At 72.0% G+C, this 55,375-nt stretch carries 54 protein-coding genes (1 of these 54 running past the window's edge); 27 read left to right on the top strand and 27 right to left on the bottom strand.

Annotated features, from left to right (window positions below):
- From GTY47_RS14925 to GTY47_RS14910, 4 genes are all read right to left on the bottom strand, one after another.
- Positions 1–2,303: the 5' portion of a SpoIIE family protein phosphatase gene (locus GTY47_RS14925; RefSeq protein WP_010033430.1), read on the bottom strand. It extends 40 nt beyond the left edge of the window; only the first 2,303 of its 2,343 coding nucleotides appear in the window; its start codon is at positions 2,301–2,303; its stop codon lies off the left edge, out of view.
- Positions 2,304–2,364: 61 nt separating this feature from the next.
- On the bottom strand, positions 2,365–2,832 hold the full coding sequence (locus tag GTY47_RS14920; protein WP_010033429.1) for a peroxiredoxin: 468 nt from the start codon (positions 2,830–2,832) through the stop codon (positions 2,365–2,367).
- Positions 2,829–3,209 carry a membrane protein gene (locus GTY47_RS14915; protein ID WP_010033427.1) on the bottom strand — a complete coding sequence of 127 codons (381 nt, stop codon included), beginning with the start codon at positions 3,207–3,209 and terminating at the stop codon, positions 2,829–2,831. The genes GTY47_RS14920 and GTY47_RS14915 overlap by 4 nt, the downstream gene beginning before the upstream one ends.
- A 77-nt stretch (positions 3,210–3,286) precedes the next feature.
- Positions 3,287–4,033, bottom strand: a complete 747-nt coding sequence (locus GTY47_RS14910) for a helix-turn-helix transcriptional regulator (RefSeq protein ID WP_010033424.1) — start codon at positions 4,031–4,033, stop codon at positions 3,287–3,289.
- A 90-nt stretch (positions 4,034–4,123) separates the two neighbouring features.
- Between GTY47_RS14910 and GTY47_RS14905 the strand changes: the two genes are divergently transcribed.
- Positions 4,124–5,281: an MFS transporter gene (locus GTY47_RS14905; RefSeq protein ID WP_050810157.1), complete on the top strand. Its 1,158-nt coding sequence runs from the start codon at positions 4,124–4,126 to the stop codon at positions 5,279–5,281.
- Between the two features lie 8 nt (positions 5,282–5,289).
- Here GTY47_RS14905 and GTY47_RS14900 read toward each other — a convergent pair whose 3' ends face one another.
- A complete protein-coding gene (locus GTY47_RS14900; RefSeq protein ID WP_010033421.1) occupies positions 5,290–5,805 on the bottom strand; it encodes a MarR family transcriptional regulator in 516 nt (171 codons plus the stop codon).
- 173 nt (positions 5,806–5,978) lie between these two features.
- Here GTY47_RS14900 and GTY47_RS14895 point away from each other — a divergent pair, with 173 nt between their 5' ends.
- Positions 5,979–6,959, top strand: a complete 981-nt coding sequence (locus GTY47_RS14895; protein ID WP_029180726.1) for an RNA ligase family protein — start codon at positions 5,979–5,981, stop codon at positions 6,957–6,959.
- Between the two features lie 139 nt (positions 6,960–7,098).
- Positions 7,099–7,872 (top strand): NPP1 family protein, encoded by a 774-nt coding sequence (locus GTY47_RS14890; RefSeq protein WP_010033419.1) that lies wholly within the window; start codon positions 7,099–7,101, stop codon positions 7,870–7,872.
- Between the two features lie 72 nt (positions 7,873–7,944).
- On the opposite strand, the gene GTY47_RS14885 is transcribed toward GTY47_RS14890, so the two are convergent.
- Positions 7,945–9,162 (bottom strand): acyl-CoA dehydrogenase family protein, encoded by a 1,218-nt coding sequence (locus GTY47_RS14885; RefSeq protein ID WP_010033417.1) that lies wholly within the window; start codon positions 9,160–9,162, stop codon positions 7,945–7,947.
- A gap of 120 nt (positions 9,163–9,282) precedes the next feature.
- On the opposite strand from GTY47_RS14885, the gene GTY47_RS14880 reads away from it, so the two are divergent.
- From GTY47_RS14880 to GTY47_RS14855, 6 genes are all read left to right on the top strand, one after another.
- The gene (locus GTY47_RS14880; protein ID WP_010033415.1) at positions 9,283–10,119 is read left to right on the top strand and encodes an enoyl-CoA hydratase/isomerase family protein; all 837 of its coding nucleotides are present in this window, start codon (positions 9,283–9,285) and stop codon (positions 10,117–10,119) included.
- 94 nt (positions 10,120–10,213) lie between these two features.
- Entirely contained in the window at positions 10,214–10,846 is a 633-nt protein-coding gene (locus GTY47_RS14875) for a hypothetical protein (protein WP_202458260.1), read from the top strand.
- Positions 10,843–13,437: a putative PEP-binding protein gene (locus GTY47_RS41620; protein WP_010033410.1), complete on the top strand. Its 2,595-nt coding sequence runs from the start codon at positions 10,843–10,845 to the stop codon at positions 13,435–13,437. The genes GTY47_RS14875 and GTY47_RS41620 overlap by 4 nt, the downstream gene beginning before the upstream one ends.
- Positions 13,434–14,552 carry an acyl-CoA dehydrogenase family protein gene (locus GTY47_RS14865; protein WP_010033405.1) on the top strand — a complete coding sequence of 373 codons (1,119 nt, stop codon included), beginning with the start codon at positions 13,434–13,436 and terminating at the stop codon, positions 14,550–14,552. Before GTY47_RS41620 ends, GTY47_RS14865 begins: the two co-directional genes overlap by 4 nt.
- 18 nt (positions 14,553–14,570) lie before the next feature.
- A complete protein-coding gene (locus GTY47_RS14860) occupies positions 14,571–15,014 on the top strand; it encodes an OB-fold domain-containing protein (RefSeq protein ID WP_010033403.1) in 444 nt (147 codons plus the stop codon).
- Entirely contained in the window at positions 15,011–16,165 is a 1,155-nt protein-coding gene (locus GTY47_RS14855; RefSeq protein WP_010033400.1) for a thiolase family protein, read from the top strand. The genes GTY47_RS14860 and GTY47_RS14855 overlap by 4 nt, the downstream gene beginning before the upstream one ends.
- Before the next feature lie 168 nt (positions 16,166–16,333).
- On the opposite strand, the gene GTY47_RS14850 is transcribed toward GTY47_RS14855, so the two are convergent.
- On the bottom strand, positions 16,334–16,987 hold the full coding sequence (locus GTY47_RS14850) for a TetR/AcrR family transcriptional regulator (RefSeq protein WP_010033399.1): 654 nt from the start codon (positions 16,985–16,987) through the stop codon (positions 16,334–16,336).
- Between the two features lie 141 nt (positions 16,988–17,128).
- Between GTY47_RS14850 and GTY47_RS14845 the strand changes: the two genes are divergently transcribed.
- On the top strand, positions 17,129–17,734 hold the full coding sequence (locus tag GTY47_RS14845) for a TetR/AcrR family transcriptional regulator (protein ID WP_029180725.1): 606 nt from the start codon (positions 17,129–17,131) through the stop codon (positions 17,732–17,734).
- A gap of 16 nt (positions 17,735–17,750) precedes the next feature.
- On the opposite strand, the gene GTY47_RS14840 is transcribed toward GTY47_RS14845, so the two are convergent.
- From GTY47_RS14840 to GTY47_RS14825, 4 genes are all read right to left on the bottom strand, one after another.
- Positions 17,751–19,130: a 2-oxo acid dehydrogenase subunit E2 gene (locus GTY47_RS14840; RefSeq protein WP_010033392.1), complete on the bottom strand. Its 1,380-nt coding sequence runs from the start codon at positions 19,128–19,130 to the stop codon at positions 17,751–17,753.
- Between the two features lie 5 nt (positions 19,131–19,135).
- Positions 19,136–20,161: an alpha-ketoacid dehydrogenase subunit beta gene (locus GTY47_RS14835; RefSeq protein WP_010033390.1), complete on the bottom strand. Its 1,026-nt coding sequence runs from the start codon at positions 20,159–20,161 to the stop codon at positions 19,136–19,138.
- 5 nt (positions 20,162–20,166) lie between these two features.
- A complete protein-coding gene (locus GTY47_RS14830) occupies positions 20,167–21,093 on the bottom strand; it encodes a thiamine pyrophosphate-dependent dehydrogenase E1 component subunit alpha (RefSeq protein WP_010033387.1) in 927 nt (308 codons plus the stop codon).
- Positions 21,094–21,256: 163 nt separating this feature from the next.
- Positions 21,257–21,712: a VOC family protein gene (locus GTY47_RS14825; protein WP_158688379.1), complete on the bottom strand. Its 456-nt coding sequence runs from the start codon at positions 21,710–21,712 to the stop codon at positions 21,257–21,259.
- A gap of 155 nt (positions 21,713–21,867) precedes the next feature.
- Here GTY47_RS14825 and GTY47_RS14820 point away from each other — a divergent pair, with 155 nt between their 5' ends.
- The 4 genes from GTY47_RS14820 (at position 21,868) to GTY47_RS14805 (ending at position 26,148) form a co-directional block, all read left to right on the top strand.
- The gene (locus GTY47_RS14820) at positions 21,868–23,172 is read left to right on the top strand and encodes an aromatic ring-hydroxylating dioxygenase subunit alpha (protein WP_010033385.1); all 1,305 of its coding nucleotides are present in this window, start codon (positions 21,868–21,870) and stop codon (positions 23,170–23,172) included.
- Positions 23,169–23,993: an SDR family NAD(P)-dependent oxidoreductase gene (locus GTY47_RS14815; protein WP_197709804.1), complete on the top strand. Its 825-nt coding sequence runs from the start codon at positions 23,169–23,171 to the stop codon at positions 23,991–23,993. Before GTY47_RS14820 ends, GTY47_RS14815 begins: the two co-directional genes overlap by 4 nt.
- 31 nt (positions 23,994–24,024) lie before the next feature.
- Positions 24,025–25,761 carry a PEP-utilizing enzyme gene (locus tag GTY47_RS14810; RefSeq protein WP_010033380.1) on the top strand — a complete coding sequence of 579 codons (1,737 nt, stop codon included), beginning with the start codon at positions 24,025–24,027 and terminating at the stop codon, positions 25,759–25,761.
- Between the two features lie 72 nt (positions 25,762–25,833).
- Positions 25,834–26,148 carry a putative quinol monooxygenase gene (locus tag GTY47_RS14805; protein ID WP_010033375.1) on the top strand — a complete coding sequence of 105 codons (315 nt, stop codon included), beginning with the start codon at positions 25,834–25,836 and terminating at the stop codon, positions 26,146–26,148.
- Here GTY47_RS14805 and GTY47_RS14800 read toward each other — a convergent pair.
- Genes GTY47_RS14800 through GTY47_RS14785 form a run of 4 tightly spaced genes read right to left on the bottom strand, consistent with a single transcriptional unit; the run spans position 26,131 to position 29,116 of the window.
- Positions 26,131–27,171, bottom strand: a complete 1,041-nt coding sequence (locus tag GTY47_RS14800; protein ID WP_010033372.1) for an NADP-dependent oxidoreductase — start codon at positions 27,169–27,171, stop codon at positions 26,131–26,133. The two genes, GTY47_RS14805 and GTY47_RS14800, sit on opposite strands and share 18 nt — an antisense overlap.
- A 4-nt stretch (positions 27,172–27,175) precedes the next feature.
- Complete coding sequence (locus tag GTY47_RS14795) at positions 27,176–27,391, bottom strand: hypothetical protein (RefSeq protein WP_010033368.1); 216 nt, start codon at positions 27,389–27,391, stop codon at positions 27,176–27,178.
- Between the two features lie 7 nt (positions 27,392–27,398).
- Entirely contained in the window at positions 27,399–27,725 is a 327-nt protein-coding gene (locus tag GTY47_RS14790; RefSeq protein ID WP_231911088.1) for a 2Fe-2S iron-sulfur cluster binding domain-containing protein, read from the bottom strand.
- On the bottom strand, positions 27,710–29,116 hold the full coding sequence (locus GTY47_RS14785) for an aromatic ring-hydroxylating dioxygenase subunit alpha (protein ID WP_231911089.1): 1,407 nt from the start codon (positions 29,114–29,116) through the stop codon (positions 27,710–27,712). The genes GTY47_RS14790 and GTY47_RS14785 overlap by 16 nt, the downstream gene beginning before the upstream one ends.
- Before the next feature lie 568 nt (positions 29,117–29,684).
- Between GTY47_RS14785 and GTY47_RS14780 the strand changes: the two genes are divergently transcribed.
- A complete protein-coding gene (locus GTY47_RS14780; protein WP_010033357.1) occupies positions 29,685–30,728 on the top strand; it encodes an NAD(P)-dependent alcohol dehydrogenase in 1,044 nt (347 codons plus the stop codon).
- Between the two features lie 25 nt (positions 30,729–30,753).
- Here GTY47_RS14780 and GTY47_RS14775 read toward each other — a convergent pair whose 3' ends face one another.
- From GTY47_RS14775 to GTY47_RS14760, 4 genes are all read right to left on the bottom strand, one after another.
- A complete protein-coding gene (locus GTY47_RS14775; RefSeq protein WP_231911090.1) occupies positions 30,754–31,458 on the bottom strand; it encodes a DUF4328 domain-containing protein in 705 nt (234 codons plus the stop codon).
- Between the two features lie 154 nt (positions 31,459–31,612).
- Positions 31,613–32,404 carry a ThuA domain-containing protein gene (locus tag GTY47_RS14770; RefSeq protein ID WP_010033351.1) on the bottom strand — a complete coding sequence of 264 codons (792 nt, stop codon included), beginning with the start codon at positions 32,402–32,404 and terminating at the stop codon, positions 31,613–31,615.
- 3 nt (positions 32,405–32,407) lie between these two features.
- Complete coding sequence (locus GTY47_RS14765) at positions 32,408–33,172, bottom strand: SDR family oxidoreductase (protein WP_010033349.1); 765 nt, start codon at positions 33,170–33,172, stop codon at positions 32,408–32,410.
- Positions 33,173–33,232: 60 nt separating this feature from the next.
- A complete protein-coding gene (locus tag GTY47_RS14760; protein ID WP_010033346.1) occupies positions 33,233–34,474 on the bottom strand; it encodes an acyl-CoA dehydrogenase family protein in 1,242 nt (413 codons plus the stop codon).
- A gap of 192 nt (positions 34,475–34,666) precedes the next feature.
- Between GTY47_RS14760 and GTY47_RS14755 the strand changes: the two genes are divergently transcribed.
- The 6 genes from GTY47_RS14755 (at position 34,667) to GTY47_RS14730 (ending at position 43,288) form a co-directional block, all read left to right on the top strand.
- Complete coding sequence (locus tag GTY47_RS14755) at positions 34,667–36,205, top strand: AMP-binding protein (RefSeq protein ID WP_010033344.1); 1,539 nt, start codon at positions 34,667–34,669, stop codon at positions 36,203–36,205.
- A 39-nt stretch (positions 36,206–36,244) separates the two neighbouring features.
- Entirely contained in the window at positions 36,245–36,850 is a 606-nt protein-coding gene (locus GTY47_RS14750) for a histidine phosphatase family protein (RefSeq protein ID WP_010033342.1), read from the top strand.
- Positions 36,851–36,880: 30 nt separating this feature from the next.
- Positions 36,881–38,071, top strand: a complete 1,191-nt coding sequence (locus tag GTY47_RS14745; protein ID WP_010033340.1) for an acetyl-CoA C-acyltransferase — start codon at positions 36,881–36,883, stop codon at positions 38,069–38,071.
- A 19-nt stretch (positions 38,072–38,090) separates the two neighbouring features.
- Positions 38,091–39,068 carry a PDR/VanB family oxidoreductase gene (locus GTY47_RS14740; protein ID WP_010033337.1) on the top strand — a complete coding sequence of 326 codons (978 nt, stop codon included), beginning with the start codon at positions 38,091–38,093 and terminating at the stop codon, positions 39,066–39,068.
- Between the two features lie 81 nt (positions 39,069–39,149).
- A complete protein-coding gene (icmF, locus tag GTY47_RS14735; RefSeq protein WP_010033334.1) occupies positions 39,150–42,377 on the top strand; it encodes a fused isobutyryl-CoA mutase/GTPase IcmF in 3,228 nt (1,075 codons plus the stop codon).
- 50 nt (positions 42,378–42,427) lie between these two features.
- Positions 42,428–43,288 carry a 3-hydroxybutyryl-CoA dehydrogenase gene (locus tag GTY47_RS14730; RefSeq protein WP_029180723.1) on the top strand — a complete coding sequence of 287 codons (861 nt, stop codon included), beginning with the start codon at positions 42,428–42,430 and terminating at the stop codon, positions 43,286–43,288.
- Between the two features lie 14 nt (positions 43,289–43,302).
- Here GTY47_RS14730 and GTY47_RS14725 read toward each other — a convergent pair whose 3' ends face one another.
- Positions 43,303–43,923: an NUDIX domain-containing protein gene (locus GTY47_RS14725; protein ID WP_010033330.1), complete on the bottom strand. Its 621-nt coding sequence runs from the start codon at positions 43,921–43,923 to the stop codon at positions 43,303–43,305.
- Positions 43,924–44,184: 261 nt separating this feature from the next.
- Between GTY47_RS14725 and GTY47_RS14720 the strand changes: the two genes are divergently transcribed.
- Positions 44,185–44,907: a hypothetical protein gene (locus GTY47_RS14720; RefSeq protein WP_010033328.1), complete on the top strand. Its 723-nt coding sequence runs from the start codon at positions 44,185–44,187 to the stop codon at positions 44,905–44,907.
- A gap of 219 nt (positions 44,908–45,126) precedes the next feature.
- The gene (gene hemC / locus GTY47_RS14715; RefSeq protein ID WP_010033326.1) at positions 45,127–46,062 is read left to right on the top strand and encodes a hydroxymethylbilane synthase; all 936 of its coding nucleotides are present in this window, start codon (positions 45,127–45,129) and stop codon (positions 46,060–46,062) included.
- A 24-nt stretch (positions 46,063–46,086) separates the two neighbouring features.
- Here hemC and GTY47_RS14710 read toward each other — a convergent pair whose 3' ends face one another.
- The 4 genes from GTY47_RS14710 to GTY47_RS14695 all read right to left on the bottom strand — a co-directional run bounded on the left by GTY47_RS14710 (position 46,087) and on the right by GTY47_RS14695 (position 48,929).
- Positions 46,087–46,608 carry a hypothetical protein gene (locus tag GTY47_RS14710; RefSeq protein ID WP_010033323.1) on the bottom strand — a complete coding sequence of 174 codons (522 nt, stop codon included), beginning with the start codon at positions 46,606–46,608 and terminating at the stop codon, positions 46,087–46,089.
- Between the two features lie 191 nt (positions 46,609–46,799).
- Positions 46,800–47,660, bottom strand: a complete 861-nt coding sequence (locus GTY47_RS14705; protein ID WP_010033320.1) for an ABC transporter permease — start codon at positions 47,658–47,660, stop codon at positions 46,800–46,802.
- Positions 47,620–48,477: an ATP-binding cassette domain-containing protein gene (locus tag GTY47_RS14700; protein ID WP_010033318.1), complete on the bottom strand. Its 858-nt coding sequence runs from the start codon at positions 48,475–48,477 to the stop codon at positions 47,620–47,622. The genes GTY47_RS14705 and GTY47_RS14700 overlap by 41 nt, the downstream gene beginning before the upstream one ends.
- Entirely contained in the window at positions 48,474–48,929 is a 456-nt protein-coding gene (locus GTY47_RS14695) for a MarR family winged helix-turn-helix transcriptional regulator (RefSeq protein WP_010033316.1), read from the bottom strand. Before GTY47_RS14695 ends, GTY47_RS14700 begins: the two co-directional genes overlap by 4 nt.
- 277 nt (positions 48,930–49,206) lie before the next feature.
- Between GTY47_RS14695 and GTY47_RS14690 the strand changes: the two genes are divergently transcribed.
- Positions 49,207–49,998, top strand: a complete 792-nt coding sequence (locus GTY47_RS14690; RefSeq protein ID WP_010033313.1) for an RNA polymerase sigma factor SigF — start codon at positions 49,207–49,209, stop codon at positions 49,996–49,998.
- Positions 49,999–50,031: 33 nt separating this feature from the next.
- Here GTY47_RS14690 and GTY47_RS14685 read toward each other — a convergent pair whose 3' ends face one another.
- Positions 50,032–50,352 (bottom strand): ANTAR domain-containing protein, encoded by a 321-nt coding sequence (locus GTY47_RS14685; RefSeq protein ID WP_010033311.1) that lies wholly within the window; start codon positions 50,350–50,352, stop codon positions 50,032–50,034.
- A gap of 252 nt (positions 50,353–50,604) precedes the next feature.
- Between GTY47_RS14685 and GTY47_RS14680 the strand changes: the two genes are divergently transcribed.
- Positions 50,605–51,408, top strand: a complete 804-nt coding sequence (locus GTY47_RS14680; RefSeq protein WP_010033306.1) for a VOC family protein — start codon at positions 50,605–50,607, stop codon at positions 51,406–51,408.
- A gap of 43 nt (positions 51,409–51,451) precedes the next feature.
- Here GTY47_RS14680 and glgX read toward each other — a convergent pair whose 3' ends face one another.
- Positions 51,452–53,599 (bottom strand): glycogen debranching protein GlgX, encoded by a 2,148-nt coding sequence (gene glgX / locus GTY47_RS14675; protein WP_010033304.1) that lies wholly within the window; start codon positions 53,597–53,599, stop codon positions 51,452–51,454.
- Entirely contained in the window at positions 53,596–54,108 is a 513-nt protein-coding gene (locus GTY47_RS14670; protein WP_010033303.1) for a hypothetical protein, read from the bottom strand. The genes glgX and GTY47_RS14670 overlap by 4 nt, the downstream gene beginning before the upstream one ends.
- A gap of 362 nt (positions 54,109–54,470) precedes the next feature.
- On the opposite strand from GTY47_RS14670, the gene GTY47_RS14665 reads away from it, so the two are divergent.
- Positions 54,471–54,794: a DUF5133 domain-containing protein gene (locus GTY47_RS14665; RefSeq protein ID WP_010033302.1), complete on the top strand. Its 324-nt coding sequence runs from the start codon at positions 54,471–54,473 to the stop codon at positions 54,792–54,794.
- A 73-nt stretch (positions 54,795–54,867) separates the two neighbouring features.
- A partial coding sequence (locus tag GTY47_RS14660) for a maltotransferase domain-containing protein (protein WP_010033296.1) occupies positions 54,868–55,375 on the top strand: 508 nt, incomplete at its 3' end.

Here is a 55,375-nt window from a genome sequence, read left to right as displayed (position 1 = left end):
TTGCCCCGGGTGGTCTGCCGGCTGCCCCAGCGCTGGGTGAGCTGGGCGACCAGCAGCAGTCCGCGGCCGCCCTCGTCGTCCTGGTGGGCCCGCCGCAGGTGCGGGGAGGTCGAACTGCCGTCGGAGACCTCACATATGAGGGTCTGGTCGCGGATGAGACGGAGCTGGATGGGCGGGGCGCCGTACCGGATGGCGTTGGTGACCAGTTCGCTGACGACGAGTTCGGTGACGAAGGCCGTCTCGTCCAGCCCCCACTCGGTGAGCCGCTCGGTGGCGGCCTGGCGGGTGGCGCCCACCTGCGCGGGGTCGGGCGTCACGTCCCAGGTGGCGACCTGGTCCGCGCCCAGCGCCCGGGTACGGGCCAGCAGCAGGGCCACGTCGTCGCCGGGCTCCTCCGGCAGTACGGCCTTCAGCACCGTGTCGCACAGCGCGTCCAGCGAGTCGGCGGGCACCGTCAGGGCGCGGCACAGCTCGTCGGTGGCGTGGTCGACGTCGCGGTCGCGGTCCTCGACGAGGCCGTCGGTGTAGAGGGCGACGACGGAGCCCTCGGGCAGCTGGAGCTCCGTCGCCTCGAACGGCAGCCCCCCGACGCCCAGTGGGGGCCCCGCGCTCATGGGGATCAGCCGCGCGGATCCGTCGGGCAGTACCAGGGCGGGGGCGGGATGCCCCGCGGCGGCCAGGTTCAGCCGGCGCGTGACGGGGTCGTAGACGGCGTACAGGCAGGTCGCACCGAGTTCGGCGACCTCGTCGCCCTCGTCGTCCGACGCGAGATGGGTGACCAGGTCGTCGAGGTGGGTGAGGAGTTCGTCCGGTGGCAGGTCCACGTCGGCGAGGGTCCGTACGGCCGTGACCAGGCGGCCCATGGTCGCCGAGGAGGGGATGCCGTGGCCCACGACGTCACCGACGACGAGCGCGACCCGGCTGCCGGACAGGGGGATCACGTCGAACCAGTCACCGCCGATGCCCGCTGCCGAGCCGGAGGGCAGATAGCGGTGGGCGACCTGGACGGCGGCCTGGCCCGGCAGTCCCTTCGGCAGCAGGCTGTGCTGGAGGGCCAGCGCGGTGGTGCGTTCGCGGGCGAAGCGGCGGGCGTTGTCGACGCAGACCGCGGCGCGGCTGCCGAGTTCCTCGGCGAACACGGCGTCGTCGGGGACGTAGTCGTCCACCTGCCGGATGCGCACGGCGACCGCGACGCCGAGGGTGATGCCGCGGGCCCGGAGCGGCACGGCCATCATCGAGTGGACGCCCTGGCGGTAGGGGCTGCCTTGCGGGGCGCGTGTGTTGCGCTCCGCGACCCAGCGCATGAAGGACGGCTCCCCCGCCTGGCTGACGATCGCCCGGCCCTCCCGCATCGCCCGCGCGATGGGGGAGAACGCGGGGTAGGCGTCCACTTCTCCCAGGTGGACGGCGGCTTCCGGGGTGCCCTCGGTGACGGAGCCGTGGGCGACGCGGCGCAGCACGATCTCGTCGTGGGGCACGGTCGGCGACTCTTCCGCGCCGAGGACCCAGTCGAACAGGTCCACGCTCGCGAAGTCGGCGAACCGGGGCACCACGACCTCGATCAGCTCCTCGGCCGTGCGCACCACGTCCAGGGTGGTGCCGATGGCCGCCGCGGCCTCGTTGAGCAGGGCCAGCCGCTGCCGCGCCCAGTACTGCTCGGTGCTGTCGAACGCGGCGAGGGCGGTGCCCAGGAGCTCGCCGGAACGGTCGCGGAGCGGCCACATCTCGGTGACCCAGGCGTGCTCCCGGTTCAGGGCCGGGGCGCCCGTGTAGCTCTCGTAGCGGAGCGGGCGGCCGGTCTCGACGACGTGGCGGAGGTGCCAGTTGAAGCCCCGGCTGTGCTCGGCCTCCTCGACGGTCTCCGGGAAGTGCCGCCCCAGCAGGGTCTCCTCGGACACGCCCATCACCTGGCAGGCGGCGTAGTTGAGCCGCAGATAGCGCTGGTCGGTGTCGAACACGGACATCGACATGGACGCCTGCTGGAAGGCCTTTCCGGCCAGGGAGGTCTCGGCGCTGCCGGGGGGCTCGGCGGTGATGACGCAGCCGTCCGGTGCCCCGTCCCGGCCGGTGACGACGCAGGCTGTGACGCGCAGCCCGACCAGATAGCCGTCGCGGTGCCGCACCATGACGGTGCCCGACCGTGCGGACACCGCCTCGGGCGGCACGTCCTCGGCGAGCAGTTCCCGTACGGGCCGTCCCACGGCCTCCTCGGCCGGGTAGCCGGTCAGCCGCCGGGCACCCTCGCTCCACCCCGTCACGGTGCCGCGGGCGTCGATGATCGCAGCAGCGGAGGCGTCCTCCATATCATCCAGGATTATCCCTTTGCCGCCCTGTATCAACCGCGACGGAGCATTCGTGACGGTGTCAGCTCCGGTGAGCGCGCAGGGCGGTGAGCGCCCGGTCGGCGTGCGCGTTCATGCGCAGTTCGCTGCGTACGACGTCGAGGACGGTGTGGTCGCGCGCTATGACGAAGGTGGTGCGTTTGGTCGGTGCCAGGGAGAAGCCCCGCTTCACGCCGAACCGCTCGCGGACGGTGCCGTCGGCGTCGGACAGCAGGGGCATGCCGAGGGCGTGCTGTCTGGCGAACTCCTGCTGGCGCTCGACGGTGTCCCCGCTGATGCCGACGGGGCGTGCGCCGACGGCGGCGAACTCGGCGGCGAGATCGCGGAAGTGGCAGGCCTGTGCGGTGCAGCCGGGGGTCAGGGCGGCCGGGTAGAAGAAGAGCACGACCGGTCCCTCGGCGAGCAGTCCGGACAGGCTGCGGACGGTGCCGGTCTCGTCGGGCAGGGCGAAGTCCTCGACCTTGTCCCCCGCCTCCAGGCGCGCGGTCACGACCGGCCCTCCGCGTTCCGTGCGACGCCGCGGGCCCAGAGCACGAGGGGCACCTGCAGAGGCAGCCGCCCGAAGGCCGCGGCCTTCTGCGGCGCGGGGCGGTGGCGCCAGTCGGCCGCCATCTTCACGTTGGCGGGGAACACCCCGACGAAGAAGGCCGCGGTGGCCAGCGCGGCGGCCTTGCGGGTACGCGGCAGCGCCAGGCCCGCGGCCAGCGCGAGCTCGGCGGCTCCGCTGGCGTAGGTCCAGGTCCTGGGCGTGCCCGGCAGGCCGCCCAAGATGGTCGCGTCGAACGGGCGTGGGGCGGCGAAGTGGGCGACCCCCGCGGCGGCCAGCAGGCCGGCGAGCAGCAGGGGCGAGCGTTCGGACCGGGGCACGGTTCCTCCTCTGATGGCCTGCCGCGCGATATTACTGGACGGTAAAGGGGTGGCTGTGGCGCGGGGGTTCCGACGGGTCAGGCGCGGCGGTTGTGCGCGCCCGGGGTGTAGCCGAAAGAGCGGCGGAAGACGTCGATGAAGGCGCTGGCGGAAGACCAGCCGCAGCGGTGGGCGACGGTCGTGACGGGCAGGCCGTCGGCCAGCATCCGCAGGGCGTGGTAGAGCCGTGACTGGGTGCGCCACTGCGGGAACGTCATGCCGAACTCGCTGCGGAAGAGCCGGCTGAGGGTGCGCTCGCCCGCCCCGGTCGCGGCGCCGAGGGCGGCGAGGGTGCGCGCGTCGGCGGGATCGGCGTGCACGAGGGCGCAGACGGCGGCCAGGCGCGGGTCGGCGGGCGTGGGCAGGCGCAGCGGCTGCTGCGGCGAGAGGCGCAGCTGGTCGCGGAGGACGGCACGCAGCCGGTGCCGCTCGGGACTGTCGTCGCCGGGGTCGCGGGTGTAGGCGAGGATCAGCTCGCGCAGCAGCGGGGTGACGGCGAGGACGGCCGGGTGGTCCAGGCCCAGCGGGTTGTCGTGGGCGGGCAGGCCGACCAGGTGCAGGTCGAGCCGGCCGTGGGCGCGGTGGGCGTGCACGGTGCCGGCCGGGACCCAGAGGGCGCGGGTGCCGGGCGCGAACCAGGTGCCGGCGTCGGTGGTGACGGCCACGACGCCGGAGCCCGCGTAGACGATCTGGTGGTCGTCGTGCCGGTGCGCGTCGATGCGGTCGCCCGCGGTCAGCCGCTGGGCGCGGGTCGGGGCCGTCGGGGTGTGGCGGATGTTCGACACGATCCGGCAGATTATCGGAAGCGGGCCAGGCGCCCGGGCGGTGACGATCTCCGGGTGACCGCTTCCCGCCGCAACCGGCCCGTCGCCCTGATGTCCCTGGGACACGCCTGCGTGGACGTGTACCAGGGCGCCGTGGCCGCTCTGGTGCCGTACTTCGTCGCCGAGCGCACCTACTCGTACGCCGCCGCCTCCGGCGTCGTGCTGGCCGCCTCCCTGCTCTCGTCGCTGGTGCAGCCGCTGTTCGGGGTGCTCACCGACCGGTGGGCGCTGCCGTGGCTGCTGCCGCTCAGCGCGCTGACGGCCGGGGCGGGCGTCGCCCTGAGCGGGGTGACCGGCTCCTACGCGTCGACCCTGGCGGTCGTCGCCGTGTCGGGGGTGGGGGTGGCCGCCTACCATCCGGAGGCCGCCCGGGTGGCGCGGGCCGTCGCGTACGGCCGGCACACCGCGATGAGCTGGTTCTCCTTCGGCGGCAACGCCGGTTTCGCCCTGGCACCGCTGCTGGTCTTCGCCGTGATGGCGACCGGCGGGCTGCGCGCCACTCCCCTGCTGGCCGTCCCGGCGGTGGCGGGAGCGGCACTGTGCGCGTCGGCGGTGCGCGCGGCCTCGTCCGGCGCGGCGGAGGCGGGCGCGCCGGTCACCGCGGGCCGGGACGACTGGCCGGCCTTTCTGCGGCTGTCCGGGGCCGTGGTCTGCCGCTCGGTCGTGTTCGTCGGTCTGAGCGCGTTCGTCTCGCTGTACGTGCGGGAGCGGACCGGGGGCGGGGAGGTGGCCGGTACGGCGGCGCTGTTCGTCCTCTACGCCGGGGGCGCGGTGGGCACGCTGGCCGGGGGGCGGCTGGCCGAGCGGTACGGGCGGCTGGCGGTGGTGCGCCGGTCGTACGCCCTGACGGTCCTGGCCGTGGCCGGTCTGGTCCTGGTGCCGGGGCCGCCGGTGTACGTGTTCGTCGCGTTGGCGTCGGCGGGCCTGTACGTGCCGTTCTCGCTGCACATCACCCTGGGCCAGGACTGTCTGCCCCGGCGGGTGGGCACCGCGAGCGGGGTCACGCTCGGGCTGACGGTGAGCGTCGGCGGCCTCGCCGCTCCCCTGCTCGGGGCACTGGCCGACGCGACGTCCCTGCGGACCGCCCTGCTGCCGCTCGTCGCCCTGCCCGCGGTGGGCCGGCTGCTTCTGTGCCGGCTGCGCGAGCCCGCACCGCCCGGTCCCGCGGCCACCGAGGGGGCGGATCCGCGTGACCCGGCCGCACGGTGACCGGGGTATCAGGCCTGGCTCGACGGGGCGGGCCGGGGCTCGGGCTCCTCGTCGACGGCGTGGGCGAGGAAGTCGTCGACCATGCGGTGGAAGAGGGTGGCGAGCTGCCGCAGCTCCTCGGGGGACCAGTCGGAGAGGGCCATCTGCATGCCGCGGACCCCGGCCTCGCGGACCTTGGCGACGGCCTGCCGGCCGGCGTCGGTGAGCTCGATGCGCTGGGCGCGGCGGTCGTCGGGGTCGGGGACGCGGGTGACGTAGCCGGACTTCTGCAACTGCTGCACCGTGCGCGTGACGTGCGAGGCCTCCACTCCCAGCCGGGCGGCGAGCTCCCCCGGCCGCAGCGGCTCGGAGTCGGCGACCTGCCGCAGCAGCGCGACGGCGGCCCGGTCGAGCGGCACGCCCGCCAGCGCCATCAGCCGGTCGTGCTGGCGGGCGCGCGTACTCAGGTAGGTGATACGGGTGAGCGCACGCTCGATCTCGATCACTTCCGGGGAGGGGACGCCGGGGAGCGGTGGTGGGGACATGTGCGCCACGTTACCATCTCGTTGCCTAACTCAAGTAATTCACGAGGTGCGCGGGCAGCAGGCCGGGCAGGGAGCCGCACACGGTCGGCAGGAGGGCCGACGGGCGGACGCCGTTCAGGGGAAAGACCCGGAAAACGAGCGTGACCGGGCACGGAGACGTCCACAACTCACCCGTGGACCTGCCGCTGATCCCGCCCATGCTCGCCACGCCCGGCACCCTGCCGCCCGCCGCGCAGGACGCGCGCTGGGCCTATGAGACCAAGCAGGACGGCCAGCGCGTGGTGGTCTATCTCCCCGGGGACGGCAGCGTGCTGCTGCGCGCCCGCTCCGGGGAGGACATCACGGCCGCGTATCCCGAACTGGGGCCGCTGGGCCCCGCCTTCGGCCCCACGCCGGCCGTCCTGGACGGCGAGATCCTGGCCCTGGACGCACAGGGCCGGGCGAGCTTCCAGTTGCTCCAGTCCCGCATGGGCCTGGCGCACGCGCCCGCGAGGGCGGCCCGGCGGGCGGCGGAGGTGCCGGTCCATCTCGTGCTGTTCGACCTGATGCATCTGGAGGACCACTCGCTGATCCGGCTGCCCTACGCACGGCGCCGCGCGGCACTGGAAAACCTCGGCCTCGCCGGCCCCTCCTGGTCGACCCCGGCCGCGATCGTCGGCCACGGCGCCGAGGCCCTGGCCGCCACTCGCGAGCACGGAATGGAGGGTCTGGTCTGCAAACGGCTTGACTCGGTGTACGAACCGGGGGTGCGTTCCCGGGCCTGGATCAAGATCCGCAACATGCGCACCGAGGACGTCCTGGTCGGCGGTTGGCAGCCCGGCAAGGGGCGGCTCACGGGCCTGCCCGGCGCGGTGCTGGTCGGGCAGCGTGCCGCGGGGCGGCTGCGCTACGTCGGAAGTGTGGGCACCGGCTGGAGCGAGGCGGAACGGACGGAACTCGCCGGGCTGTTGCGGGCCGCCGCGACCGATGTCTGCCCCTTCGACCCCGCCCCACGCGCACCGGGCGCGCACTGGGTGGTCCCCCGGCTGGTCGGCGAGGTCCGCTACAGCACCCGCACCCGGGAGGGCCTGCTGCGGCAGCCGTCCTGGCTGCGGCTCCGGCCGGATCTCGCGCCCGAGGAGGCGGCGGCCGACATCCCGGACGACATCGTCTGAAACGGCGTACGGACTCCGGTTGTTGGGATGCGATTCACTTCTGAGATCACTCCCCCCTCTTGGCATGGACGCGTTCAGCCTGGAAGCTGAACCTCCCTTTCCCCCACAGCCGTTGGGCTGCGCCCAAGAGGAGGACGCAGTGTCGTCACGCCCGTTCGCCCCCCGCAGGAGATGGCTCACCGGACTGGCCGGTGCCGCCGCCCTCGTCCTCGCCTTCCCCGCCACGGCCTTCGCCGCACCGCCACGGGCGCTGCCCGCCAACGCCGAGTCCCTCGACCAGACGTTCCAGCCCGCCTACGACTACGACACCGACGGCTGCTACTCCACGCCCGCCATCGGCACGGACGGCACCGTCAACGGCGGACTCAACCCGACCGGCGCCCTCAACGGCGACTGCCGCGACGCCTCGGACCTGGACAACACCAACGGCTACTCGCGCTCCAAGTGCAACAACGGCTGGTGCGCCATCCTCTACGCCCTCTACTTCGAGAAGGACCAGGCGGTGGCCGGCAGCGGCATCGGCGGCCACCGGCACGACTTCGAGCACGTCGCGGTGTTCGTGCAGGACAACCAGGTCAAGTACGTCTCGACGTCCGCGCACGGTTCGTTCAGCGTGCACGCGGCGTCGCAGGTCCGCTTCGACGGCACCCACCCGAAGATCGTCTACCACAAGGACGGGGCGAGCACCCACTGCTTCCGCCTCGCGAACTCGAACGACGAGCCGCCCGAGAACCACAAGGGCACCTGGCAGTACCCGCCGCTGGTCGGCTGGAACGGCTACCCCGCCGGGGTGCGCGACAAGCTGACGTCCTACAACTTCGGCAGCGCCAACTTCGGCCTGAAGGACGCCAACTTCGCGAACCACCTCGCGTCGGCCAAGCCCTCGGGCATCGCGTTCGACCCCTACGCCTGATCCCACCCATGGTCCGGCCGGAGGCCCCATGTCCCCGGCCGGGCCGAACGACTCCTCGCCTCGAGGCCGTCATCAGCTGTCGACGGCACCCGTGCGCGCCTGCCGGTAGGGCCGCACCGCGCGGCGCGCTATGGCGAAACGGTGTGTCTCCGACGGGCCGTCATAGATGCGGAACGGCCGCACCTCCCTGAACAGGCGGGCCAGCGGGGCGTCGACGGCCGAGACACCGAGCGCTCCGCAGATCTGCACCGCCCGGTCGACCACACGGTTCACCGCCTCCGCCACGAAGGTCTTGGACACCGAGGTCAGCTGCGAGGCGGCGGCGGAGCCGGTGTCCAACTCCCAGGCGGTGCGCAGGATCAGGGCGCGGCTCGCCTCGATGTCGATCTCGGAGTCGGCCAGCATCTGCTGGACCATGCCGAGGTCGCCCAGCGCCGAGCCGAACGCCACCCGGCTCCCCGCCCGCTCCAGCGCCACGTCCTGGGCCCGGCGTGCAGCTCCCAGCCAGCGCATGCAGTGCGTCATCCGGGCGGGACCGAGCCGGACCTGGGCGCCGTCGAAGCCGTGGTCCACCGCGCCGAGCACGTGCTCCTCCCCCACGACGCACCCCTCGAAGACGATCTCGCTGTGCCCGGCGAAGAGCGACTCGTCCAGCGTCTCGATGGTCCGGACGAGGCGCATGCCCGGAGTGCCGGCGTCGACCAGGAACATGGTGGCGCCGCCCGGGTCGCCGGGACTGCCGGAGGTGCGGGCCATGACGATGGCGAAGCCGGCCCCCTCGGCACCGGTGATGAACCACTTGCGCCCGTCGATGCGCCAGCCGCCGGGGACGCGGGTCGCGGTGGTGCGCAGCAAGCGGGGGTCGGCACCCGCCCCCGGAGCCGGTTCGGTCATGGCGAAGCAGGATCGTGACTCACCGGCCGCGAGCGGCCGCAGGTACCTCTGCTTCTGTTCCTCGGTGGCCACCTTCTCCAGCAGGTGCATGTTGCCCTCGTCCGGGGCGGCGCAGTTCAGCGCCAGCGGTCCGAGCAGGGAGTAGCCCGCCGCTTCGAACACCACCGCCTGTCCGCGCAGGTCGAGCCCGTGTCCGCCCCAGCGCGCCGGCACGTGCGGAGTGAACACCCCCGCGTCACGGGCGGCCTTCTGCAGGGTTTCCCGCAGGTCCTCGGGAGCGTCGTGCACGGACCCGCCGCACGCGCGCTCGGCCGGAATGACCACCTCGCGGACGAACTCGGCGGTATCGGCGGCAAGTTCAGCGACGCTCGGATCGACATCGAACTGGATGGGCACGGGACCTCCCGCGGACGGGCGTACGGGCATCGGCTCCCGTCGCGTCCTAGAAACTGTATAGCGTCTTCAGTATCTTGCCGGGAAGCACCCGGCGACGGGAAGACGACAGGAGAAACGCCCATGAGCCTTGCCGTGAGCACCGGGCCGGTCCGGATCGTCCGCCACCCCGACCGGGTCGTCGAGCTGACGCTGGACGATCCGGGACGGGGCAACGCCCTGGACCTGAGGACGGCCGAGGCGCTGCGGGACACGGCGCGCGAGGTGGCCGCGGACCCCGGCGGCGCAGTGCTGCTGCGAGCGGCGGGCGGCAACTTCTGCGTGGGCGGTGACCTGCGCGCGTTCGCCGGTCGCGGCACCGGGACCGGCGCCTATGTCCATGCCGTGGCGAGCGCCGCGCACGCGGCGGTACAGGCCCTGTACGAGCTGCCGGTGCCGGTGGTGACCGCCGTGCGCGGCGCGGCCGCCGGTGGCGGGATCGGCCTGGCACTGGTGGGCGACATCGTCCTGGCGGCGCGGTCCGCGCGGTTCCGGCTGGCGTACACGGCGATCGGGCTCACGCCGGACTGCGGGGCCTCGTGGTTCCTGCCACGCCTGGTGGGCCCTCGCCGGGCAGCGGATCTGATCCTCACCAACCGGGTCCTGACCGGCGACGACGCCGAACGTTGGGGCCTGGTCTCCCGCTCGGTGGAGGACGGGGAACTGGACGACGCGGCCCACCGGACCGCGGCCGTTCTGGCCGCCGGGGCCGGTGACGCACTGCGCGCCGCGAAGGGCCTGCTGCGCGCCGGCACCGGTGAGGAACTGTGCCGCCACCTCGCCGAAGAGGCTCGACTGATCGCCGACCTGGCGGACGGCCGGGAGGCGCGGGACCGCATGGCGTCGTTCCTCGCCGCGCGGGGCAGCCGGACGGCGGGCGACGGCCGGGCCGAGGCCGGCACAGCGGAAAGTGTTTCTTGAGTCCCTCTTCACTAACAGGCTCCCCGGGGCGTAACCTCCGGGCAACACAGAACCGAGGAACCGGTCACCACAGAACCGGGGAAAAGGTGTGGCGATGCGATCTGCTGCCGTGGGCCTTCCGGACGCTCCCGACGAGCCTCTCACCGAAGCCGTCGTCGACCTCGTTCTGCGGGGCATGTGGCGCGGTCGGCCGGAGTCCGAGCACCGTCCCCTGGTCGACGCCGGGCTGGCGATGGTGAAGGGTCCGGTGGTGCTGCCGACCGAGTCGGCCAAGGCCGCCGCCGCGCGGGTCCTGCGGGTTCCCGCCGGCTCCGAGCAGGAGGAGCGGATCACCGCTGCTTACGAGGCGTTCCTCCCGGTCAACCGGAAGATCCGCGACGTGTGCACGGCATGGCAGTGCCGGCCCGACGGCACCGCGAACGACCACTCCGACGACGCCTACGACGCCGAGGTGCGCGAGTCGCTGGAAGACGTGCACGAGGCCATCCAGCCCGTGCTGCGCCGGCTGGAGCGGGTGCTCCCGGGCAGCGGCCGGTACCTCACGGCCCTGGAGGAAGCCCTCGACCGCTTCGACGACGGGCTGCCCGCGTGGTTGGCCTCGCCGCTGTGCGACTCGTACCACACCGTGTGGATGCGGCTGCACCAGGAGCTGCTGCTCGTGCTGGGGATCAGCCGGGCCGAGGACGAGGCCCGGGAAGAGGAACTGGTCACGAGGAGCCGGGGGTGAGCGTCGCCGACCGCGAGGCGGGCCCGCTCGCACAGTCCGGCGCTCCTCTCGCGCCCGCCGAGGCCCCCGGCAGGGTCCTGGTGCCCTACGGGCAGGGCCGCATCCGAGGCCTGGACGCCGACGAGCTGGGCGCGCACGGCGCGGCGATGGACCGGCTGGTGGCCCTCGGGCTGCCGGTCGTGCCGGGGCTCACCGTGCCCGCGGGCACCTCCGCGTCGCTGTGCGAACCCGACACCGCCGAAGCCGCCGTCGATCTGGTCGAACAGCTCGCCGGGCGGCGGATCGGCGACCCGGGCCGTCCGCTGCTGCTGCGTCTGTCGGCGAGCGCGCCGACCGAGATCGCGGGGCTGCCGCCCGACCTGGCCTGTCTCGGCGTGACCTCGGGCGACGCCGACGACCTGTGCGCCGTCATCGGTCGCGCGGAGGCTCTGTACGAGGTGTGGGCCGCCACCGTGCGGATGATCGCCGAGTGCGCGCTCGACGTGTCCGGTGCGGCGCTCGACGACGCCATCCTGGACACGCCCGAGCCGCGGGCGCGGGTCGAAGCACTGCTCTCCCTGGTGGCGCGGCACGGCTCCCGGCCCTTCCCCGACGATCCGGCGCAGCAGCTCGCGCTGGCCGCCCGGGCTGTCCTCGCCCGGTGGGACTCGCCGCGCGCGCGAAGGTCCCGCCGGGCCCAGCGGCTCCCCGCCGATCTGGCCCTCGCCCTGCACGTGCAGGCGCTGCGCATCGGTCCGGCGGACCACTCGGGCTACGGCACGGCGGTCAGCCGTGATCCCGGGACCGGGCGGTTCTCTCCCCACGGCTCCTTCTTCCGGGGAGTGCGCCGCAGCGCCCCGCCGCCGCACACCGGTGAACCGCTGGACCGGCTCGCGGGCGGGACCACGCTGCTGGAGCACTCCCTGCTCACCCTGGAGCGTCATCTGCGGGCACCGGTGTCGGTCGACTTCGAGGTCCGCGACGACGAGATCTCCCTGCTCGCCGCCTCGGCGCAACTCCGCCCGCCGCTCAGGGCCGCGGTGTGTCTGGCCGCGGACCTGGCCCGGGACGGGGCGCTCGGCCGCGAGGAGGCCGTACGGCGGGTCACACCCGCGCAGGTGCAGGAACTGCTGCACCCCCAACTGCGGCTGACCGGCGGGGAGGACCTCCTGGTGAGGGGGCTGCCCGCGTCGCCGGGGGCGGCGACCGGAGCGGTCGTGCTGTCCAGCGAACGCGCCCTCGAACTGGCCGCGGACGGTACGCAGGTCGTGCTCGTGGCTGCTGAGACGACCCCGGCGGACGTCCCCGGGATGCTGGCCTCCGCCGCCGTGCTGACCGGGAGCGGAGGGATCGCCTCGCACGCCGCCGTGGTGGCGCGGGGCGCCGGCAAGCCCGCGGTGTGCGGTGCCGAGGGGCTGCGGGTGGACCGGGCCGCCGGGACGGTCCGCTTCGGGGAGCGGGTGGTGCGCGAGGGCGACCCGGTCTCGCTGGACGGCCGTACCGGCGCCGTCTACGCCGGGACGCTGAGCGTCAGTGTCGCCGGACCGCCGCCCGAACTGTCCACGCTGCTGCAGTGGGCGGACGGCATGCGCCGGCTGGGCGTGCGGGTCAACGCCGACACGGCCGCCGAGGTGTCCACCGCCCTCGCCCTGGGCGCGGAGGGTGTCGGACTGTGCCGTACGGAACACCAGTTCCTCGGCGAGCGGCTGCCGCTGATCCGCCGGGTGCTCCTGGCCGCCGACCCGACCGCCCGCGACGAGGCCCTGCTGGCGCTGGAGCGCGCCCAGCACGAGGACTTCCACGCACTGCTGGCCGTCGTGGGCGACCGCCCGGTGACCGTGCGCCTGCTGGACGCCCCGCTGCACGAGTTCCTGCCCGCCCCCGGCCAGGCCCTGGACGCGGCCGAGGAGCAGCGGGCCGCGGCGCTGCGCGAGGCGAATCCGATGCTCGGACTGCGCGGGGTACGGCTGGCGCTGCTGCACGAGAGGCTCTACCCGGCGCAGGCCGAGGCGCTCTTCACCGCCTGGGTCGACGTCGCCGCCACCGGAGTGCGGCCGGAGCTGGAGGTGATGATCCCGCTCGTCAGTCTGCCGGAGGAACTCGCCGCTGCGGCCGCGTACGTGCGCGGCGCCGCCGACGCGGTCGCCGCCCGCACCGGGGTGGAGGTCCCGTACCGGCTCGGCACGATGATCGAGACGCCGCGGGCCGCGCTGCTCGCCGGCGAACTCGCCGAGCACGCCGAGTTCTTCTCCTTCGGCACCAACGACCTCACGCAGCTCACCTACGGCTTCTCGCGGGACGACGTCGAGCGACAGGTGCTCGCCTCGTACCAGGAGCGCGGCTTCCTGACCGCCAGCCCGTTCGCCCGGCTCGACCCGCACGGGGTGGGCGCACTCGTCGCCCTGGCGGCACAGCGGGCACGGGGCGTACGGCCCGGCATCAAGCTCGGCGTGTGCGGTGAGCACGGCGGGGACCCGGAGTCGATCGCCTTCTGCGACGGCCTCGGCCTCGACTACGTCTCGTGTTCCGCGCACCGCGTGCCGGTGGCCCGCATGGCCGCCGCGCACAGTGCCCTGCGGCAGCGACCGGACGAGAGCGGGAGCGCACGATGACGAGCACCGTGACCGACGGCGCGGCACTGTCGGACGCCGAGCTGGAGGACCTGCGCGAGACCGTGCGGTCGGTGTGCGCCGACGTCGGCGGCACCGCCGCGGTACGCCGGCTGGCCGAGGACGCCCCCGGCATCGACGCCGAGTTGTGGGACACCCTCGGCCGGCAGGTCGGCCTCGCGGCCCTCGGCCTGCCCGAGTCGGCGGGAGGCATCGGCGGCCTCGCCGAGATCGCCGTGGTCTGCGAGGAGTTGGGCAGGACGCTGGCACCGGTACCGCTGCTGTCCTCCACCGTGCTGGCCGGGCAGGTGCTGGCCGGCTGCGGTACGGCCGGCAAGGCGCTGGCCGAGCTCGCCGAGGGCACCGTGCATGCCCTGGCGGTGACCGCGCCCGACGGCAGGTGGCGGCCCGGCGCCGTGCCGGTGGCCGTCTCCTGGCAGGGCGGCGTCCCGCTGCTGGACGGCACAGCGCCGTTCGTCCTCGACGGCGCCGACGCCGAGGCGCTGGTGGTGGCCGCGGCCGGGGCCGACGGCGTGGACCTGTTCCTGGCCGACCCGCGCGAGGCCGGGGTCACGGTGCGCCGGGTTCCCACGCTGGACCTCAGCCGGGGTCAGGCCATCGTCGCCTTCTCCGGGGCCCGGGCCAGGGTGCTGACCGCCGGCGGCGAGGGCGCGGACATCGTCTCCCGCGCCCTGGACGTGGCCCTGATCGCCCTGGCCGCCGAGCAACTCGGCGGAGCACAGGCCGCGTTGGACATGACGGTGGCCCATGTACGCGACCGTACCCAGTTCGGCAGGGCGATCGGCGGCTTCCAGGCGGTCAAGCACGCCTGCGCCGACATGCTGCTCCAGGTCGAGGCCGCACGGTCGGCCGTGGTGCGCGCGGTCCTGGCGGACGGCTCACCGGGGGCACTGGCCGAGGCGGCGGCTGTGGCGCAGGCCTGGTGCGGCGAGGCGTTCGTCTCCGTCGCCGCCGAGTGCGTGCAGTTCCACGGCGGGATGGGCTTCACCTGGGAGCACGACGCGCACCTGTACTTCAGGCGCGCCCAGTCCGACGCCGTTCTGCTGGGCGGCGCCGCACATCATCGGGAACGGCTGGCCGCGCTGCTGGGCTGGTGACGTGGAAGGCGGGACGGCATGACCACCAGGCTCATCGACGAGTCCCTGTTCGAGAACGTCGAGAACAGGCAGTTCCACGACGGCGATCCACCGCGTCTCGTGGGCGCCCGCTGCTCCGCGTGCGGCACCGTCGTCTTCCCCCGGCAGGGCTCGTGTCCCCGGTGTTCGGACGGGACGATGTCCGCGCGGGTGCTGCCGGTGAGCGGGCGCGTGTGGTCGTGGACGCTCCAGGCGTTCGCGCCGAAACCGCCGTACCGGGCGCCGGCCGGCGGCCACCGGCCCTACCACGTGGGCTATGTGGACCTCGGTGAGGTGCTGGTCGAAGCGCGGCTGGCGGTGCCCCGCGCGCAGATCCGGATCGGGCTGCCGGTCCGGCTCACCACCGTGACCGCGTACCAGGACGAGGACGGGACCGAGGTTCTGACCTTCGCGTTCGCTCCGGATCGGGACGGCGAGCGATGAGGCGGACCGACGACGTCTATGTGGTGGGCTGCGGCATGCATCCCTTCGGCCGCGACGAGAGCGTCACCGGACTGGACATGGCCGAGCGTGCGATACGCGAGGCGCTGGCCGACGCCGGTGTCGCCTGGGAGGACATCGGATACGCGGCCGGCGGCTCCGACGTGTCCGGCAAACCCGACACCCTGGTGGGCCGGCTGGGCCTGACGGGAGTGCCGTTCGTCAACGTGCAGAACGGCTGCGCGACCGGTGCCTCGACCGTGCTCACCGTGGCAGGCGCGCTGCGCGCGGGTGAGGCCTCCCTGGGACTGGCCGTGGGCTTCGACAAGCACGAGCGGGGCGCGTTCCACGTCTCCGCGGCCCGCTACGGTCTGGGCGACTGGTACGCCGCGACCGGCATGATGCTCACGACCCAGTTCTTCGCCCTCAAGACCCAGCGGTATCTGCACGAGCACGGAGTCTCGGAGCGGGCGCTGGCGATGGTGGCGGCGCGGGCCTTCCGCAACGGCTCGCACCATCCCCTGGCGTGGCGGCGCAAGCCGCTGACGGAGCAGGAGATCCTGGACGCCGCCGAGGTCAGTCCCCCGCTCACCCGGTACATGTTCTGCTCGCCCGGACAGGGCGCGGCGGCGCTGGTGCTGGCGCTCGGCGACCGCGCCTTCGACCTGTGCGAACGACCGGTGAGGCTGGCGTCGCTGGCCTTCAGGACCCGGCGCTTCGGTTCGTTCGAGGTGTTCTCGCCCTGGTTGCCGCCGGGACCGCACCGCAGCCCCAGCGTGGACGCCGCGGAGGCGGTTTTCCGCTCGGCGGGGGTGCGGCCCGCTGACGTGCAGGTGGCCCAGTTGCAGGACACCGACAGCGGCTCGGAGCTGATCCACCTGGCGGAGACCGGGCTGTGCGGCCACGGCGAGCAGGAGGCGCTGCTGGCCGCGGGGGACACCGATCCCGCGGGTCGGATACCGGTCAACACCGACGGCGGCTGTCTGGCCGGCGGGGAGCCCGTCGGCGCCTCGGGGCTGCGTCAGTTCCACGAGGTCGTACGGCAGTTGCAGGGCCGGGCGCCGGGCCGGCAGGTGCCGGGCGCTCCCCGGGTGGGCTTCACCCACGTGTACGGGGCGCCCGGGATCAGCGCCTGCTCGGTCCTCACGGTGTGAAGGCTGACCGGCGGGATCGACGTGCCGGTGAACAACGCAGGGGTGTCGCTGGACGGGGATCTGCGGCCCCCTCACGTCGACGATGCCCCCTTCTTGACCCGTGGCGGCATGGGCGGCCCGTCGCCCCACACGGTCCGCGGGAGGGGGCGGACACCCTGGCGAACGGCCTCAGGTCCGGGACGTGGCCGGTCCCTGCTCGGTGGCGACGATGCGCAGCGCCAGCTCCCTGACCGCCTCCAGCACGGCGCGGGAGGGCAGCCGGGACAGCGGTCCGCCCTCGGCCCGCAGCGCGGTGACGAGCATGGTCGTACTGATCAGCGTGCGGACGGCGAGCGCCTGCGCCCCATGCCGTGCCTTCGCCGCCCGGGGGCTGCGGGTGGTGCCCTCGGGCAGATAGTCGTAGCCACGCTGGATGTGCCGCTGCTCGAACTCGTCCCGCAGCACCTTGACGCTGCCGTTGGCGGAGGCGACCTGGACCTGGTACAGGCGAGCCTCGTCCGGGTTCTGTTCCACCCAGTCCCACACGGCGTCGATGACGCGGATCAGCCCCTCCGCGTCACCCGGCTCGGACTCGGGGCGGGCCGCCTCCACGACCGCGTTCAGCTGGTCGAAGACCCGGCGCATGGCGAGTTCGAGCAGCTCCTCCTTGCCGTCGAAGTGGTAGTAGACGGCCGTGGGCACCACCTGGGCCTCGTCGGCGATGTCCTGGATGCTGGTCTCCGAGAACCCGTTGCGGCCGAACACCCGCACGGCGGCGGTGATGATGTGCTGCCGCCGCGAGGGTCGATGGGCGGGCTGCTTGCCGTTCTTCGTGCTGGCCATCATGCTCCCTGCCGGCTGCCGTGACCCCGCGTCCGTGGGCCTTGTACTGACCATGGTATCCAGTAACTCCAACCGTCCGGCGGAGTAATTCCTGTTGTGCATGGGCTTACGGGACACTCGGCGCCCGGCATACTTGACACCATGACGACCTCCGGAACCCGCGCCGCTCACCGTCCGTCGCGCAGGCAGTGGGTGATCGAAGCAGCCACCGAGCTGTTCGCCACCCAGCCGCCGGACGAGGTGACGGTGGCCGACATCGCCGCTCGCGCGGAGATGACCTCGGCAGCGGTGTACTACCACTTCTCCTCCAAGGACCAGGTCCTGGCAGAGGGGATGCGGGCGTTCGCCACCGCGCTGCGCGAGCAGTTGCAGGCGCTCACGGAGGCCCACGAACCCGGCGCGGACATCGGTGCGGCGGTCACCACGCTGCTGTCCTGGCTGGGCGAACACCGCTCCGCCGCCACCGTGTTCTTCGTGTCGTCGGCCGGCATGAGCCAGGAGGCCGAGGCGCTGCGCCAGGAGAGCCGTACCGAGTTGCTGGACGAGCTGGTGCGGCTGATCCGCAAGGCCCGGGCGTCCGTCTCCGACGCCGAGGCGTCGGTGATCGGGCTGGGCCTGCTGGCGCTGCTGGAGACCGCGGCGATCTCGCAGGTCCGGGGCGACGACGTGTACCGGTCGCTCGGGCACCGCGCCTTCGTCCGCGAGGTCGGCGCTCTCGCGGAGCGGATCGCCGACCCGGGCACCTGAGGGTGCGTCCGGCCCATCACACCAGCAGCCGCAGCGGCCTGCGCAGCAACTCGCCGACCGTGCGCAGGTATTCCGCGGCGGGCGCCCCGTCGACGGCACGGTGGTCGAAGGTGAGGCTCAGGGTGAGCACCCGCGTCCGCAGCGGCCGGTCGTCCACCCACTCGACGCCGTCCCTGAGTCTGCCCACCCCGAGGATCGCGACGTTGCCCGGGTTGATCACCGGGGTGAAGAAGTCGACGCCGTATCCGCCGAGCGAGGTGACGGTGAAGGTGGCCCCTTCCAGCTGTCCCGGGGAGATCCTCCCCTCGCGTGCGGCCTGGGCCAGGGCCCTGGACCGGCTGGCGATCCCGGGCAGCGGCAGCTCCACCGCGTCCTCGATCACCGGGACCATGAGGCCGCCCGGGACGGCCACGGCGAAGCCCAGGTGGATGCCGTCGAGCAGATGGATGCCGTCCTCCCGCACCGTCGCGTTGAGCAGCGGGTGCTCGCGCAGGGCCAGGGCCGCGGCCTTCAGCAGGAAGTCGTTGAGGCCGGGCACCGGCAGATCGCTGTCGGCCCACTCCTTCTTGAGCCGGTCCCTCAGGGACACCACGGCGTCCATCCGCACCTCGTAGCCGTGCGTCAGCTGTGCCATCTCCTGGAGGCTGGCGTGCATCCGGCGCGCGATGGTGCCGCGCATCCCGGTGAGCGGGAGGACGTCGCCGGGCCGGGGGGCCGCGCCCCGGCGCGGAGGTGCCGCGGGGACGGCGTCCAGGTCGGACCGGCGGACCCGGCCGCCCGGCCCGGTGCCGTTGACCTCCGAGAGGTCGATGCCCCGTTCCCTGGCCAGCTTGCGGACCAGCGGCGAGGAGGGCGTGCCGACCGCCGGGACCGGCGTGCCGAGGTCGCCGGGGAGGGCCGCGAGGAACTCCTCCACGTCCTCGGAGACGATGCGGCCGCCGGGTCCGGTGCCGCGTACGGCGGTGAGGTCGACGTCGGCCGCGGCGGCGACCCGCCGGGCGTTCGGTGAGGAGAGAAGCCGGTCACGGGTGCCGTCGCCGGGGGGCGCGGCAGCGGCACCGCCGGCGACGGTGCCGTTGAGGGCGGGGAGACAAGCCCCGGCCGCACTGGTCCCGGACCCGGCGGGCATCGGCGTACCCGCCGGGTCCGGTGGCTGCTCGCCCTCGGCCAGCAGCCAGCCGATGAGGGCCCCGGCGGGGACGGTGGCCCCCGCAGGAACCGCAGGGTGGAACAGTCCCCCGGCCTCCGCCTCGACGTCCACGTCGACCTTGTCGGTCGCGAGCCTCAGCAGTGCGTCGCCCTCCGCGACGGCCGCGCCGGCCGGCACGAGCCATTCGTCGATCGTGCCTTCCTGCATGGTCAGACCGATCTTCGGCAGCAGAACCTCGATCGCCATGTCCGTCACGACCTTTCGAGGAGGCGGCGGCAGCCCTGGGCGATGCGGGCGCGATCGGGCACGTAGGCCTTCTCCAGGACCGGGGAGAAGGGCACCGGGGAGAAGGGAGCGCCGATGCGCAGGACCGGTGCGTCCAGGTGGTCGAAGACGGAGTCCTGGATCTGGGCGGCTATCTCCGCGCCGAGCCCGCCGAAGGTGACGGCCTCGTGCACCACGAGCACGCGGTTGGTACGGCGGACGGAGGAGAACATCGTCCCGGTGTCCAGCGGCTGCACGGTGCGGGGGTCGATCACCTCGATCTCCACGCCCTCGGCCGCGAGTTCGTCGGCCGCCGCGAGGGCCTCCCCCACCATGCGGCCCAGGGCGATCACCGTGACGTCGGAGCCGTGCCGTGCCGTGTGCGCCTGGCCCAGCTCGATGCCGTAGATCTCCTCGGGAACCTCGCTGGTGCTGCCGAGCAGGACCTTGTTGAGCATGATGACGACCGGGTTGTCGTCCCGGATGGCCGAGACGGTCAGGCCCTTGGCGGTGTACGCGTCGCAGGGCATCACCACCTTGAGGCCGGGCACGTGGGCCAGCCAGGCCTCCAGGCTCTGGCTGTGCTGGGCCGCGGCCCCGAGGCCGGCTCCCGAGGCGGTGGTGATGGTGAGCGGCACGGACAGCGCCCCGCCGAACATGTACTTCATCTTCGCCGCCTGGTTGACGATCTGGTCGAGGCAGACGCCGATGAAGTCCATGAACATCAGGTCGACGACGGGGCGCAGGCCCCGGGCGGCGGCTCCCACGCCGAGGCCGACCAGGGCGGCTTCGGAGATCGGGGTGTCGATCATGCGGCGGGGGCCGAACTCGTCGAGCAGGTTGTCGAACATGCGGAAGACGCCGCCGTATCCGGCCACGTCCTCGCCGGCGACGAAGACGTTCTCGTCCTCGCGCATGGCCTGTGCGAGTCCCTCGTTGAAGGCCTTGACGTAGGACAGTCTGCGGGAGGCTGCGACCGGGGTGACGGCCGGTGCTTCGGTGGTGGTGGTCATGGCGGTCATCCCGAGTAGACGTTGAGCAGCAGGTCGGCGGGGTCGGGCAGCGGGCTCGCCTCGGCGTACGTGATGGCCTCGGCGATCTCGTCGCGCGTGCGCTGCCACACGTCGTCCAGTTCGGCACGCGTGGCGGTGCCGTCGGCGACGGCTCGGGCCTCGAGCAGGCCGATGGGGTCACGGGCCTTCCACTCGGCGACCTCCTCGTCGGAGCGGTAGGGGTGACGCAGGCCCTTGACGCCCTGGTGGTCGAAGTAGCGGTAGGTCTTGGCCTCGATCATCATCGGGCCGGCGCCGGACCGGGCCCGTTCGACGGCTTCGGCGGCGGCCCGGTGGACGGCGACCGCGTCCATGCCGTCGACGATCACGCTGGGCATGCCGTAGGCGGCCGCCCGGTCGGCGACATCGGTGAGCAGCATGTGCCCGGACTGCGGGGTGAACTCCGCGTAGCCGTTGTTCTCGCAGACGAAGACCACCGGCAGGCCGAGGATCGCCGCCATGTTGGCGCCCTCGTGCCAGGCGCCGATGTTGGTGGCGCCGTCGCCGAAGAAGGTCACGGCGACGCTGTCCTCGCCCTTGTACCGGGCGGCGAAGGCGGCTCCGACGGCGATCGGGACGCCCGCTCCGACGATGCCGTTGGCCCCGAGCATGCCGCGGGTGAGGTCGTTGATGTGCATGCTCCCGCCGCGGCCGAGGCAGGCGCCGGTGACCCGGCCGTACAGCTCGGCGTACATCTCGCGGAAGCCGACACCCTTGGCCACGGCGTGCCCGTGACCGCGGTGGGTGGAGGTGATCTGGTCGTCGTCGCGCAGGGCCGCCATCACGCCGGCGGCGACGGCCTCCTGGCCGACATAGAGGTGCAGGAAGCCGGGCAGTTTGCCGGCCTCCATGAGCTTTCCCGCCTCGGTCTCGAACAGCCGGATACGCACCATGCGTTGATGCAGGTCCTTGATGAGCTGCGCGGATACCGTCGACGCCGTTGACGCTCGTTGAGCCATCGTCCGCCCCTTCGTCCGAGGGAGGTTGCCGGGCCATCGGACTTACTAGTGCTGGTCTACAGTAACCAGCCAGAGGGCACCTTACTGAACAGCGTCTCTAATTACTATGCCCCGGTTCCGAGTCGCCGGCCCGCGTGTCCACCAACTCCACGACGTTGCCCTCCGGATCGGCCCAGAAGCTGATCCGCCGCCCGCGCGCCCTGACGACGACCGGGTCCGACAGGGGCCGGGCGCCCGCGGTCGGCAGCGCCGCCACGACCGGGTCCAGGTCGTCGAGGTGAAAGGTCAGATACGCCAGTCCCGGCCGCCCGGCCGGCGAGGTCGCCGCGCGCGCCGACACCGGGACCGACCGGGGAAGGATCAACTTGACACACCCCCCGGAGGGCACCCGCAGCCAGGCGACCACCAGCTCGCCGCCGAGCCCGGCCGGGCCGCCGACGGAGTGCGGTACGCGCGAGCGGCGCTCGGCGCGACAGCCGAGAACGGCGCAGTAGAAGCGCTCCATCAGCTCCAGGTCCCGCACCACCACGCCCACCTCGAACGGCAGGGTCATGACCATCGCACCCACCCCCACGGGGCACCGAGCGGCAACTTCGCCACTTTCTATTGACAGAGCACACTAAGTCCTGTTGTCGTTTCGGACACAACCCAGCTGTCGCATTCCGAAGCCGGTCACCGGCTCGCGGCTGGGAGGATTGTGAGGACATCGTGGTCCAGACCAGTTCGCCGGAGAGGGAAACAGACGCCGGACCCACGTCGTCGGTCTCAGCTCCCTCGGCCCCCTCGGCCCCCGAATACGCGTCGTGGATCAGCCGGGACCGGTCCACCGACGCCGCGTCCCTGACGATGCGGCGGGAGGCCGCCGAACTCGTCGAGCGTGTGGTGGCGCACTACCGCGACAACACGACACACGAGGCGGACGGCCAGTGGACGGAACCCGTCGCCCATTACCTCGACGCCGACCGCTGGCAGCGCGAGACGGACGCCGTCCACCGCAGCGTTCCCCTGCCGCTCGCCATGTCCTGCGAGCTTCCCGGGCCGAACACCTACAAGGCGATCGACGTGCTCGGCATCCCCGTGCTGATCACCCGTGACCGTCAGGGCGCCGTGCACGCGATGATCAACGCCTGCCGGCACCGGGGAGCCAAGCTCCTCGAACCCGGCTGCGGGGTGTCGAAGCGGCTCATCTGCCCGTACCACTCCTGGTCGTACGACCTCGCCGGAGAGCTGCGGGGCGTGTACGCCGAGAAGACCTTCGGCGAGGTCGCGCGCGAGGGCCGCAGCCTCGTCAGGCTGCCGGCCGGGGAGCGGGCGGGGATCGTCTTCGTCTCACTGGACCCGGCGGCCGAGCCCGACCTGGATGCCTGGCTGGGCGACCTCCAGCCCCTGCTGGAGGGCCTCCGGCTGGCGGAGTGCCACCACTACTCCACCAGCGAGCTGACCAGTCCCAACTGGAAGGTCACCCTCGACGGGTACCTGGAGACGTACCACTTCGCCTCGCTGCACCCGAAGACGGTGTTCGAGACGAACCTCTCGAACATGATGGCCCACGACACCTGGGGTCCCCACCAGCGCATCGCACCGGCCCTGCGTCCCATCGCGCAGGCGGTCGACCTGCCGCCGGACCAGCGTGACCCCGGGGACTGCGTCGGGCCCATCTACTGGCTCTTCCCGGGCCTCGCGATCGCCGGCGGCTGGCGCCAGAAGATCGCCGTCTCCCTGGTGCTTCCCCGGACGGCCACCGAGTCGGTGACCCAGCAGATCATCCTGCTGCGGGAACCGGCGGTCACCGAGGAGGAACGCCGGGCTGCCGACCGGTTCGGCGAGTGGTTCCACGAGGTGGTCCGCGACGAGGACTACGCGACCACCTACGGAGTCCAGCAGGGCCTGCAGGCCCTCGACGGGACCGACTTCGTCTTCGGACGCAACGAGCCCGGACTCCAGCACTTCCACCGCACCATTCACCGACACCTGGACAGTGGCGCCACAGCAGCCCCCAGAGCCGCCAGGTGAGCAACCAACAACACTCGCGGGAGAACACCATGGTGGCTACGGGCAGCCTCGACGGACGTGTCGCGGTGATCACGGGCAGCACGCGCAGCATCGGCCGCGCCATCGCCGAGGCCTTCCTGGCCGACGGCGCCACGGTCGTCGTCAGCGGCCGTTCCGAGGTCAAGGGCAAGCAGGCCCTGGAGGAGATGGACGCCGGGGACCGGGCCGTCTTCCACCCCTGCGACGCGGGCCGCCAGGAGGACATCGAGGGCCTCGCCGACTTCGCCGCGGAGCGCTTCGGCCGGCTCGACATCTGGGTCAACAACGCCGGCGGCAGCTCCGGCTTCGCCCCGATCCACCAGCTCAGCGACGAGGCGTGGCACGACGCCCTCAAGCTCAACGTCAACAACTACTTCTACGGCACCCGCCGCGCGCTGCCGGCGATGCTGGAGAACGGCTGGGGCCGCATCATCAACATCTCGTCGGTCGAGGGCAAGCAGGCCAACAAGCCCGGGATCAGCCACTACATCACCAACAAGCACGCCATCCACGGGCTCACCAAGGCGACGGCTTTCGAGTACGGCACGCAGGGAGTCACCTGCAACGCCATCTGCCCCGGCGCCGTCGACACCGACCTGATGCGTGCCGCGGGGCCGGCCGCCGCCGAGGCCGAGGGCATCGGCTACGAGGAATGGCTGAGCCGCTTCGCCGAGCACGCCGCCACCAAGAAGATCACCACGGTGGAGCAGATCGCGGCGGTCGCCTCGCTGCTCGCGAGCGAGGCGGGGGCGGGCATCACCGGCACGCTGATCAGCGTCGACGGCGGAACAGCGCAGTGGTAGGCGCGGGTACGGACAGCGGGAGACCTCGGTCATGAAGAGCTGGATCACGGACTGGCAGCGCAGTGAGCGGCTGCCGCACTACACGCGGGCCAATGCGGGCGAGACGCTGCCGGACCCCGCCAGCCCGCTGGGCTGGACCCTGGTCTGGGGGCGGGGCCTGCAGGGCTGGCGTCGCGGCTTCGTCGGGTTCGGCATCTACAGCGAGGAGGAGGTAGCCGGCCCCCGGCCCCCGTTCGTCGGCATGTTCGGCGGCCACTTCTACCTCAATCTGTCCCACATGCGGCTGTTCGGCATCCGCATGGGCCAGACCGCGGACCAGATCGACGCGGCCTTCGTCGGACAGCGCTCCGACACGCCGGTGTACCTCGCGCACCCGGACGACCAGGACGAGGAGCTGACCGCCAAGGCGGGCGCGACGCTCCAGCGGATGCTCGGCCAGACCACCTTCCCGGAGGCCGACGTTGACCGGGAGCGGCTGCGCGCCCTGCGGCGCTCGCGACCCGGCCTGACGCGGCTGTCCGACGCCGAACTCGTGGCGCACGCACGGTCGTTGCTGGACGAGGTGGAGACGACGTTCCAGCGGCACGTCGAGTCGTCGCTGCCCGCGTCCGTCGGACCGGCGATCCTCGGCCCGCTGTGCGCGAGCGTGGACCGCCCCGGCGCCATGCTCGACCTCATCGGCGGTCTCGGGGACGTCGACTCCGCCTCCCCCTCGGCCGGGCTGTGGACGCTGTCCCGGCAGGTGGCGGCCTCGGCCGAACTGAGCGCGCTGTTCGACCGGGGTCCGGCCGCGGTGGAGCGGGCGCTCGACGGGGCGAGCGGGGACGTGAAGGCGTTCCGTGACGCCTTCGAGGAGTTCCTGGCGGAGTCCGGCGACCGCGGCCCCAACGAGTGGGACATCCACGCGTTGTCCTGGGAGGCGGCGCCCGTCCAGGCGCTGGCCCTGGTCGACCGGATCCGGCGCAGTCCCGACGACGACTCGCCGGCCGCCCGCCGGAAACGGCTCACCGAGGGGCGCGAGCGGACGGCGCGGGAGATCAGAGGCGCACTGCCCGAGGACGCGCAGCCGATGTTCGACGCCGGGATGCACGCCTCCCAGGTGTGGATCCCGGCCCGCGAGCGCACGAAGGCGAACTGCGTCACGGTCGTCAACGAGATCCGCATGGCCGTACGGGAGCTCGGCCGCCGGGGCGTCGAGGCGGGGCTCTTCGCCCGGCCCGAGGACGTGATGATGCTGCTGGACACCGAACTCGACGAGTATGTCGCCGCCCCGGAATCCTTCGGCCCCGTCATCGCGCGGCGGCTGGAGGAGTACGCGGGCCTGCACGAACTGGAACCGCCGTTCTTCGTCGCCGACGACGCGCAGACCGAGATCGACACCTGGCCGCGCCGCGCCGGGGAACGGGCCGAGGCGGCCGTCGAGGGCGATGTGCTCGGCGGTGTGGGCGGCAGCCACGGCACGTGCACCGGCACGGTGCGGGTGGTCACCGACCCGGCCTCGTGCGAGGCGCTGGAGCCCGGCGAGGTGCTGGTCGCGCCGATCACGGACGCGGCCTGGACCCCGCTGTTCCTGGTCGCCGGAGCCGCCGTCGTGGACGTGGGCGCGCTCAACAGCCATGCCGTGGTGGTCTGCCGTGAGCTGGGCATCCCGGCCGTGATCTCCGTCGAGGGCGGGACGCGACGGCTGCGGGACGGCATGGTGGTCACGGTCGACGGTGACCGGGGCACGGTCACCGTCGACAGCGTGCCGACCACGCCCGGAGTCTGAGAAACGCGTGGGCCCGCCGCTCCCGTGGCGGGGGCGGCGGGCCCACGGCCATGACCGCGAAGGGAACACGCCATGGCAGAGGAAATCATCGTCGCGGGCTGGATGGACTACGAGGCCGGCGATCGCGACAGGGTGCTGGGACATCTGGTCGTGCTGGGAGACCGGACCCGTGAGGAGGAGCCGGGCTGCCTGGACTACGCGATGACCGCGGACCCGGGCAGCGAACAGCGGATCCGTGTGTACGAGCGGTGGGCCTCCCGGCAAGCCCTCGACGAGCACTTCGCCACGCCGCACATCAAGGAGTTCCGGGCGGCCGTGGCCGGGATCACGCGGGTCGGGGTCTGCCTGGAGGCCCACACCGTGGCCTCGTCACGACCCATGCGCTGACTCCCCCAACCGGACCAGCATCTTGCCGACGTTGCCGCCGCCCAGCAGGGACAGCAGCGCTCCCGCGGCGTTCTCCAGGCCGTCGACGACCGTCTCGCGCGCGGTGATCCGGCCCTCGGCGAGCCAGCCGGCGACCCGTTGCTCGAACTCCGTCCGCAGGTCCTCGTGGTCGCGGACGATGAACCCGCAGAGTGTCAGCCGCTTGAGGACCGCCTGGATCAACTGGTTGATGTCCACGGTCCGCCCCTCGCCGCCGAACTGCGACATCATGCCGCACAGGGCGACCCGGCCACCGGTGCGCAGTGCGTGCAGAGCCGCGGCGAGCTGTTCGCCGCCGACGTTGTCGAAGTAGACGTCGATGCCGTCGGGTGCCAGCCGGGCCAGCGCGTCGCGCACCGGCTCGGCACGGTAGTCCGCGGCCGCGTCGTAGCCGAACTCCTTCACCAGGAGGGCGCACTTGTCCGGCCCTCCGGCGGTCCCGATGACGCGGACCGCGCCCAGCAGGCGCGCGAACTGGCCGGCGGCGGTGCCGACGGCGCCGGCCGCCGCCGACACGAAGACGGTGTCGCCCGGACGCAGGTGCGCGATACGGGTCAGGCCGACGTACGCGGTGAAACCGGTCTGGCCGAGCAGGCCCAACCAGGTGGGCAGCGGCGCGACGTCCGGGTCGATGCGGCCGGCGCCGTCGACGGCCACCGCGTCGAGCACCGCCCGTTCCCGCCAGCCGAGCTGATGGCGTACGTACGTGCCCGGCGGCACCGAGGCGCAGCGGCTCTCCTCCACGACACCGAGGGCGCGGCCGTCGAGCGGCGAGCCCGGGGTGAAGTTGTGCGTGTAGTGCTTCTCGGTGGTCGACAGCCGCCCGCGCATGGACGGGTCGACGCTCATGTAGAGGTTGCGCACGAGCACCTGCCCCTCCCCCAGGGGTGGCAACGGGTGCTCCTCGACGGCGAAGTCACGGGGGAGCGGTTCTCCGTCGGGTCGGCGCACCAGACAGACCACCCGGGTCGTACGGGGCGTCACGGGATCACTCCTCCGGCTGCCGGGACGTACGCCGCCGGGCGAGGCGGCCGACCCAGCCGGCCATCTGGAGGTCGGCGTGCCGTAGTTCGCCCGACTGCCACCGGGCCTGGAAGTCGAAGACGCCCTGCAGGCCTGTCCTCGGGTCGGTCACCTCGACCAGCCCGTCCTCCGTGAGCCGGTAGACATGCCCGGTCAGAGGGTGGATCACTTGCTTGGACATGGGAGCCTCACTCCTGCACTCGGCGGCGCACGCCGCGCTTGGTCACGGTCACCGGGCCCTCGACCAGGAGCCGGCAGGCGAGCCGGGTCAGGCCGTCCACCGGCTTGCGCAGGGCCTCGATGCCCTCGCGTTCCAGCGGGCCCACGGGGGAACAGTTCTCGGCGCCCTCCTCGACCTGGACGAAGCAGGTACGGCAGGTGCCCTTGCCGCCGCAGACGGTGGGCCAGCGGTAGCCGAGCCGCCGGGCGGCGGTGAACAGGTCCTCGCCGTCGAGGACTTCGAGCTCGACGCCGGAGGGTCTGACCGCCACCCGGTGGGTCACCTGCTCATCCACCGGTCGAGCGTCCGGTTGAAGTGGCGGATGCGGCTCTCCTGGTAGTTCGCCAGGGTGATGCCCGGCTTGCGCATCGCCTTGAGGCCCTGCTGGACGTAGGGCAGGTTCTCGCAGTCCTGGTCGAAGACGGGGCCGAGGACGCCGAGTTCGGGGATGTCGGCGAAGAGCATGTCCTCGGGCACCCAGCGGATCTTCGCCGGGGGCGGCGTCTCGCCGGGCTGCTTCGGGGACGACATGAAGATGATCTCGGCGGTGCAGGAGTCGGGGTCGAGGCCGTTGGGCCGGAACCGGTAGATGATGTTCGACTTGGCGCCGCCCCAGGGGTTGAAATTGGGGAACAGCAAGTAGTTGATGGCGTCGAGCAGCTCGGTGTCCGGGGTCTCCGAGAAGTCCTGGTGCGAGGTGGCCGCGAGTTGCTCGCGCATCCGCGCGGCGAGGACCTGGCGGGCGGTGCCACCGGGCGGGATCGCCGGCAGTTCGTCACCCTCCCGCATGACCAGGTCACGGCCCTGGGCGGCGGCATAGAACGCACGCGAGTCGTAGAAGGTCTCCAGAACGTCCTCCTCCGTGACCGAGTCCGCCACGTGCGGGCTGGGCGCGCCCTGGATGTTGATCATCCGGTTCCAGTTCGGCTGGTCCGCCATGACGTCGTACTGCGAGTTGGCGTCGGCGAGCCACGGCAGCATCTGCGGGTGCGTGGCGATCACGTGGAAGGACTCGATGAACGCGTCCTGTGCGATCTTCCAGTTGCAGGGCAGCACCTTGCCGATGTGCAGCGACTTGTAGCGGTTCTCCAGCGGCCAGATGTAGTAGTCGTCGAAGGTGCCGCGGTAGCTGTCGAAGGACTCGGCGTACGGGTCCATGTTGATGAAGACGAAGCCCCGCCAGGTGGCCACCTGCGCCTCGGGGAGCGCGAACTTCTCCGGGGTGACGTGCGGGAAGTCCCAGGCACAGGGCGGGGTCTGCATCGTGCCGTCGAGGTTCCAGGCGAAGCCGTGGAACGAGCAGCGGAACTCGCTGACGTTGCCGCCGCCGGTGCGCAGTTTGCGTCCGCGGTGCAGGCAGACGTTGACGAAGGCACGGATCTCGCCGGGGGCCGTGCGGACGACGATGAGGGAGTCGTCGCCGATCTCGTAGACCTCGTGGTCGCCGACCTCGGGGATCTCGCTCTCCAGGCAGGCGAACTGCCAGACGCGCCGCCACACCTGCCGCATCTCGCGCTCGGCCCACTCTCGGGAGGTGAAGCGGGCGGTGTCGATGTCCTCGCTGCCGAGGTAGTCGTTGCGCTCGTACCTCAGGGCGGGGGGAACGGGGCGGCTGTCCTGGTCGAGGTAGTCCTGGACGCTGGGCCCGGGGCACCGCGCCGTGGCCGGCTCCGACGATTCGTCCATCATCTCTCCTCCGGCAGAAACTTTAGAGTGAGTGTAGTTACCGGTTGCGCCCGGGAGCAACACTCACGCCGGTGGACGACCTCCACACCATCCGAGGCCACGCGCTTTCCTGCGGTTGTTTCGGAATTTCTTGTGGCACCCCTCTCCCCAAGCCCACTGAGGCGTGTCACACTCCGACCCACCTGAAGCTGTAGTGCCTCATAAGTTTCTCCGAATAGATCCGTCTGACCGGAGCCGACCGCCGCGGACGCGGAAGGCGACGCGAGTCGCGGCAGCGCAGGCGTCACAGCGGTGCCACTCCGGCCGCCAGCTGGACGCCGGATCAACGCCGACGCGGCCCGGCTGCAAGGGGCGCGCACCGACCGGCTGCGCCTTCGCGCCCTGGTGGCCTCCGCGCTGCTGTCCGGTGTCGCCGGCTGTCGGCCTACGCCGCCGCCTTCGTCGGGGCGACCCAGTTGCGCGCGGGCCGCTTCAACGCCCGGGGCACGGCCCTCGCAGTCCTCAGGCTCGGCACCGGCATCACCGGGCTCGGGCTGGCCACCAGAACAACCGACAAGGAGACCTGATGATGAAGGCTGTTCAGTACCGGCGGGTGGGGCACGCCCCCGAGGTCGTGGACGTGCCGGTGCCCGAACCCGGCCCGGGCCAGGTGCTGTTGCAGGTGACGGCGGCGGGGCTCTGCCACTCCGATCTGGCCGTGATGGGCTGGCCCGAGGAGCAGTTCCCCTACGCGCTGCCGATGACACTCGGTCACGAGGGCGTCGGCACGGTGGCCGCGCTGGGCGCCGGTGTCACCGCCGTGACCGAGGGCGAGGCGGTGGCGGTGTACGGCCCGTGGGGCTGCGGGCGCTGCCACCCGTGCGCCGAAGGCAAGGAGAACTGCTGTCCGCACGCCGCCGGACTCGGCATCCTGCCGCCCGGGCTCGGTTCCCCCGGCGCCCTGGCGGAGTACGTGCTGGTGGACTCGCCCGGCCACCTGGTCCCGCTGAACGGACTCGACCCCGTGCAGGCCGCGCCCCTGACGGACGCCGGGCTGACCCCCTATCACGCGATCCGCGGATCGCTGCCGAAGCTGCCGCCCGGCAGCACGGCGGTGGTGATCGGCGTCGGCGGTCTGGGGCATCTCGCCGTGCAACTGTTGCGCGCGCTGTCCCCGGCCCGGGTGGTCGCGCTCGACGTGAGCAAGGAGAAGCTCACGCTGGCACATGACGTCGGCGCCCACGAGACGCTCCTCTCCGACGGCGAGGCGGCCGCACGGATCCGGGAGCTCACCGGCGGTACGGGAGCGGAGGTCGTCCTGGACTTCGTCGGAGCCGAGACGACCCTGGCGGTGGCCGCCGCGTCGGTGGCGGTGGCGGGCGACGTCACTGTCGTCGGCCTCGGCGGGGGCACGCTGGCCGTCGGCTTCGGGGGCGGCCTGCCGTTCGAGGTCTCGGCCTCCTTCCCCTACTGGGGCAGCCGGACGGAGCTGATGGAGGTCCTGGAACTGGCGCGGCAGGGTCTCGTGTCCTGTCACGTCGAGACCTTCACGCTGGAACAGGCGCCCGAGGCGTACGAGCGCCTGCACGCCGGGGAGATCAACGGCCGCGCGGTGATACTGCCGCACGCCTGAGCGAAAGCAGCGGCCCCTGGCCCGCTCACCTGCTGTAAGGACTGCCGGCGCTCGCCTTCAGCCAGTGCATGGATGTCAGACGCACGGCGAAGTACACCGCGGCCACGGCAGCGGCGATGTCCAGGGCGTCCGCTGCCATGTACTGCATCACCGCGGCCCGAATCTCCGTGGGTGCCTCGGCGCTCTCGTATCGCGACGCGGCGTACCAGCCGAACAACTCGCTGGAAACGAGCAGGCCCCACCACAGGTTCACGGGCCAGATCGATACCCGGTACGACTCCCCGTCGGCGGGCAGGGGTGTTGCGGCACCCCACATGTCGACGGCGATGCGGTACGGCAGCCAGAAGTTCGCCAGTGGAATGAGCCAGCCGCCGATCGCCCAGCCCGGGCCCTTGCGGAACCGATCGGGTGCCAGTAGCCCGGTGTTGCGGCGCGTCCAGAAGAACCAGGCGACGAAGAGGACCGCGCAGGGCACGTACACGATGCCTCGGACGTTGCCGGCTGTCTGGTACAGCGAGTAGGCGGCGTCCAGCCTCTGCTGGGGAACGACGGCAGACCCCTGGTCGTCCTCGATGAGCGGGTAGAGCCGGGCTCCGGCGAAGACGGCGAAGAGATCGCTCAGGGCGACGATCGCGAGCGACGCCGACGCCGCGGCCAGGAGGCCGCGCGCCGAGCGTGGCGTTCCGCTCGGCAGCATGCGACGCGGACGGAGATCACTGGATGCAGACATGACGACGGCCCCCCACGGGCGAAGAACGAAACGGCCGCGAAAGAGCGTGCGCGGAGGCACCGTACGCCTGCTGCGAGGCCCCGTCCATAACAATCCGCAGGTCGGACCGATGGGCTGGGCCCTGTTCCGGAGGGATGAGCGGCCAGGTTCAGTGTCACCCCGCTCCCCCGGCCTGGCTCCGCCCGCCCACCGTCCGCTCCACACAGCGCCGGAGCACTGTCAGGAACTCCGGTGTCCGCCAGGGCCCCACGTCCACGCGTCCGGTGTCGTCCACTCCGAGATCCTGCATGTCGTAGCGGCCCCTGCAGTGGCCGAGGGTGAAGTAGCAGACCTCACCGAGGCCGTGCCGCTTGAGATACAGCACCGGCCGGGGCGCGGCGTCGAGGGCCGCCGCGTCGCCTTCGGCGAAACCGCGGCACGGCCCCGTGTACTCGGCGTGCAGCAGCACCTCCAGCTCGCCGTGCAGCGCGCACACGTAGAGCTCGTCGGTGACCGTGAACGGACCGATCCCGGCGACCAGCGGATGGTCGGGCCGGGTCACCAGCACCTCGTACGGCTCGATCGGCGGGTGGGCCAGGAACTGGCTGCCGAGCACCTCCGCCAGCTCCCCGAGGAGCCGCGGGGTCGTGAACACCCGCGAGCTGCCATCCGTCGACGGCTCGATCACCGAGTTGGTGCCGTGCAGGGCGAGCCAGCGCCCGCCCCGCTCGACGAACCGTGAAAGCGCTGCCCGCTGCGCCGGGCGGGGCCGGACGTCGCAGGTGTAGGTGACCAGCAGGTCGGCCTTGTCGAGTGCGGCCGCGCAGTCGTAGTCCTGGTACACCGTGGTGCGGACCCGGGGATGCTCTCCGAGCAGCTCCAGCAGCCGGAGCCGCACGTGGTCGAAGTCGTGCCAGCGGCCGCCGCAGACCAGTACGGCGTCCAGGCGGCCGGCCGGGCCCGCCACGGCTCAGTACTGGACGCGGGTGAGCAGCCCGCCGTCCACCACGAGGTTGACACCGACGCAGAAGGAGCCGGTCCGTCCGAGCAGGAACGCCACCGCCGCGGCCACGTCCTCCGCGGCGCCGTAGCGGCCGATCGGCAGCCTGGCCAGCACCTCCTCGTACACCTCGGGGCGGCTGGCGCGGACGGTCTCCCAGGCGCCGCCGGGGAAGTCGACCGGGCCGGGCGAGACGGTGTTGACGCGGATGCCCTTCGGCGCCAGGGCGTGCGCGAGGGCCGAGGCGTGCTGGACGACGGCCGCCTTGAGCGCGGAGTACGAGTTCGCTCCGGCCGGGCGCGCGGTGTCGGAGGCGTTGGTGGTGCCGATGGCCACGACGGCGGCCCGGTCGGAGGCCTCCAGGTGCGGCAGGGCCGCCTCGACGAGTCCCGCGAACGGGATCAGGTCGCCGCGCAGGCTGGCTTCCCAGGACTCGGGGCCCTTCACATTGCCGGCCGACACGTTGGACACCAGCAGGTCCAGGCCGTCGAGTGCACCGGCCGCCCGCTGCACAAAGGCCGCGAGCGCGGCCGGGTCGGTGACGTCGACCGGCTCCGCGAACACCGTGGCACCCTCGCCGCGCAGCTCGGCGGCGGCCTTCGCCAGCCCCTCCTCACCCCGGGCGCACAGGGCCAGTGCGCAGCCCTCGGCCGCAAGGGTCGCGGCGATCGCCCGGCCGATGCCCCGGCTCGCGCCGGTCACCAGCGCCTTCGCACCCGTCAGTCCCAGATCCATCGATGTCACTCCTTTGTGATTGCCGGAACGGTCCCCGTGGCTCGGTGGCCGAGAAGCCCCTCAGTTGCCGGGAAGCTGCGAGAACGGCGCCCGGTCCGCCCGCGGCTCCGGCGGCAGCTTCAGCACCCGCTCGCCGATCAGATTGCGCTGGATCTGGTCGGTGCCTCCGGCCAGCCGGTAGCCGGGGGCGCCGAGCAGATGCTGTGTCCAGGCGAACGTGCCCGGTTCCCCTGTGTCGGCGCTGATCCGCGCCCCCATCAGCTCGGCGGCGACCTGCCCCGTGCGGGTGAGCAGATCGGAGGCCATGAGTTTGGTCAACGACGCCTCCGGGCCCGGCCGGCCGCCCGCGGCGCTCGTCCTGGCCACGCGCTCGACGGTGGCCGCGCGCAGGGCGGCACGTACGTACAGGTCGGCGAGGCGCTGGCGGACCAGCGGGTCCGAGGTGCGGTCGAGGGACCGGGCGAGCGCGAGAACGTCCGTAAAGGTGCCGCCCTTGCGGCGGTTGCCGCTGCCGGAGGCGGTCCGTTCGAAGGCGAGGGTGGTGGTGGCGACCTCCCAGCCCTGGCCGGGCCGCCCGATCCGGAGCCGGTCCGGGACGCGTACGCCGCTGAGGAAGACCTCGTTGAAGGAGGCGCCGCCGCTCATCTGCCGGATGGGGCGCACCTCCACTCCCGTGGCGTCCATCGGGACCAGGAAGGCGGTGATGCCGGCCTGTTTCACGACGTCCGGGTCGGTGCGGGCGAGCAGCAGACCGTAGTCGGCGAACTGGGCGCCCGAGGTCCACACCTTCTGACCGTCGATCACCCACTCGCCCCCGTCGGCCTGCCGGGCGCGGGTGCGCAGGGCCGCGAGGTCGGACCCGGCGCCGGGTTCGCTGAAGAGCTGGCAGGCCAGCAGGTCGGTGCGCAGGAACGCGCGTGCATGGTCGTGGAGTTGCCCGGCCGTCCCGAACAGGGAGACGGCCATCGCGACCAGGCGCACGGTGACGCTGATCAGCTCGGTGGAGGGCGGCACCTCGAAGGCGGACTCCTCCTCGGCGAAGACGGCCACGTGGGCGGCGGTCAGGCCGGCACCGCCCTTGTCCGCGGGGAGGGTCAGCGCCTGGTACCCGGCGTCGAAACGGGCCCGCTGGTAGGCGCGGCAGCGCTCCAGCAGCAGGCGCTCCTCGTCCTCGGGGAGGTTGTGGAACACGGCGAGATCGGCGTCTTCTCCGGCGGACTGCGGCGCCCGCGCCGGTTCGAGCACGGTGGCCAGCCACTGCCGTGCCTGCGTGCGCCATGCGTCAAGGTCGGGCTGGGACATGGCTCCTCCTCGTGCACTTACCAGACGAAAGATTCAGTAACGGGGATGTGCGAGACACCTCATCGCCCCTGAACCATGTGGGAATACCCCCGTTCGGGATCAGAGTGTTCCGCACTTTCTTGATAAACGCTACAGTCTCCGCATCACCTCATCCCTCGAATCGGGAGAGGCCGAGGAGCCGCCGGAGGAGCCATGTCGCTGCTGCCACTCGACCGTCGCGCCCAGGAGACACCTGACGAGCCCGCCCTGGCAGACGACCTGGCCGTGCTGTCCTGGTCCGGTCTCGCCGACCAGGTGGCGCGCGCGGCGGCACGGCTGCTGGAGTTCGCACCCGGCCCCGACGACCGGGTCGCCGTCCTCGGTGACAACGCCAACCCGACACTGGTGGCCCACCTGGCCGGTCTGCGGGCCGGGGTCGGGACCGTGGCCACGTCCCGGAACCTGACCTCGGGCGAACTCGTCGACCAGATCATCGACGCGGGCGTGACCGCGATCATCACCGGCCCCGCCGGAGCGGGTGCCGCCCTGGACGCGGCCCGGGAACTGGGCCTGCCGCTGGTGATGCACGGAACCGCGGCGATCGGGCACGCCTTCGACTGGGACCTGTGGCTGGCGGCCGCGTCCGCCGGGCGCACCGCCCCGACGGACCGGCCCGCCCGGCCTCCGCTCGTGTACACCTCGGGCACCACCGGGCGGGCCCGCGGCACCGAGGTGCGCTGGGTGAGCGGCCCGGTCGCCGACAGCTCCGCCTACCTCGCCGCGATGTCCGCCCGGCCCGGATTCCCGCCGGGGCCGCACCTGGTGTGCGGGCCGCTCCAGCACAACGCACCGCTGACCTCGCTGCGGCACCTGGCGGCCGGTCAGCCGGTGGTCGTCCTCGGCAGATACGACGCGGAGACGTTCCTCAGCCGGGTGCAGAGGTGGCGGGTCTCCTCGACGGTGATGGTGCCCACCCACTTCCAGCGGCTGCTCGCCCTCCCCGAGGAGGTCCGCGGCCGGTACGACGTCTCCAGCCTGCGGCAGGTGTCCCACACCGGCTCCGCGTGTCCGCCGGACGTGAAGCGAGCCATGATCGAGTGGTTCGGTCCGGTGCTGACCGAGTCGTACGGCGCCAGTGAAGCGGGCACCGTGGCCCGGATCAGCAGCATCGAGTGGCTGGCGCACCCGGGCTCGGTCGGGCGCGTCCGGGCCCCGTTCGAGGTCCTGGTCACCGATGACGACGGCCGGCGGCTGCCGCCCGGCGAACGCGGTCTGCTGGCCTTCCGGGCGCCGGACGACCAGGGCGTCCGCTACCACGCGGACCCGGACAAGACCAGGTCCGCCTATCTTTCCCCCGGTGTCTTCACGCTCGGCGACATCGGCTACGTCGACGCGGACGGCTACATCTTCATCACCGACCGGGCCGCGGACGTGGTGGTATCCGGCGGCGTGAACCTGTACCCGGCCGAGAGCGAGGCGGTCCTGCGCGGGCATCCGGCGGTCGCCGAGGTCGCGGTCATCGGCGTGCCCGACCCGGACTTCGGCGAGTCGCTGCGGGCGCTGGTCGTGGTCGCCGGGGAGGAGCCGGCGGCCGATGAGCTGGACCGGTTCTGCCGCGAGCGCCTCGCCTCCCACAAGTGCCCGAAGTCCTACGAGGTCGTTCCCGAGCTGCTGCGCAACGCGATGGGCAAGCTCGACAAGCGCGCGATGCGCCGCCCCTACTGGAGCTCGGAACGGACCATCGCCGGCTGAGCCGACCCGCCCGCCCCTCACCTGTACGAAGGATCACCCATGACCGAACTCCTCCTCATCCGGCACGGCCTCCCCCTGGCGGGTGTGTTCGACCCGGGGCTGTCACCGGAGGGCACCGCTCAGGCCGAGCGCCTCGCCGCCTGGCTCGTGCACGAGGACATCGACGCCCTGTACTGCAGCCCGTTCCGGCGTGCCCGCGAGACCGTGGCACCTCTGGAACGCCGCACCGGCATGACCGCCGCCGTCCTCGACGACCTGCGCGAGTGGGACACCGACGTGTCCCAGCCCTACACGCCACCGGAGCAGATCGGCGCGGACGATCCCCGGGCGGCGGCGCTCACCGAGGGGCGCTACGAGGACTTCGTGCCCGATCTGGACTGGGACGCCTTTCGCGCCCGTGCCGGGCGGGCCATGGACACCATCCTCGACGCCCATCCCGGAGGGCGGGTCGCGGTCGTGTGCCACGGCGGCATCACCAACACCTATCTGGCGACGGTGCTCGGCCTGCCCACGATGTTCTGGTTCCACCCCGACTACACCTCCGTCAGCCGGGTGCGGCGCATGCCCGGCGGCCGGATCGTTCTGCACTCGGTGAACGAGACGGCCCACATGATCGCCGAACGTGCCGTCGACGCTGTCGCCTGACCCCGTCCCAGACCCCAGGAGGTCCCGGCCATGCCCGGATCCGTCATCGTCGCCGGAGCCAGGACGCCCATCGGCAGACTGATGGGCAGCCTGAGCACCCTCTCCGCGGTCGACCTCGGCGCCCACGCCATCGGCGCGGCGCTGGCCGCCGTCCGTCTGGACCCGGCGGTGGTGGAAGCCGTCGTCATGGGTCATGTCGTGCAGGCCGGGGCCGGCCCCAACTCGGCACGGCAGGCCGCGATCCGCGCCGGCATTCCCTTCTCCGTCCCCGGGAGCACCGTCAACAAGCTCTGTCTGTCCGGTCTGCACGCCATTGCCCTGGCCGACCTCATGATCACCTCCGGCCGCCACGAGGTGGTCGTCGCCGGCGGCATGGAGTCCATGTCGGACGCTCCGCACCTGCTGCGCGGAGCTCGCACCGGCTGGAAGTTCGGACCGGCCGCGGCGGAGGACGCCCTCGACCGCGACGCCCTCGTCTGCGCCTTCGACGGCGTCTCCATGGGTGCGGCCACCGAGCGCCACCAGCGGCCGTTCGCCCTGACCCGCGAGGAACAGGACGAGTACGGCGCGCTGTCCCATCAACGGGCCGCGCACGCCCAGGAGTCGGGTGTGTTGTCCGAGGAGATCACCGCCGTCACCGTTGCGGGACGCCGGGGCGAGACGGTGGTGGACACCGACGAGGGCGTACGGCCGGGAAGCACCGCCGAAAGCCTGGGGCGCCTGAAGCCGGCCTTCTCCGGCGCCGGCACCATCACCGCGGGCAACTCCTCACAACTCTCCGACGGCGCCGCGGCCGTCGTCGTGATGAGCGCGCGGCGCGCCCGGCGCGAGGGCCTGACGCCGCTCGCCGAGATCGGCGCCTACGGCACGGTCGCGGGCCCCGACCCCTCGCTGCTCGTCCAGCCGGCCGGCGCGGTCCGCGACGCCCTGTCCCGCGACGGCCGGCTCAAGGCGGCCGACCTGGACCTCTTCGAGATCAACGAGGCGTTCGCCGGAGTGGCCTTGGCTTCCGTACGGGAGCTGGACATCCCTCTCGACAAGGTGAACGTCAACGGCGGAGCGATCGCGCTCGGACACCCGGTCGGCATGACCGGAGCCCGGCTGGTGCTGACTCTCGCGGCGGAACTGCGGCGGCGCGGCGGCGGCAGCGGAGCGGCGGCCCTGTGCGGGGGCGGCGGCCAGGGCGACGCGCTGTTGCTGCATGTGCCTGCGCAGGCCTGACCCCGGGAGCCGAACCATCATGAGCGACCAACTGACCCCCGTCGACACGACCCTTGTCGTGGCGACCCGTACCCTCGCCGCCGACGGCGTCGTCTCCCTCACCCTGCGCCGCCCCGACGGCGGGATGCTCCCCGCCTGGACACCGGGCGCCCACATCGACGTACTCCTGAACGGCGACGACGGCGAGGACGGCGGCCTGGTCCGTCAGTACTCCCTGTGCGGAGACCCGGCCGAATGCGGCACCTGGCAGATCGCCGTGCTGCGCGAGCCGCGGAGCCGCGGCGGCTCCGCGTACGTCCACGACCGCCTGCTCGAGGGCGCCGCCGTGCGGGTCCGCGGACCGCGGAACAACTTCCCGCTGCGGCCCGCCGCCCGCCATCTGTTCATCGCCGGCGGCATCGGTATCACGCCCGTCCTTCCCATGGTCGAGGCGGCCGAGGCCGCGGGAGCCGACTGGCGTCTGCTGTACGGCGGCCGCACCCGTACCTCCATGGCGTTCCTGGACCGCCTCGCTCCGCACGGGGACCGGGTACTCGTCCGGCCGCAGGACGAGTACGGCCTGCTGGACCTCGCGGCCCACCTCCGTGTACCCGAGGAGGGCACCCTGGTGCACGCCTGCGGTCCCGAACCCCTGCTGCAGGCGGTGCGGGAACACTGCGTCGGCTGGCCTCCCGGCACGCTGGGCGTCGAACGGTTCGCCCCGGCAGGGACGGCCACGACCGGCCCCGCCGAGGCCTTCGAACTGGAACTCGCCCGATCCGGGCTCACCCTCACCGTGCCGCCGGACCGCTCGGTCCTCGAAACCGTGGAGAAGGCCGGTGTCGCGGTCGACTTCTCCTGCCGGGAGGGCACGTGCGGCACTTGTGAGACCGACGTACTCGACGGCACGCCCGATCACCGCGACTCACTGCTGACCGAGGACGAGCGGGCCGCCGGCGAGACCATGCTCATCTGCGTCTCCCGCTCGCGCGGGAGACGCCTCGTCCTCGACCTGTGACGGCGATCACCCCCAGCAATTTACTAGGACGTCCTAGTATCTCTTCCGTCCGCGGTACCCGACCTGTCCGGGAAGGCCCCCATGAGTGATCTGCACCGACCCGTGCATCCTGTCCGCCTGGTCACGGCTTCGGCTCTGTTCGACGGGCATGACGCGTCGATCAACATCATGCGGCGCATCCTCCAGTCCCAGGGCGCCGAGGTGGTCCACCTCGGACACAACCGGTCGGTGCGGGAGGTCGTGGACGCCGCGCTGGAGGAGGACGCCCACGGTGTCGCCGTCTCGTCGTACCAGGGCGGGCACGTCGAGTACTTCGAGTACCTGGTCCAGGCGCTGCGCGCGGCGGGAGCCGGCCACATCCGTGTGGTGGGCGGAGGAGGCGGCGTCATCGTGCCCGAGGAGATCGCCCGGCTGCGCGACAGCGGGGTGACCATCTTCTCCCCCGAGCACGGGCAGCGGATGGGGCTGGCCGGGATGGTCAACTCGGTCGTGAAGGACTGCGACTTCGACCTCTGGGACGGCAAACCGGCCGACGCGGCCGCCGTACTGGCCGGCGACCGGTTCGCGATCGCCCGCGCCATCACCGGCGCGGAAGGGGGCAAGCTGCCCCCGGACCTCCTGGAGCAACTGCGTGCCGCCGCCGCGTCACGGGTCATGCCGGTGCTCGGCATCACCGGCACCGGCGGCTCCGGCAAGTCGTCACTGACCGATGAACTGGTGCGCCGCTTCCGCACCGACCAGCAGGACAAGCTGCGGATCGCCGTGATCGCGGTCGACCCGACCCGCCGCCGTGGCGGCGGGGCTCTGCTCGGTGACCGGATCCGGATGAACTCCCTGGACGGGAACCGGGTCTTCTTCCGCAGCCTGGCCACCCGCGGCAGTCGCGAGCTGCCCGAGCACCTGTCCGACGTGATCGACGTGGTCAAGGCCGCCGGGTTCGACCTGGTGATCGTGGAGACGCCGGGCATCGGCCAGGGGGACGCGGCGATCGTGCCGTTCGTCGACACCTCCCTGTACGTGATGACACCGGAGTTCGGCGCCGCGTCGCAGTTGGAGAAGATCGACATGCTCGACTTCGCCGACGTCGTGGCGATCAACAAGTTCGAGCGGCGCGGCGCGCAGGACGCGCTGCGCGACGTGGGCCGCCAACTGGTCCGCAACCGCGAGGCGTTCGGCATGAGGCCCGAGGACATGCCGGTGTACGGCACGTCGGCGGCCACGTTCAACGACGACGGTGTCACCGCGCTCTACCAGCACCTGAGGACGGGTCTGGCGGAGAAGGGACTGCCGCTGTCCGAGGGCGCGCTCGCGCCGGTCGGGGTACGCCACTCCTCCGGCATCCGGCAGGTGGTCCCCGCAGCCCGGGTGCGCTACCTCGCCGAGATCACCGACACGATCCGCACGTACCACGCCGAGACCGCGCGACTGGCCGAGGCGGCCAGGCGGGTGCAGCGCCTGGAAGCGGTCAGGGACGAGCTCGTCGAGGAGGGCTCCGACGCGGCGAGCGTGCGGTCGCTCCTCGATGAGGCCCGCAAGCAGATCCCCCACCAGGTCACGGAGCAGATCGGGAACTGGCCCGCCGTCATCGCCGCTTACTCGGGAGACGAGCAGGTGGTGAAGGTCCGGGACCAGGAGATCCGCACCAAGCTGACCCGCGAGTCCCTGTCCGGCAACAAGGTCCCTCGTGTCGCCCTGCCCCGCTTCACCGACCACGGGGAGCTGGTGCGGTTCTGGCGCGGGGAGAACCTGCCCGGCTCCTTCCCTTTCACCGCCGGGGTGTTCCCCTTCAAGCGCGACGGTGAGGATCCGGCACGGATGTTCGCCGGCGAGGGAGATCCGTTCCGCACCAACCGGCGCTTCAAGCTGCTCTCCGAGGGCCAGCCGGCCACCCGCCTGTCCACCGCCTTCGACTCGGTCACGCTCTACGGCCGTGACCCGGACGAACGCCCCGACATCCACGGCAAGGTCGGCACGTCCGGAGTGTCGGTGGCCACCCTGGAGGACATGAAGGCCCTCTACGACGGCTTCGACCTGATCGCGCCCTCGACCTCGGTCTCCATGACCATCAACGGACCCGCGCCGGCCGTTCTGGCGTTCTTCCTCAACACGGTCATCGACCAGCAGACGGAAAGGTTCCGAGCCGCGGAGGGCCGTGAACCGTCGCCCGACGAGACGGCCGAGCTGCGGGCCCACGCGCTCGCCAGCGTGCGCGGCACCGTGCAGGCCGACATCCTCAAGGAGGACCAGGGCCAGAACACCTGCCTGTTCTCCACCGAGTTCTCCCTGCGGATGATGGCCGACATCCAGGAATGGTTCATCGCCCACAAGGTCCGCAACTTCTACTCCGTGTCCATCTCCGGCTACCACATCGCCGAAGCCGGCGCGAACCCCATCAGCCAGCTCGCCTTCACCCTCGCCAACGGCTTCACCTACGTCGAGGCCTACCTCGCCCGGGGCATGCATATAGACGACTTCGCCCCGAACCTGTCGTTCTTCTTCTCCAACGGCATGGACCCCGAGTACTCCGTCCTCGGCCGGGTCGCCCGCCGCATCTGGGCCGTCGCGATGAAGGAGAGGTACGGGGCGGGCGAACGCAGTCAGAAGCTGAAGTACCACGTCCAGACCTCCGGACGCTCCCTGCACGCCCAGGAGATGGACTTCAACGACATCCGCACCACCCTCCAGGCCCTCACGGCCGTCTACGACAACGCCAACTCGCTGCACACCAACGCCTACGACGAGGCCGTCACCACCCCGTCCGAGGAGTCGGTGCGGCGGGCGCTGGCGATCCAGCTCGTCATCAACCGCGAGTGGGGCCTGGCGATGAACGAGAACCCCCTCCAGGGATCGTTCGTCATCGACGAACTCACGGACCTCGTGGAGGAGGCCGTCCTCCAGGAGTTCGAGCGGATCAGCGAGCGCGGTGGTGTACTGGGCGCGATGGAGACCGGCTACCAGCGTGGCCGCATCCAGGACGAGTCGATGCTGTACGAACAGCGCAAGCACGACGGCACACTGCCCATCATCGGCGTCAACACCTTCCTCCGCCCCGGCGGCGACACCCGACCGCCGGAGCTGGAACTCGCCCGGGCCACCGAGGAGGAGAAGCAGTCCCAGCTGGAACGCCTGCGGGACTTCCACACTCGCCACCGCGACCAGGCCCAGGTCGCCCTGGCCGCGCTCAGGGATGCGGCAACGAGCGGCCGCAACGTCTTCGCCGTCCTCATGGACGCCACCCGGGTCTGCTCGCTCCAGCAGATCACCGAGGCCTTCTTCGAGGTGGGCGGCGAGTACCGCCGCAACGTCTGACCCAGCCCCGGAAACCACCCCGCGGCGACTCACACGAGATAGGACCTTTGATGGATCCCGTTACCCGCCTGGGCGTTGTCGGTTGCGGCCTCATGGGCTCCGGCATCGCCGAAGTCGCCGCCCGCAGCGGCATCGACGTCCGGGTCGCCGAGGCCACGCCGGACGCGCTCGAGGCAGGCCGCCGCCGGCTCACCGCCTCACTCGACCGAGGCGTACGGCGTGCCAAGCTCAGCGAGGAGCAGCGGGACCAGGCCCTCGCCAGGCTGTCCTTCACCCACGACCTCAGCGACATGGCCGACCGCCAGTTCGTCATCGAGGCCGTCGCCGAGAACCGCGACATCAAGACCGATGTCCTGCGCATCCTGGACAAGGCGGTCGAGGACCCCGCGGCAGTCCTGGCCACCAACACCTCATCGATCCCCGTCGTCGATCTCGCCGTCGTCACCGAGCGGCCCGCGCAGGTCATCGGCATGCACTTCTTCAACCCCGTGCCCGTGCAGCAGCTGGTCGAGCTCATTCCCGCCCTCCTCACCAGCGCGGACACCGTGCAGCGCACCCGGGACTTCGCCGAGCAGTTGGGCAAACAGGCCATCCAGGCGCCCGACCGCTCCGGCTTCGTCGTCAACGCCCTCCTCGTGCCCTATCTGCTCAGCGCGGTACGGATGGTGGAGTCGGGCGCCGCGCAGCCGGAGGACATCGACCGGGGCATGGAACTCGGATGCGCCCACCCCATGGGGCCGTTGCGGCTGCTCGACCTCATCGGCCTCGACACCGCCCAGGCCGTGGCCGAGTCGATGTACGAGGAGTTCAAGGAGCCGCTGTACGCACCGCCCGCCCTCCTGCGCCGCATGGTCGCCGCAGGACACCTCGGCCGCAAGAGCGGCCGCGGCTTCCACACCTACGACGGCTGAACAGGCTTCCGTGGCTATCCGTGATGCCCACTGGACCGGGACCGGTAGTGCTGCAGCTTGCGGGTGAAGCGGTGCATGTGGGGGTCAAGCAGCTCGTCCGACTCCTCGAGCACCTGCTCGTCGGTCAGCCACCGGATCGCGTTGAACTCGCCTTGGTCACAGGAGGTGATGGTGTGGGCGTCGGCGCTGAGGAGGTACCAGAGCGAGACATCGGTGTGCGGGCGGTGCCCCCGAGTTTGGGTGACGGTGAGGAAGAGGGGATGCTCGCCGGTGATCGGCGATGCCACGGCCTGGATGCCCAGCTCCTCACGGCATTCGCGGACCACCGCGGTCCACGGGTCCTCACCCGGCTCGACATGTCCTCCGGTCGGCAGCCACAGACCCGCCTTGCGGTGCGCGACGAGCAGTAGCTGCCCGCGCGTCTCGTCGAGGACGACGAAGTAGCTCACCAAGTGCATCGCCGGAACATCCGGCTCGCGCATCCGGTAGACCGGGGCTCCGCCGGCGATCCACTGGGTGGCGGTCTCCAGATGGGCGTGCTCCACGTCGTCCCACGGTTCGATGGCGCCGACCAGCTCCAGAAGGCGGGCACGCGGCTGATCGTCAAGGGTGGTGAGGTGGTCGGCTGAGGTCATCTGTGCATCCTGGCAGGAGCCACTGACAACCCGCATGCGTGCGGGCCGTAAGGGCTGTCCCGTGAATGATCTCCGAATGCCTACGCCAAAACACGTTGGCGGACCACGGCGACCGTTGCTAGCCTCCCGGAGGCCGTGCGAGAGAACGAGGAGGTGGTACCCGTGGACGCAGTATCGACATGGGTGCTCCCCTCCGGGGTCACGGTCGGGCGATAGGTCGTCCGGGAGCGCCGTTCAAGAGCCCTCCCGAAAGGCACGACCATGCGATTCACTTCTGAGAAGCGCCTCGACGACGGCGTCCTCGAGCGCGAATTCACCCTCGGCGAGATCCCCGGCACCCTGTGGACGCCCGGATCCGCACCGGCCCCGCTGGTCCTGATGGCCCACAACAACGGCCTGCCCAAGGCGGAACCCCGGCTGGTGGCCCGGGCCCGGTACACCGCGGCGCGCGGCTACGCGGTGGCCACCATCGACGCCGCCGGGTGCGGTGACCGTCCCCGTTCCGCCGCCGACGAGCAGGCCCGTGCCGACCTCCGCCGGGCGATGCGGGCCGGCGAGCCGGTCGACGAGCTCTTCGAGTCCTTCATCGGCCCGCTGGTCGAGAACGCGGTCCCGGAATGGCAGACCACTCTGGACGCCCTCCTCGAACTGCCCGGGATCGGCGGCCCGGTCGGGTACTCCGGAGGGTGGACCGCCCTCGGCATTCGGCTGGCGGCGGTCGAGCCGCGCATCACGGCCGCAGGCTTCTTCGCCGGGGGGTACGTGCCCCGCGCCCAGCGCGAGGAGGCCCGGGAGATCACCATTCCGCTGCTGTTCCTGCTGCAGTGGGACGACGAAGGGAACCCCCGGCAACGGGCCCTGGACCTGTTCGACGCCTTCGGCAGCAAGGAGAAGACGCTGCACGCCAATCTCGGAGGGCACACCGGCACCCCGTGGTTCGAGCTGGAGGACGGGTGCCGGTTCCTGGACCGCCACCTGAAGTGAGGCCGGGCCGTCCGGCGGGCAGCAGACGGTAGGCGGAGTCGGCCCTGGTGCCGTCATCGAGGACAGGTCCGGCCCTCCTCGATGGCGGTGGCCGGCAGCCGCACAACCGCCCGATCGCGGCGAACCGAGCGAGCCGCTCGTCGCGAACTGACGTGCGGCGAAGGGCGGTCGGAGGAGGTACGGCACAAACGTACCCCCGGAAGGGTCTATCGTGTCCGCATGTCCGTCCCCGAACTGATCCGCATCGTCTCCCGCGACTCCCCCATGGCGCTCGCCCAGGTGGAACGAGTCCGGACGGAGCTGGCCGCCGCCCATCCCGGAGTGCGCACCGAGGTCGTACCGGTGAAGACCACCGGCGACAAGTGGATGGGCGACCTGTCCGAGGTCGAGGGCAAGGGCGCGTTCACCAAGGAGGTCGACGCGGCACTGCTGGCCGGTGAGGCCGATCTGGCCGTGCACTGCATGAAGGACGTGCCCGCCGACCGGCCGCTCCCCGCGGGGACGGTGTTCGCCGCGTTCCTCAAGCGGGACGACGTCCGGGACGCCCTGATCCACCCGGGCGGGCTCACCCTCGACGAACTGCCGGCCGGGACGCGGATCGGCACCTCCTCGGTGCGCCGGGTCGCCCAACTGGCGGCCACGCACCCGCACCTGGAGTGCGTGCCGTTCCGGGGCAACGCCAACCGTCGCCTGGCGAAGCTGGAAGCCGGAGAGGCCGACGCCCTGCTGCTCGCGGTCTCCGGCCTGGAGCGCATCGGCCGGCAGGACGTGATCAGCGAGATCCTCTCCACCGAGACGATGATGCCGCCCATCGGCGCGGGCGTGCTGGCGCTCCAGTGCCGTGAGGACGACGCCGACCTGATCGACGCGGTCAGCGGCCTCGGCGACCCGGACACGCACCGGGAGACCACCGCCGAGCGCATGTTCCTGCACGTGCTCCAGGGGCACTGCAACAGCCCGATCGCCGGGTTCGCGCGGGTGGACCGCGGTGGTGAACTGTCCCTGCGGGCCTGCGTGTTCACCCCGGACGGCAAGACCCGTCTGAACGCCCACGAGTGGGCGGGCCGGCTCGACCCGGCCACGCTCGGCACCTCGGTCGCCGTGGCCCTGCTGCGCCAGGGTGCCCGCGAGATCATCGACGGCATCCCGCACTGACCGGCCGGACGCCCTGACGCCGGATCAGGCGGTGCCTTCCCCCGCCTGATCCTGGAGGAAGACGCTCACCTGGTGGGCCAGGCTGTCGCGCAGCGCGCCCGGTTGCGCCCCGGCGGGCCCCTCGTGGGCGCCGATGCCGCCCGACCACAGCCGGCGGTCGGCCCACTCCTCCTCGACGCGCAGCTGGACCTGGACGTCCACGAGACTCAGGGACGTCTCGGCGCCGGCCGCGTACAGCACGGCGGTGGCCCGGCGCAGCGGATAGACGTCGAAGCCCTCGATGAACTGCGAGTTGCGCCAGTCGAGGAAGGCACTCTCCCCGTCCGGGCCGATCCGCACGTCGATCTGACCGTCCTCGAGGTGGATGCCGAGGTGCCGGCTGCCGCGGTTCTCGACGGTCACGCGGAGGCTGAAGTACGTCAGTCCGTCGGCGGCGTCGTCACGGCCGCGCGGCGGCTCGGCCAGTTCCAGACGGTGGACGCGGACGCGCAGACCGGCATGCTCGTCGTACTCCTGCCAGTCCCCGACCACGTTCGGCTCGTACACGCTGCACCTCTCGACCTCTGGAAGCTGCTTCCTATCTGTGGTCTCAGCGCACTGTCAAATGAGCAGAATGCGCTGTGGCCTGGCAGTTCATCCCTTTTGATCGGTGATCAAGCCGTGCCCAGCGGTTATCCGGGAACCAGCGGAGAAAGCGCTTGCCCCGGCGTGCCGCACATCACTTTCCCGAGTGAAGATCAACGGGCCAGACGGCCCAGCAGGGCCGAGGCGGCAGTGACGCCGAGCGCGGCGGCCACGAGCAGCACCGCGAAGTCGGAGGCCAGGTGGTGGGGCGTGCCGAGGAGGAGCCCGCGCAGGGCGTCGACCTCGTAGCTGAGCGGGTTGGCCTTGCTGACCGCCTGGAGCCAGCCCGGCATCACGGACACCGGGTACAGGGCGTTGGAGCCGAAGAACAGCGGCATGGTGATCGCCTGCCCGAAGCCCATGAGGCGGTCGCGGCTGAGGACGATGCCGGCGATGGTCATCGACAGGCAGGAGAAGAAGGCCGAGCCGAGGACGACGATCGCGGCGACGGCGAGCAGTTCGAGCGGGTTCCAGGTCAGTGCCACGCCGAGCAGGGCGGCGATGAGGAGGACCACGACCGCCTGGACGAGCGATTTGACGCCCGCCGCGAAGGCCTTGCCGGTGATCAGCGCGGAGCGCGGGGTCGGCGTGACGAGGAGCTTGTTGAGGATGCCGGCGTCGCGCTCCCAGATGATCTGGATGCCGTAGAAGATGGCGATGAACATCGCGGACTGGGCGATGATGCCGGGCGCCAGATAGTCGACGTAGGGGATGCCGCCGGTGGGGATGGCCCTGATGCGGGTGAAGGTCTGGCCGAAGATCAGCAGCCAGAGGGCCGGCTGGACCGCCCGGGTGTAGAGCTCGGTGCGGTCGTGACGCAGCTTCTGGAGTTCGACCGCGCACATCGCGCCCACGCGGGCGGGCAGCAGCCGCCAGCCGGCGCGGGGCTGCGGGGGCTTGAGCAGCAGGCCTATGGCGCGTTCGGTGACGGGGTCAGCCGACGCGGCGGGCGGTGCGGCGGGTGCTTCGGACATCGCGGAAATCTCCTGCCTCGTCGTCGAGACCGCTGCCTGCCACGTCGCGGAAGACGTCCTCCAGCGTGGGCAGCGTGTCCGCGGCCGCGCCCGCGGCGCGGCGGCGGGCGCCGAGTCCTTCCCTGAGCTCGGCCGGGGTGCCGAGGGCCCGGATCCGGCCGCGGTGCATCAGGGCGACCCGGTCGCAGTACTGGTCGGCTTCGTCCATGTAGTGGGTGGTCAGGAGCACGGTCATGCCGGTGGCCGCGCGGACCGCTTCGATGTGGTCCCAGACGCCGGTGCGCGCGATCGGGTCGAGGCCGATCGTGGGCTCGTCGAGGATCAGCAGCCGCGGGGCGCTGACCAGGGCCTGGGCGAGTTCGAGCCGACGGACCATGCCGCCGGAGTAGGTGGCGGCGAGCCGGTCGGCGGCGTCGCCGAGGTCGACCGCGGCCAGGGCCTGGGCGACGCGCTCGGCGCGTTCCCGGCGGGGCACGTCGAAGACCCGGGCGAACAGGGTGACGTTCTCCCGCCCGGTGAGACCGGCGTCCGCGGACAGCTGCTGCGGTACGTATCCGAGCAGGCGGCGTACGGCCATGCGGTCGCCGGCGGCGTCGTGACCGAAGACGCGGACCGTGCCGGCCGGCACCGGCAGCAGGGTGGTGAGGCAGCGGATGGCCGTGGTCTTGCCGGCGCCGTTGGGGCCGAGCAGTCCGAAGACCTCGCCCTGCCGGACCATGAGATCGAGTCCGTCCACGGCCCGGGTCTCGCCGAAGGCGTACACGAGCCCGGTGCACGCGACGGCGTCGGACTGTGGTCGGTCGGTGTCGCGCGTCATGACTCCTCGGCCTCCTCGTGCAGGGTGTCGGCCAGCTTGCGCAGGGCCGGGATCGCCGCGTGCAGCGCCTGGCGGTCCGCCTCGTCGAGCCGCGACACATGGCGTCCTACGAGGTCGGCGCGGCGGCGGCGCCACTCGCGCAGCCGTGTCCCGGCGGCGGGCGTGGGCAGCAGCCGGGCGGCCCGCCGGTCGGCCGGGTCGGTCTCGCGTACCAGATAGCCCGCCCGTACCAGCTGGTTGACCAGGGTCGACACCGAGTTGGCCGCCAGCCCGAGGTCCCTGGCCGCGTCGGAGATGCCGATGCCGGGTCGCGTCACGACCAGGCGCAGCAGCTCCACCTCGGCGCCGCGCAGCCGGGGCTCGGGCATCCCGCGGCGCAGACGGCGCCGGATCAGCCGCTGGACACCGACGAGCGCGTCGGCCAGCGCTTCGGGGAAGGTCTCCGGCTCCATGTCCGGAACATTAGCTCTGTAACAGAGGTAATCGGTCCAAGGCCGGGTCAAGAGCTGCACTCGAAACGGCAGCGCCGCCAGAAACGGCCGATGCTCACGAATGGGCGTATTGTCGGAATTGTTTCGTGGTCTCCCCGCCCGGGAATGGGCGATGAAGTGCTTCGGACCGGAGGCACGTCCGTGGGAGCCGCCCGGGCCCCCGGTGCCCTCCGTGTGGTCCGAGCCGTGCTTCCCGCGGTGTCTGTCCTTTCGGCACCTGCTCAGGGAGGTGCGCACCATGCGTATCGCCGGCAGCACCAGAACGCACCCCCACGACGACGCCCCCGACACCGCCGCGGCGTTCGAACGTCTCGCGCGGCTGCCCGAGGGGCCCGAGCGCAAGGCCCTGCGCGACGAGCTGGTCGAGGCCTGGCTGCCCATGGCCGAGCGGATCGCCGTCCGCTTCCGGGGCCGGGGCGAGGCCCTGGAGGACCTCTACCAGGTGGCGGCCCTCGGTCTCGTCAAAGCCGTCGACCACTACGACCCGGTGCGCGGCAACGCCTTCGAGGCCTACGCCGTGCCGACGGTCACCGGCGAGATCAAGCGCCACTTCCGCGACCACATGTGGACGCTGCACGTCCCCCGCCGGGTCCAGGACCTGCGCAACCGGGTGCGGCACGCCTCCAAGGAGCTGTCGCAGACCACCTCCGGCCGCTCCCCCACGGTGGCCGAGATCGCCGAGTACGCCCACCTCACCGAGGGCGAGGTGCGCACCGGCATGGAGGCCCTGGAGTGCTTCTCCGCCCTGTCGCTGGAGGCGGAGATGCCCGGCACGGACGGCTACGCCCTCGGGGACGCGATCGGCGGGCCGGACCCGGCCTTCGACACGGTCGTCAACCGCGTGGCCGTCAAGCCCTGTCTGGAGGCGCTGCCGGAGCGCGAGCGGATCATCCTCTACCTGAGGTTCTTCAAGGGCATGACGCAGAGCCGCATCGCGGAGCAGCTCGGCATCTCACAGATGCACGTCTCCCGGCTGCTCAGCAGCTGCTTCGCCCATCTGCGCGAGGAGCTGCTCACCGAGGCCAGGTGACCGCTTCGCCCCACGTCGGCGCCGCCGGGCGGATCACTGCTCCGGCGGCGCTTCGGGGATCTGGGTCGGTCCGGCGCGGTCGAGGGCGTCCTCCAGCTCGGCCCGTATCTCCCGGGGCATCACACCGGTGCGTCCCCAGACGAGGATGAGTTCCGCGACGTGGCGCAGCTTGATGTTGGTGTGCTGGGAGACCTCCTTCAGCACGGCCCAGCCCTGGTCGGGCGAGATCCGGCCGAGCACGACGACCATCCCGATCGCCTGGTCCACGACCGCGTGGGAGACGACCGCCTCCTTCAGCTGCCGGACTTCCTCCTGCAACTCGAAGATCCGCTCCGAGCCCCCGTCCGTGGGCATGGTCACCTCCGGGTCCGGTGCGCCGCTGTCCCCATGGCCTCGTGTGGTGCTTGAGTGCCTTGACGCAGTGTCCGACGCCTCCATCGTCGTCACTCGGCCCGCCCGGTGCCACCGGGGCGGTCCAGGCCGGTTCACCACGCCGTTTCGGCGCCGTCGCCGGGGTACTCGGCAGGCGCCCACGGGGGTTCCGGTTGGACACTGGTGTCATTCCTCCGGTGGCTGCCAGGCCGACGAGATCAGGACGCGACTGCCATGAACCACGACACCCCCACCCCCTCCGGCACGAAAGACGTCATCTCTTCACACTCCGTGTTCGGCGCACCGTGCTGGGTGAGTCTGACCAGCAGGGACGTCAAGGCGACCGAGGAGTTCTACGGGGCCGTGCTGGGCTGGCAATGGCGGCCGGCCAAACTCGGCGACCGGTTCCGGATCGCCCTGGCGGACGGCTCGCCGGTGGCCGGTATCGCGGGGGTGGCCACCATGTGGCAGATGGCGGTCGCGTGGACGCCGTACTTCGCCGTGCGGAGCGCGGACGACGCGGTGGCGCGGGTGCAGGAACGCATGGGCACGGTCGCGGTCGGGCCGATCTCGCTGCCGCCGGGGCGGGCGGCGCTGCTGGCCGACCGGGACGGGGCGACCTTCGGGATCTGGGAGGGCGACCTGTTCACCGACTGGGAGACCTGGCGCAACGCCCAGCCGGCCTTCATCACGCTGCACACGCGTGACGCCTTCGACGCCGCCATCTTCTACGGCGAGGTCCTCGACTGGGCGTCGGAGAGTCCCGGCTGCTGCGAGGTCCACTACGAGGGCGGGGAGGTCGTGCTGCGCAGCCGCGGAGACGTGGTGGCGCGGATCGAGTCGGGAGCGCTGGAGGCGGCTCCCGACCCGACGATCCGGCCGCACTGGCAGGTCCACTTCAGCGTCGACGACGTCGAGGCCTGCACCCGGGCCGCGGAACTGCACGGTGGCAGCGTGCTGTCCAAGGGCAGCGACGAGGCCGTGCTGCGCGACCACGACGGCGCGCAGTTCACGGTGACGGCGCGCCGGGGCCGCTGACGTCGCGACTCCCCCGATCCGCTGCTCCCCCGATCCTCGTCACTCACCTGGCCTTGGTGCGGGACGGCCGCGACAGCAGCACCAGGCTGCGTGCGTCGACCGTCAGGGCCGTGCCCGCCTTGTGCTCCGCCTCGTCGGGCGCGCCCTCCGGGGCGGCGGTGTCGATCAGGGCCGTCCAGCGCTCGCCGTAGGCGGCGTCCGGGAGGCGGAAGTCGACCGGCTCCCAGTGACTGTTGAACAGCAGGAGGAACGAGTCGTCGACGACGGGGCGGCCGCACGGGTCGGGTTCGGCGATGGCGTCGCCGTTGAGGAAGACCCCGACGGAGTGCGCGTCGCCGCGCTGCCAGTCGTCGTCGGTCATCTCCTGGGCGTCCGGCGCCAGCCACACCAGGTCGGGCAGCGGCTGGTCCTCGCGGGTCATGGTCTCGCCGAGGAAGAAGCGGCGCCGGCGCAGCACGGGGTGCCCGGTGCGCAGCCGGATGACGTACCGGGTGAACTCCAGCAGGTCGCGCTGCTCCTCGGTGAGCCGCCAGTCGATCCAGGAGATCTCGTTGTCCTGGCAGTAGGCGTTGTTGTTGCCGCGCTGGGTGCGCCCGAGCTCGTCGCCGTGGCAGAGCATCGGGATGCCCTGGGAGAGCAGCAGCGTGGCGAGGAAGTTGCGCTGCTGGCGGGCGCGCAGCTCGAGGACGGCCGGGTCCCGGGTGGCGCCCTCGGCGCCGCAGTTCCAGGACCGGTTGGTGCTCTCGCCGTCCTGGTTGTCCTCGCCGTTGGCCTCGTTGTGCTTGTCGTTGTAGGAGACGAGGTCGCGCAGGGTGAACCCGTCGTGCGCGGTGACGAAGTTGACGCTTGCGCGCGGTCGGCGCCGGCTGTGCTGGTACAGGTCGGAGGAGCCGGTCAGCCGGGAGGCGAACTCGCCGAGCGTGTGGTCCTCACCGCGCCAGAAGTCCCGCACCGCGTCGCGGTACATGCCGTTCCACTCCGACCACAGCGGCGGGAAGTTGCCCACCTGGTAGCCGCCCTCGCCGACGTCCCACGGCTCCGCGATCAGCTTGACACGACTGATCACCGGGTCCTGCTGGATCAGGTCGAAGAACGCCGACAGCCGGTCCACCTCGTGGAACTGCCGGGCCAGGGTGGCCGCGAGGTCGAAGCGGAAGCCGTCGACGTGCATCTCGGTGACCCAGTACCGCAACGAGTCCATGATCAGCTGGAGCACGTAGGGGTGACGCATCAGGAGGCTGTTGCCGGTGCCGGTGGTGTCGTAGTAGTGCTCCCAGTCGCCGTCGACCAGACGGTAGTACGAGGAGTTGTCGATGCCCCGGAAGGACAGGGTGGGGCCGTTCTCATTGCCCTCGGCGGTGTGGTTGTAGACCACGTCGAGGATCACCTCGAGCCCGGCCGCGTGCAGGGTCTTCACCATCGACTTGAACTCGGCGACCTGCTGGCCGCGGGTGCCGTGGGCGGCGTAGCCGTTGTGCGGCGCGAAGAAGCCGATCGTGTTGTAGCCCCAGTAGTTGGCCAGGCCGCGGTCGTGCAGCACGCCGTCGTGGACGAACTGGTGCACCGGCATCAGTTCCACCGCCGTGACGCCGAGCGAGGTGAGGTGCTCGACGGCCGCGGGGTGGGCGAGCCCGGCGTAGGTGCCGCGGAGCTCGGCGGGCACCTCGGGGTGGGTGCGGGTCAGGCCCTTGACGTGCGCCTCGTAGATCACCGTGTCGGCGTAGGGCCGGCAGGGCCGGGTGTCGTCGCCCCAGTCGAAGGCCGGGTCGGTCACCACGCCGAGCATGGTGTGCCCGGCGCTGTCGGCCGGGTCGGGGCCGTCCGGGTTGCGTTCGTAGAGCGAGGGGTGGTTGTCGACCTGCCCGTCGACCGCGCGTGCGTAGGGGTCGAGGAGCAGCTTGGCCGGGTTGCAGCGGTGGCCGGCGGCCGGGGCCCACGGCCCGTGCACCCGGTAGCCGTAGCGCCGGCCGGGGCCGACGCCGGGGAGGTAGCCGTGCCAGACGAAGCCGTCGACCTCGGTCAGCGGTACCTGGGTGTGGGTGCCGTCGTCGTCCACCAGGACCAGCTCCACGCGTTCGGCCACCTCGCTGAAGAGCGCGAAGTTGGTGCCCTCCCCGTCGTACTCCGCGCCCAGCGGGTAGGGGCGTCCGCTCCAGGCGGACACCCCTTTCCGGGTCTGCCGCCGGGTCACCGGGCGTCCTCCAGGACCTCTTCCGGTGTACTGGCCGGGCCGGCCAGCTGCGCGACGCGCACCTCGCGGGGCACGTCGAGGCCCTCGCTAAGCTGCGGGGCGGGCGCGGTCGGCACCAGCGGGACACGTTCGCCGGCCCGGGCGCGCTGCGAGAACCAGATGACCTTGCTGCCGGTCTCGGTGGCGCAGCAGCCCCAGCCGTCGCTCATCGCCGCGAGGTGTTCCAGGCAGCCACGCAGCTCCTGGTCCGGGCGCAGAGCGCGGTCGTTGTCCCCGATGGCGGTGATCAGGTGCTGGCCGTTCCACCACATCTCGATCGACGTGTTCTTGTCCGTGGCGTGCTCGTCGATGGCCTTGAGCAGCATCTCGGCACCGCCGCAGACGGGCTGGATCAGGTTGTCCAGGTCCCAGAACCTCAGGTGAGCGGCCAGAATGCGGCTGACCTGTCCCACCCGTTCCGGGCTGACTTCCACGTCGAGGTGGTAGTAGCAGGGCACTGCGGTCTTCATCGGTCGGCTCCTCACCGCGAAGCTCAGCTCCTCCTCGCTCCCGCGGTCCTGCGGGACGAGCCCCGAACACGGAACGTGAGCGCGTATCGCTTCTGAGTCACCCTCAGACTGAGGGTGCTAGCCCGTTCGTGCAACACGAGCGCACAGTTGATGCCCCTGACCGCCCAAGTGAGCAAGTCTTGACAGGCCTGGGCGACTCGGCCGAGCCATTGTTGGTTGAAGATCCAACAAGACGCTGCGTCGCCGCCCGTGCACCATGTGTGAAGAACTCGATCGCCGTTACGGGTCCGTGCCGCTGTGCACGGCCGCCGTCCGACCGTCGGGAGACCGTGTCCCTCGAAGCCCGAAAGGTGATCGGCGCCATGCTGCTACCCGCCAAAGCCGAAGTCGCCCGGCAGTTGCGCCGTTACCGGGCCTGGGAACGCGTGATGCTCGCGGCACCGAACGACCGCACGGTGCGGACGACGTTCGAGGACTCCGGCTACACGCTCTGCGTCCTGATGGGAAAGCGCTGCGCGCGGGAGGCTGCGGACGCGGCCGAGCGGTATCTGCGCACGAACCAGGTCGCCTATTTGCAGGAACAGCAGGTCACCTGTCTGCAGGAACAGAACGAACGCCCCCGTCCGGCCACCGCGGTCCGGCGAAGACCGCCGGCGGCGGAACGGCGCTCCCCCGCGGGACGGTAGCCGCCTTCCCGCACGTCCTGTCCCTGAACCGGGCCCGTGGGCCCGGCTTTCGAGCACGGTGGAGGTGAGGACCATGAGTAGGACCCGGGCCATCGGCCGTATCCCGGTACGGGACGTCCGCCCGGCCGTGGAGAGCGGCAACCGGCCGGCCAAGGCGGTCGTGGGAGAGACGTTCGAGGTCACCGCCACCGTGTTCCGGGAGGGGCACGACGCGGTCGCCGCCAACGTCGTCCTGAAGGATCCGGAGGGCCGCCCCGGCCCGTGGACACCGATGCGGGAGCTGGCCCCGGGCAGCGACCGCTGGGGAGCCGAGGTCACCGCGGACGCCGTCGGCCGCTGGACGTTCCGGGTGGAGGCCTGGAGCGACCCGGTGGCCACCTGGCGCCACACGGCGGGCATAAAGGTACCGGCCGGGATCGACCCGGGTCTGGTCCTCGAAGAAGGCGCCGAACTCTACGAGCGAGCGGCGGCCGGCGTTCCCAAGGAAGCCGGCCGCGGTGTGCTGCTCGACGCCGCGGAGGCGCTGCGCGACGACGCGCTGACCCCGGTGGCGCGGCTGGCGGCGGCGCTGACGCCGGAGG

Origin of the sequence: Streptomyces sp. SID5464, assembly GCF_009862985.1 — a bacterium.
Taxonomy (GTDB): domain Bacteria; phylum Actinomycetota; class Actinomycetes; order Streptomycetales; family Streptomycetaceae; genus Streptomyces; species Streptomyces chartreusis_D.
This window is presented reverse-complemented; position numbering and strand designations above follow the sequence as displayed.

Excerpts from the sequence above, each read along its gene's own strand:
- GTY47_RS14905 (WP_050810157.1), top strand. The coding sequence starts at position 4,124 with ATGTCCCTGGGACACGCCTGCGTGGACGTGTACCAGGGCGCCGTGGCC.
- GTY47_RS14900 (WP_010033421.1), bottom strand. The coding sequence starts at position 5,805 with ATGTCCCCACCACCGCTCCCCGGCGTCCCCTCCCCGGAAGTGATCGAG.
- GTY47_RS14880 (WP_010033415.1), top strand. The coding sequence starts at position 9,283 with ATGAGCCTTGCCGTGAGCACCGGGCCGGTCCGGATCGTCCGCCACCCC.
- GTY47_RS14875 (WP_202458260.1), top strand. The coding sequence starts at position 10,214 with ATGCGATCTGCTGCCGTGGGCCTTCCGGACGCTCCCGACGAGCCTCTC.
- GTY47_RS14865 (WP_010033405.1), top strand. The coding sequence starts at position 13,434 with ATGACGAGCACCGTGACCGACGGCGCGGCACTGTCGGACGCCGAGCTG.
- GTY47_RS14860 (WP_010033403.1), top strand. The coding sequence starts at position 14,571 with ATGACCACCAGGCTCATCGACGAGTCCCTGTTCGAGAACGTCGAGAAC.
- GTY47_RS14855 (WP_010033400.1), top strand. The coding sequence starts at position 15,011 with ATGAGGCGGACCGACGACGTCTATGTGGTGGGCTGCGGCATGCATCCC.
- GTY47_RS14850 (WP_010033399.1), bottom strand. The coding sequence starts at position 16,987 with ATGGCCAGCACGAAGAACGGCAAGCAGCCCGCCCATCGACCCTCGCGG.
- GTY47_RS14845 (WP_029180725.1), top strand. The coding sequence starts at position 17,129 with ATGACGACCTCCGGAACCCGCGCCGCTCACCGTCCGTCGCGCAGGCAG.
- GTY47_RS14840 (WP_010033392.1), bottom strand. The coding sequence starts at position 19,130 with ATGGCGATCGAGGTTCTGCTGCCGAAGATCGGTCTGACCATGCAGGAA.
- GTY47_RS14835 (WP_010033390.1), bottom strand. The coding sequence starts at position 20,161 with ATGACCACCACCACCGAAGCACCGGCCGTCACCCCGGTCGCAGCCTCC.
- GTY47_RS14830 (WP_010033387.1), bottom strand. The coding sequence starts at position 21,093 with ATGGTGCGTATCCGGCTGTTCGAGACCGAGGCGGGAAAGCTCATGGAG.
- GTY47_RS14825 (WP_158688379.1), bottom strand. The coding sequence starts at position 21,712 with ATGACCCTGCCGTTCGAGGTGGGCGTGGTGGTGCGGGACCTGGAGCTG.
- GTY47_RS14810 (WP_010033380.1), top strand. The coding sequence starts at position 24,025 with ATGAAGAGCTGGATCACGGACTGGCAGCGCAGTGAGCGGCTGCCGCAC.
- GTY47_RS14805 (WP_010033375.1), top strand. The coding sequence starts at position 25,834 with ATGGCAGAGGAAATCATCGTCGCGGGCTGGATGGACTACGAGGCCGGC.
- GTY47_RS14795 (WP_010033368.1), bottom strand. The coding sequence starts at position 27,391 with ATGTCCAAGCAAGTGATCCACCCTCTGACCGGGCATGTCTACCGGCTC.
- GTY47_RS14785 (WP_231911089.1), bottom strand. The coding sequence starts at position 29,116 with ATGGACGAATCGTCGGAGCCGGCCACGGCGCGGTGCCCCGGGCCCAGC.
- GTY47_RS14780 (WP_010033357.1), top strand. The coding sequence starts at position 29,685 with ATGAAGGCTGTTCAGTACCGGCGGGTGGGGCACGCCCCCGAGGTCGTG.
- GTY47_RS14775 (WP_231911090.1), bottom strand. The coding sequence starts at position 31,458 with ATGTCTGCATCCAGTGATCTCCGTCCGCGTCGCATGCTGCCGAGCGGA.
- GTY47_RS14765 (WP_010033349.1), bottom strand. The coding sequence starts at position 33,172 with ATGGATCTGGGACTGACGGGTGCGAAGGCGCTGGTGACCGGCGCGAGC.
- GTY47_RS14760 (WP_010033346.1), bottom strand. The coding sequence starts at position 34,474 with ATGTCCCAGCCCGACCTTGACGCATGGCGCACGCAGGCACGGCAGTGG.
- GTY47_RS14755 (WP_010033344.1), top strand. The coding sequence starts at position 34,667 with ATGTCGCTGCTGCCACTCGACCGTCGCGCCCAGGAGACACCTGACGAG.
- GTY47_RS14750 (WP_010033342.1), top strand. The coding sequence starts at position 36,245 with ATGACCGAACTCCTCCTCATCCGGCACGGCCTCCCCCTGGCGGGTGTG.
- GTY47_RS14745 (WP_010033340.1), top strand. The coding sequence starts at position 36,881 with ATGCCCGGATCCGTCATCGTCGCCGGAGCCAGGACGCCCATCGGCAGA.
- GTY47_RS14740 (WP_010033337.1), top strand. The coding sequence starts at position 38,091 with ATGAGCGACCAACTGACCCCCGTCGACACGACCCTTGTCGTGGCGACC.
- icmF (WP_010033334.1), top strand. The coding sequence starts at position 39,150 with ATGAGTGATCTGCACCGACCCGTGCATCCTGTCCGCCTGGTCACGGCT.
- GTY47_RS14730 (WP_029180723.1), top strand. The coding sequence starts at position 42,428 with ATGGATCCCGTTACCCGCCTGGGCGTTGTCGGTTGCGGCCTCATGGGC.
- GTY47_RS14725 (WP_010033330.1), bottom strand. The coding sequence starts at position 43,923 with ATGACCTCAGCCGACCACCTCACCACCCTTGACGATCAGCCGCGTGCC.
- GTY47_RS14720 (WP_010033328.1), top strand. The coding sequence starts at position 44,185 with ATGCGATTCACTTCTGAGAAGCGCCTCGACGACGGCGTCCTCGAGCGC.
- hemC (WP_010033326.1), top strand. The coding sequence starts at position 45,127 with ATGTCCGTCCCCGAACTGATCCGCATCGTCTCCCGCGACTCCCCCATG.
- GTY47_RS14705 (WP_010033320.1), bottom strand. The coding sequence starts at position 47,660 with ATGTCCGAAGCACCCGCCGCACCGCCCGCCGCGTCGGCTGACCCCGTC.
- GTY47_RS14700 (WP_010033318.1), bottom strand. The coding sequence starts at position 48,477 with ATGACGCGCGACACCGACCGACCACAGTCCGACGCCGTCGCGTGCACC.
- GTY47_RS14695 (WP_010033316.1), bottom strand. The coding sequence starts at position 48,929 with ATGGAGCCGGAGACCTTCCCCGAAGCGCTGGCCGACGCGCTCGTCGGT.
- GTY47_RS14690 (WP_010033313.1), top strand. The coding sequence starts at position 49,207 with ATGCGTATCGCCGGCAGCACCAGAACGCACCCCCACGACGACGCCCCC.
- GTY47_RS14685 (WP_010033311.1), bottom strand. The coding sequence starts at position 50,352 with ATGCCCACGGACGGGGGCTCGGAGCGGATCTTCGAGTTGCAGGAGGAA.
- GTY47_RS14680 (WP_010033306.1), top strand. The coding sequence starts at position 50,605 with ATGAACCACGACACCCCCACCCCCTCCGGCACGAAAGACGTCATCTCT.
- GTY47_RS14670 (WP_010033303.1), bottom strand. The coding sequence starts at position 54,108 with ATGAAGACCGCAGTGCCCTGCTACTACCACCTCGACGTGGAAGTCAGC.
- GTY47_RS14665 (WP_010033302.1), top strand. The coding sequence starts at position 54,471 with ATGCTGCTACCCGCCAAAGCCGAAGTCGCCCGGCAGTTGCGCCGTTAC.